The organism is Glycomyces tritici (genome assembly GCF_030403505.1).
Genome location: NZ_JAUEMJ010000003.1, coordinates 455,400 through 511,723, shown reverse-complemented (window position 1 = coordinate 511,723; position 56,324 = coordinate 455,400). Strand labels below are relative to the sequence as shown.

Annotated in this window: 49 protein-coding genes (2 of these 49 cut by a window edge); 27 read left to right on the top strand and 22 right to left on the bottom strand. The window is 70.8% G+C overall.

All coding sequences use genetic code 11. The annotated features are described in order from the left end of the window. A protein-coding gene (locus tag QWI33_RS12760) for a glycosyltransferase family 2 protein (protein WP_289957524.1) crosses the window boundary here: on the bottom strand, positions 1-840 show its 5' portion. The gene continues 861 nt to the left of window position 1, outside the view; only the first 840 of its 1,701 coding nucleotides appear in the window; the start codon lies at positions 838-840; its stop codon lies off the left edge, out of view. Further along, positions 837-3,113 carry a glycosyltransferase gene (locus QWI33_RS12755; protein ID WP_289957523.1) on the bottom strand — a complete coding sequence of 759 codons (2,277 nt, stop codon included), beginning with the start codon at positions 3,111-3,113 and terminating at the stop codon, positions 837-839. Before QWI33_RS12755 ends, QWI33_RS12760 begins: the two co-directional genes overlap by 4 nt. Before the next feature lie 163 nt (positions 3,114-3,276). Here QWI33_RS12755 and QWI33_RS12750 point away from each other — a divergent pair, with 163 nt between their 5' ends. Further along, the gene (locus QWI33_RS12750; RefSeq protein ID WP_289957522.1) at positions 3,277-4,296 is read left to right on the top strand and encodes a glycosyltransferase; all 1,020 of its coding nucleotides are present in this window, start codon (positions 3,277-3,279) and stop codon (positions 4,294-4,296) included. 20 nt (positions 4,297-4,316) lie between these two features. Here QWI33_RS12750 and QWI33_RS12745 read toward each other — a convergent pair whose 3' ends face one another. Then, positions 4,317-5,861 (bottom strand): glycosyltransferase family 2 protein, encoded by a 1,545-nt coding sequence (locus QWI33_RS12745; RefSeq protein ID WP_289957521.1) that lies wholly within the window; start codon positions 5,859-5,861, stop codon positions 4,317-4,319. Between the two features lie 299 nt (positions 5,862-6,160). Here QWI33_RS12745 and QWI33_RS12740 point away from each other — a divergent pair, with 299 nt between their 5' ends. Next, positions 6,161-9,331 carry a glycosyltransferase gene (locus QWI33_RS12740; protein WP_289957520.1) on the top strand — a complete coding sequence of 1,057 codons (3,171 nt, stop codon included), beginning with the start codon at positions 6,161-6,163 and terminating at the stop codon, positions 9,329-9,331. Positions 9,332-9,336: 5 nt separating this feature from the next. After that, positions 9,337-10,635, top strand: a complete 1,299-nt coding sequence (locus QWI33_RS12735; RefSeq protein ID WP_289957765.1) for a glycosyltransferase — start codon at positions 9,337-9,339, stop codon at positions 10,633-10,635. An 86-nt stretch (positions 10,636-10,721) separates the two neighbouring features. On the opposite strand, the gene glnII is transcribed toward QWI33_RS12735, so the two are convergent. Continuing rightward, positions 10,722-11,741 carry a glutamine synthetase GlnII gene (gene glnII / locus QWI33_RS12730; RefSeq protein WP_353895462.1) on the bottom strand — a complete coding sequence of 340 codons (1,020 nt, stop codon included), beginning with the start codon at positions 11,739-11,741 and terminating at the stop codon, positions 10,722-10,724. Positions 11,742-12,093: 352 nt separating this feature from the next. Here glnII and QWI33_RS12725 point away from each other — a divergent pair, with 352 nt between their 5' ends. The 5 genes from QWI33_RS12725 (at position 12,094) to QWI33_RS12705 (ending at position 15,175) form a co-directional block, all read left to right on the top strand. Then, positions 12,094-13,104, top strand: a complete 1,011-nt coding sequence (locus QWI33_RS12725; protein ID WP_289957518.1) for a hypothetical protein — start codon at positions 12,094-12,096, stop codon at positions 13,102-13,104. A gap of 205 nt (positions 13,105-13,309) precedes the next feature. Continuing rightward, positions 13,310-13,687, top strand: coding sequence for a hypothetical protein (locus tag QWI33_RS12720; RefSeq protein WP_289957517.1), 378 nt, complete (start codon positions 13,310-13,312; stop codon positions 13,685-13,687). A gap of 97 nt (positions 13,688-13,784) precedes the next feature. Further along, a complete protein-coding gene (locus tag QWI33_RS12715; protein WP_289957516.1) occupies positions 13,785-14,162 on the top strand; it encodes a hypothetical protein in 378 nt (125 codons plus the stop codon). A gap of 59 nt (positions 14,163-14,221) precedes the next feature. Next, the gene (locus QWI33_RS12710) at positions 14,222-14,632 is read left to right on the top strand and encodes a hypothetical protein (RefSeq protein WP_289957515.1); all 411 of its coding nucleotides are present in this window, start codon (positions 14,222-14,224) and stop codon (positions 14,630-14,632) included. 42 nt (positions 14,633-14,674) lie between these two features. Next, a complete protein-coding gene (locus tag QWI33_RS12705) occupies positions 14,675-15,175 on the top strand; it encodes a hypothetical protein (RefSeq protein WP_289957514.1) in 501 nt (166 codons plus the stop codon). 65 nt (positions 15,176-15,240) lie between these two features. Here the strand turns inward: QWI33_RS12705 and QWI33_RS12700 are convergent, their stop codons facing one another. Then, the gene (locus tag QWI33_RS12700; protein ID WP_289957513.1) at positions 15,241-17,538 is read right to left on the bottom strand and encodes a glycosyl hydrolase family 95 catalytic domain-containing protein; all 2,298 of its coding nucleotides are present in this window, start codon (positions 17,536-17,538) and stop codon (positions 15,241-15,243) included. 167 nt (positions 17,539-17,705) lie between these two features. Between QWI33_RS12700 and QWI33_RS12695 the strand changes: the two genes are divergently transcribed. From QWI33_RS12695 to QWI33_RS12680, 4 genes are all read left to right on the top strand, one after another. After that, the gene (locus tag QWI33_RS12695) at positions 17,706-18,416 is read left to right on the top strand and encodes a hypothetical protein (protein ID WP_289957512.1); all 711 of its coding nucleotides are present in this window, start codon (positions 17,706-17,708) and stop codon (positions 18,414-18,416) included. A 190-nt stretch (positions 18,417-18,606) separates the two neighbouring features. Continuing rightward, complete coding sequence (locus tag QWI33_RS12690; RefSeq protein WP_289957511.1) at positions 18,607-19,350, top strand: hypothetical protein; 744 nt, start codon at positions 18,607-18,609, stop codon at positions 19,348-19,350. 395 nt (positions 19,351-19,745) lie between these two features. Continuing rightward, positions 19,746-20,777 (top strand): LPXTG cell wall anchor domain-containing protein, encoded by a 1,032-nt coding sequence (locus tag QWI33_RS12685; RefSeq protein WP_289957510.1) that lies wholly within the window; start codon positions 19,746-19,748, stop codon positions 20,775-20,777. Between the two features lie 432 nt (positions 20,778-21,209). Next, positions 21,210-22,592 (top strand): NCS2 family permease, encoded by a 1,383-nt coding sequence (locus tag QWI33_RS12680; RefSeq protein WP_289957509.1) that lies wholly within the window; start codon positions 21,210-21,212, stop codon positions 22,590-22,592. A gap of 53 nt (positions 22,593-22,645) precedes the next feature. On the opposite strand, the gene QWI33_RS12675 is transcribed toward QWI33_RS12680, so the two are convergent. From QWI33_RS12675 to QWI33_RS12665, 3 genes are all read right to left on the bottom strand, one after another. Further along, positions 22,646-23,833: an ABC transporter permease gene (locus QWI33_RS12675; protein WP_289957508.1), complete on the bottom strand. Its 1,188-nt coding sequence runs from the start codon at positions 23,831-23,833 to the stop codon at positions 22,646-22,648. Further along, a complete protein-coding gene (locus QWI33_RS12670) occupies positions 23,830-24,702 on the bottom strand; it encodes an ABC transporter ATP-binding protein (protein WP_289957507.1) in 873 nt (290 codons plus the stop codon). Before QWI33_RS12670 ends, QWI33_RS12675 begins: the two co-directional genes overlap by 4 nt. A gap of 103 nt (positions 24,703-24,805) precedes the next feature. Next, positions 24,806-26,014, bottom strand: a complete 1,209-nt coding sequence (locus QWI33_RS12665; RefSeq protein WP_289957506.1) for a nitrate/nitrite transporter — start codon at positions 26,012-26,014, stop codon at positions 24,806-24,808. 128 nt (positions 26,015-26,142) lie between these two features. Between QWI33_RS12665 and QWI33_RS12660 the strand changes: the two genes are divergently transcribed. The 4 genes from QWI33_RS12660 to narI are packed head-to-tail and all read left to right on the top strand — an operon-like array spanning position 26,143 to position 32,931. Continuing rightward, a complete protein-coding gene (locus tag QWI33_RS12660) occupies positions 26,143-29,877 on the top strand; it encodes a nitrate reductase subunit alpha (RefSeq protein WP_289957505.1) in 3,735 nt (1,244 codons plus the stop codon). Then, entirely contained in the window at positions 29,877-31,565 is a 1,689-nt protein-coding gene (narH, locus tag QWI33_RS12655; protein WP_289957504.1) for a nitrate reductase subunit beta, read from the top strand. The genes QWI33_RS12660 and narH overlap by 1 nt, the downstream gene beginning before the upstream one ends. After that, positions 31,562-32,191 (top strand): nitrate reductase molybdenum cofactor assembly chaperone, encoded by a 630-nt coding sequence (narJ, locus tag QWI33_RS12650; protein WP_289957503.1) that lies wholly within the window; start codon positions 31,562-31,564, stop codon positions 32,189-32,191. Before narH ends, narJ begins: the two co-directional genes overlap by 4 nt. Continuing rightward, on the top strand, positions 32,188-32,931 hold the full coding sequence (gene narI, locus QWI33_RS12645; protein ID WP_289957502.1) for a respiratory nitrate reductase subunit gamma: 744 nt from the start codon (positions 32,188-32,190) through the stop codon (positions 32,929-32,931). The genes narJ and narI overlap by 4 nt, the downstream gene beginning before the upstream one ends. Positions 32,932-33,005: 74 nt before the next feature. Here the strand turns inward: narI and QWI33_RS12640 are convergent, their stop codons facing one another. After that, a complete protein-coding gene (locus QWI33_RS12640; RefSeq protein ID WP_289957501.1) occupies positions 33,006-34,019 on the bottom strand; it encodes a hypothetical protein in 1,014 nt (337 codons plus the stop codon). Positions 34,020-34,233: 214 nt separating this feature from the next. Between QWI33_RS12640 and QWI33_RS12635 the strand changes: the two genes are divergently transcribed. Both QWI33_RS12635 and QWI33_RS12630 read left to right on the top strand, forming a co-directional pair. Next, the gene (locus tag QWI33_RS12635) at positions 34,234-34,887 is read left to right on the top strand and encodes an AAA family ATPase (protein WP_289957500.1); all 654 of its coding nucleotides are present in this window, start codon (positions 34,234-34,236) and stop codon (positions 34,885-34,887) included. A gap of 30 nt (positions 34,888-34,917) precedes the next feature. Continuing rightward, the gene (locus QWI33_RS12630) at positions 34,918-35,340 is read left to right on the top strand and encodes a phosphatase domain-containing protein (protein WP_289957499.1); all 423 of its coding nucleotides are present in this window, start codon (positions 34,918-34,920) and stop codon (positions 35,338-35,340) included. 37 nt (positions 35,341-35,377) lie between these two features. Here the strand turns inward: QWI33_RS12630 and QWI33_RS12625 are convergent, their stop codons facing one another. Next, positions 35,378-36,187: a nucleotidyltransferase domain-containing protein gene (locus QWI33_RS12625; protein ID WP_289957498.1), complete on the bottom strand. Its 810-nt coding sequence runs from the start codon at positions 36,185-36,187 to the stop codon at positions 35,378-35,380. 157 nt (positions 36,188-36,344) lie between these two features. On the opposite strand from QWI33_RS12625, the gene QWI33_RS12620 reads away from it, so the two are divergent. Then, the gene (locus QWI33_RS12620) at positions 36,345-37,565 is read left to right on the top strand and encodes an NAD(P)/FAD-dependent oxidoreductase (protein ID WP_289957497.1); all 1,221 of its coding nucleotides are present in this window, start codon (positions 36,345-36,347) and stop codon (positions 37,563-37,565) included. Here QWI33_RS12620 and QWI33_RS12615 read toward each other — a convergent pair. Continuing rightward, a complete protein-coding gene (locus tag QWI33_RS12615; protein ID WP_289957496.1) occupies positions 37,554-39,110 on the bottom strand; it encodes a PH domain-containing protein in 1,557 nt (518 codons plus the stop codon). The genes QWI33_RS12620 and QWI33_RS12615 overlap by 12 nt on opposite strands. Next, the gene (locus QWI33_RS12610; RefSeq protein WP_289957495.1) at positions 39,107-39,604 is read right to left on the bottom strand and encodes a PH domain-containing protein; all 498 of its coding nucleotides are present in this window, start codon (positions 39,602-39,604) and stop codon (positions 39,107-39,109) included. The genes QWI33_RS12615 and QWI33_RS12610 overlap by 4 nt, the downstream gene beginning before the upstream one ends. A 301-nt stretch (positions 39,605-39,905) precedes the next feature. Between QWI33_RS12610 and QWI33_RS12605 the strand changes: the two genes are divergently transcribed. Further along, positions 39,906-40,352: an Hsp20/alpha crystallin family protein gene (locus tag QWI33_RS12605; RefSeq protein WP_289957494.1), complete on the top strand. Its 447-nt coding sequence runs from the start codon at positions 39,906-39,908 to the stop codon at positions 40,350-40,352. 53 nt (positions 40,353-40,405) lie between these two features. Here the strand turns inward: QWI33_RS12605 and mgrA are convergent, their stop codons facing one another. From mgrA to QWI33_RS12575, 6 genes are all read right to left on the bottom strand, one after another. Beyond that, on the bottom strand, positions 40,406-41,401 hold the full coding sequence (gene mgrA, locus QWI33_RS12600; RefSeq protein WP_289957493.1) for an L-glyceraldehyde 3-phosphate reductase: 996 nt from the start codon (positions 41,399-41,401) through the stop codon (positions 40,406-40,408). 119 nt (positions 41,402-41,520) lie between these two features. Next, positions 41,521-42,207, bottom strand: coding sequence for a response regulator (locus tag QWI33_RS12595; protein WP_289957492.1), 687 nt, complete (start codon positions 42,205-42,207; stop codon positions 41,521-41,523). A 12-nt stretch (positions 42,208-42,219) separates the two neighbouring features. Beyond that, the gene (locus tag QWI33_RS12590) at positions 42,220-43,467 is read right to left on the bottom strand and encodes a sensor histidine kinase (RefSeq protein WP_289957491.1); all 1,248 of its coding nucleotides are present in this window, start codon (positions 43,465-43,467) and stop codon (positions 42,220-42,222) included. An 89-nt stretch (positions 43,468-43,556) separates the two neighbouring features. Beyond that, entirely contained in the window at positions 43,557-44,309 is a 753-nt protein-coding gene (locus QWI33_RS12585; protein ID WP_289957490.1) for a phosphoglyceromutase, read from the bottom strand. A gap of 74 nt (positions 44,310-44,383) precedes the next feature. Beyond that, the gene (locus QWI33_RS12580) at positions 44,384-44,650 is read right to left on the bottom strand and encodes a hypothetical protein (RefSeq protein ID WP_289957489.1); all 267 of its coding nucleotides are present in this window, start codon (positions 44,648-44,650) and stop codon (positions 44,384-44,386) included. 35 nt (positions 44,651-44,685) lie between these two features. Further along, positions 44,686-45,672: a DMT family transporter gene (locus QWI33_RS12575; RefSeq protein WP_289957488.1), complete on the bottom strand. Its 987-nt coding sequence runs from the start codon at positions 45,670-45,672 to the stop codon at positions 44,686-44,688. Positions 45,673-45,791: 119 nt separating this feature from the next. Between QWI33_RS12575 and QWI33_RS12570 the strand changes: the two genes are divergently transcribed. Beyond that, on the top strand, positions 45,792-46,142 hold the full coding sequence (locus QWI33_RS12570) for an ArsR/SmtB family transcription factor (RefSeq protein ID WP_289957487.1): 351 nt from the start codon (positions 45,792-45,794) through the stop codon (positions 46,140-46,142). Positions 46,143-46,220: 78 nt separating this feature from the next. Here QWI33_RS12570 and QWI33_RS12565 read toward each other — a convergent pair whose 3' ends face one another. Beyond that, complete coding sequence (locus QWI33_RS12565) at positions 46,221-46,958, bottom strand: SDR family oxidoreductase (protein ID WP_289957486.1); 738 nt, start codon at positions 46,956-46,958, stop codon at positions 46,221-46,223. Positions 46,959-47,550: 592 nt separating this feature from the next. Here QWI33_RS12565 and QWI33_RS12560 point away from each other — a divergent pair. Beyond that, the gene (locus tag QWI33_RS12560; RefSeq protein ID WP_289957485.1) at positions 47,551-47,970 is read left to right on the top strand and encodes a hypothetical protein; all 420 of its coding nucleotides are present in this window, start codon (positions 47,551-47,553) and stop codon (positions 47,968-47,970) included. Further along, a complete protein-coding gene (locus QWI33_RS12555; protein WP_289957484.1) occupies positions 47,963-48,958 on the top strand; it encodes a hypothetical protein in 996 nt (331 codons plus the stop codon). Before QWI33_RS12560 ends, QWI33_RS12555 begins: the two co-directional genes overlap by 8 nt. A 38-nt stretch (positions 48,959-48,996) precedes the next feature. Here QWI33_RS12555 and QWI33_RS12550 read toward each other — a convergent pair whose 3' ends face one another. After that, positions 48,997-49,473: a type III secretion system chaperone family protein gene (locus QWI33_RS12550; protein WP_289957483.1), complete on the bottom strand. Its 477-nt coding sequence runs from the start codon at positions 49,471-49,473 to the stop codon at positions 48,997-48,999. Beyond that, on the bottom strand, positions 49,470-50,771 hold the full coding sequence (gene mshA / locus QWI33_RS12545; RefSeq protein ID WP_289957482.1) for a D-inositol-3-phosphate glycosyltransferase: 1,302 nt from the start codon (positions 50,769-50,771) through the stop codon (positions 49,470-49,472). The genes QWI33_RS12550 and mshA overlap by 4 nt, the downstream gene beginning before the upstream one ends. Before the next feature lie 345 nt (positions 50,772-51,116). Between mshA and QWI33_RS12540 the strand changes: the two genes are divergently transcribed. From QWI33_RS12540 to QWI33_RS12530, 3 genes are all read left to right on the top strand, one after another. Next, the gene (locus QWI33_RS12540) at positions 51,117-51,788 is read left to right on the top strand and encodes a TetR/AcrR family transcriptional regulator (protein WP_289957481.1); all 672 of its coding nucleotides are present in this window, start codon (positions 51,117-51,119) and stop codon (positions 51,786-51,788) included. Positions 51,789-51,893: 105 nt separating this feature from the next. After that, positions 51,894-54,146, top strand: a complete 2,253-nt coding sequence (gene tmk / locus QWI33_RS12535; RefSeq protein ID WP_289957480.1) for a dTMP kinase — start codon at positions 51,894-51,896, stop codon at positions 54,144-54,146. Further along, a complete protein-coding gene (locus QWI33_RS12530) occupies positions 54,143-55,306 on the top strand; it encodes a DNA polymerase III subunit delta' (RefSeq protein WP_289957479.1) in 1,164 nt (387 codons plus the stop codon). Before tmk ends, QWI33_RS12530 begins: the two co-directional genes overlap by 4 nt. Before the next feature lie 200 nt (positions 55,307-55,506). Here the strand turns inward: QWI33_RS12530 and QWI33_RS12525 are convergent, their stop codons facing one another. Next, positions 55,507-56,079, bottom strand: a complete 573-nt coding sequence (locus tag QWI33_RS12525; protein ID WP_289957478.1) for a hypothetical protein — start codon at positions 56,077-56,079, stop codon at positions 55,507-55,509. A gap of 160 nt (positions 56,080-56,239) precedes the next feature. Here QWI33_RS12525 and QWI33_RS12520 point away from each other — a divergent pair, with 160 nt between their 5' ends. Beyond that, positions 56,240-56,324: the 5' end (the start) of a hypothetical protein gene (locus QWI33_RS12520; protein WP_289957477.1), read on the top strand. 581 nt of this gene lie beyond the right edge of the window; 85 of the gene's 666 nt are visible here — the first part of the coding sequence; its start codon is at positions 56,240-56,242; the stop codon falls past the right edge of the window.

Here is a 56,324-nt window from a genome sequence, read left to right as displayed (position 1 = left end):
GAACGGCTGGCGGTACCGTTTGCCGGCTTCGTTGCGAGACTGCAGTTGCGACTCGCCCAGATGCCAGGCGCGGGCCTGGGCTTCCGGAACGAACACGGCCCCCGCCTGCGCCTGCCGATACCCCAGCTCGGTGTCGCTGCCGAGCTTGAGGTCCTTGTCGATGCCGCCACAGCGGCTGTAGAAGGCCTTGGTGAACGAGATGGTGGCGCCGTTGGTCACCGAGTAGGCGCGAAGTTCATCTTCCAGAAGCCGCTCAGTGCGCTCCAGCAGCGAGATCTCCCAGCTCTGCCCGATTTCGAGGGTGCCGAAGAGCGTTTCGGCGGCGTCGGACGCCACCGCCGCGTGGACCTTCTCCAGATCCAGTTCCTCGGCCTCGATCTCCACGAACCCGAGGTTGCCGATGACCACGCAGTAGTCGATCTTCTGGTGCCAGCGCGCATGGGCCTCGACGTGCGTGCGGTCGGGGAGCACGTCGGAGTCGAGCCGGACGATGACGTCGCCTTCGGCCGTGTCGATGCCGAAGTCGACGGCGGCTGCTACGCCCCATTGCCCTTCGGGGGCGCGGACGATGCGGGTGCGCTCGGGCTTCAGTTCGGGCAGCCGCAAAGGCGGTTCGGAGCCGTCGTCGACGACCACGACGTCCAGGAGCGCGGCCGGGTAGCTCTGCGCGGCCAGGGCGGCCAGGGTGACGTCGAGCTCCTCCTGCGCGCCGTATGCGGGGATGACGACGGACACGACTGCGTCGGGTTCCCATGCTCCGAGCCGCGGTGCATCGATCGCGTCGTAGCGGTTCCGCTTGACGCGTAGCGGGGATGCGGTGTCGGGGACCGGTTGGTTCATCGCGGTGCGACCGTGCCTTTCTGGGCTTTCAGGTGGTCTTCAAGTGTGTCTGCGGCGATGGCGGGGCCGAGGTCGACTCCGTGCCACTGACGGACGTTGTTGCGGAGGAAGGCGGCGGCCGGGGCGTTCCAGGTGTGGCCCGTCGATCGGCGCGAGATCAGGAAATTGAGACCGTGCGTGCAGTACACCTTGCCGCCGCGGCGCTGCGCGTCCTGCAGCAGCGCACGGTCCTCACTGGTTCGCAGCGGTCGGTAGCCCCCGAGTTCGCGCAGGTCCTCCCGGCGGATGAGCATGGTCGCCCCGGAGACGTGGACGCTGAAGCGCTCGCTCGGACCGGGGCGCTTGTGGATCGTCAGGTCGGGAGATTCCAGGTGGACGAATTCGGGCTGGGTGCCGATGAGGTCGCCGCCGGAGTAGCGGGCCGCGAGCAGGAGGTCGGAGAGGTGGTGAGGACCGTACCAGTCGTCGTCGTCGAACTTCGTGATGAACTTGCCGGAGGCGGATGCGACGCCGGCGTTGAGCGCGTCCCCGAACGCCTCCGAGGCCGCCACCTCCACGATCCGCAACGGCAGATGAACCGCCGCGACCGCCTCACGCACCTGCGGGTGCTCGCTTGAGATGCCGTGCAGCACGAGGACAAGTTCCACCCGGTCGTGGCGCTGCGCCGCGATCTGCGCGAATGCCGAGTTCAGGAACGTCGGCCTCCGGGTGCACAGGATGACCGATACGGAATCGTCGACGCCGAGGGCGCTCGGAACGCCGTGGGCCGGGCCGCGCGAGGCCGAACCGTGCAAGGCGAGGGCCGATCGCCGCAGCCGCACGCTGTGCAGTTCACGCAGGAGCGGGTCGTCCATGTCGCTCGGCTCGTATCGGCCGACGAGGCCGTTCAGTTCCTCGCCGAGCGCGAGGGCCCAGCGCGGCATCGGCCCGTGCGCCACCAGGGGTACACCGGCGGCAGCGAGGGCTACGACGGCGGCCGCGCCGGCGGCGTCGCCCGGATGCGAATCCCAGTCGACGGCGACCGAGCGAAACGGGCGGCACCGTTCGATCTCGGTGTCGGTCACCATCCCGGAGGCGGGCAGCGCGAAAGCGGGGGAGGTCAGCGGGTGCAGACTCCATCCGCGGCCGTCGAACGACATGATCGGGCGCTCAGCGGTCGTCTCCCACCGGAACCCGATGGGGTTGACCAGGTACTCGTTGACTGGTGGCAGGTCCTGCGGTCGCGGTCGCTCATGCAGTGGCTGCCGGTGGTCGGGGAAGATCGAATTGGGCCGTGACGTCCCGGCGTTCCGCCGTTCGATCAGGCGCGGATGGCCGCCCCATGCAGGGACCTCCGCGACGGGCACTGAATGGAGCACCAGGTCGGCGGCCGGGTAGGTGGCACTTCCCGGTGCGGCGGATTCGACTCCGAGCGGAGCGAGCGCGTACCCGGATGTTCCCGCCGCCCACTGCGTGGCGGCGCCGACGACGCCGACGCGAGGGACCAGCGGCCTCGCTCGGGGGGCGCGGTGCCCGGTGCAGGCGCGGACGAGGGAGGCGAGGTCGGCCGGCTGGTCCAGGATCGTCTCGATGGACCAGTGACCGGTGCGACCGCGGCGGATTCGCTGCTCGATCATGGTGCGCCACGGTTTCGTCGGCGGCAGGTCGATCGAGGTCGGGCGGCTCGGCTCGGCCATCTGGGCCACTTCGACATAGAGGTGCCGGGCGCTCGGCAGGAATTGGCTGTACAGCGAGGCCTGCGCCAGATCGGTGAGCGTCCGCGCGACCAGTACGACCGTTCCCTGGTGCGGGGGCTCGGCCTTGAACGGAGCCTCGGGCAGCAGGTGCAGGTCGTGGACCGGCGCTTCTTCGGATGTCAGGGACGCGAGTACTGCCGGACCCTCGTCGAAGCCGATGACGCCGACGAATGCGCATGTTTCCCGAAGGAGTGCGCGCAAGCGGGTACTGAACGCAGGGTCGCTGATCACAAGGTCACTTTCGGATGGTCGATGGCCTCCGGAACGGTCAGGGAACCCCGCCCGGGTGCCGGGCCGTGTCGCAGGCGGTTGGACCTGCTGTATCGGCACAGCGCTGGTGGCAGTGGCGTCGTCTCGTCCGGGACGGAGCGGCACGGCCGTAACCTGAGTACATGTTATCGGTTCACGCAACCCCGCGAGTGCCGGTGACCGCCCCTTCACAGTGACAGTGATCGCCTTGCCAGTGCCTGAGGTGCAGTTGCTCCAGCTGAGAACGGGTACCGGGTGAAAGGAAAGCCGCCCTGTGCAGAGGGCCACGGCGTTCGCCGAGTTCGCTAGTGTGGCAGGTGCCGTGCGGGGCTCAGGGAAGGCCCCCGACGCACGTGCCGCCCTCAACCCCCCAGGGCGCGACACTCCGAACATCGTTGCGCCACAAGCGATCGACCCACTCACCCTTCAGTCCGACATGAGAAGAGCGAACATGGCTTTTCGCGACCGCGTCGCCCGCCGCCTGGGCATGCCCCGCGGCAAGCGCCACCTCCTGCACGTCGTGGGCACCAGGCTCGAGATCGGGGTGTTCAACGTGCAGTGGCTCGAGTACCGCTGGCAGCTGTTCGAGACGCTCGCCCTGTCCTCGATCGACGCCCAATCGGAGAAGGACTTCACATGGGTGCTCGGGATCGACCGCGACATGCCTCAGTCTTTCCGCGAGCGGCTCGACGAGCTCGCCGCCGCCCGCCCCTGGATCCGACTGCTCGAACTCGAGTTGCTCGACGACTTCGAGTCGGAGTTCAAGCAGTGGTGCCTCAAGGAAGCCGAGGCCAAGGGCCGCCCGCCCGTGCTGACCACCAGGATCGACAACGACGACGCCGTGCACCGCGAGCTGTTCGGGGAGATCCGCCGAGCCGCATGCGAGCTGCTCGCGAACGGGAGCGCACTGCCGGCGGCCATCACCGCCGTCTCCGGGTACCAGTGGGTTCCCGCGACCGGGCACGGCTACCGCGCCTACCACCACAGCCACTCCATCGGCACGTCCCTGCTGGAGTCGTTCGACGCGTTCACCTCGGTCTACGGCAAGAACCACCGGCGCATCCCCGACTGGGTGGTGGAGCGAGACGGCTCAGTGCGGCATCTCGGCGGCGACACCCGCTGGTGGCTGTACGCGACCACGGCCACTTCCCTCGTGCTGCTGCGCACCGGTAAAGGCCTCCGGGACGGCACCGTCGCCAATCCCGGCGCCCACGAGCTCGCCGCCAAGACCCTGCGCGCATTCGGTGTCGACGCGGCCGGGGGGCTGCGCGATATCGATGAGCCGGTGCTGGCGGAGCGGCACGTCGACCTCGTGGACCAGGGCAAGGCCGTCGACCGCGACATCAAGCGCGTGCGTGCGCAGATACGGCAGCTGCGAAAAGCAGGCGAGCGCGCCGATACCGAACTCCTGGCCAAGCGCCAGGAGCTGCACGACCGGCGCAAGGAGCTCGCCAGGGCCTGGGTCGCCTAGGGCCCAACTATTCGGCGGCTCTAGAACAGCCGGCGAAGCCGACCCAGCGCTCGGCGCGGCAGGGATCTCCGCACAGGCGCAGTGCTTTCGAGCAGCGCCAAGGCGGCCCTGAGCTCGGCGATCTGCCGGCGGTGCGCCTCGGCCTTCGACTCCTCGGAGAGGAACCAGGGACCGGGTTCGGCCCGGCCGATGCCCCAGACGGCTTGCAGGACCGCGTCGAGGTCCTCACCGGGTTCGCGAAGGCGTTCGGCGCGGGCCAGCGCGGCGGTGCGGTCCAGGCGCACTCGCAGCGGTCCCACACGGCTGGGCACAGCGGTCTCGACCCGGCCGAGGCGCTGTTCGTCGGCGTACGCGACCAGGCGCTCCAGGCCGTCGCGGCGCGGCACTGCGCCAGGAGCCAAGGTCAGTTGGAACGGCACCGGCGCGACCGCTTCGGGCGCCTTCTCCATGAACCGGACTCGGGCGTCCCCGCGGAAGGTCTCGCGGATGAGCCGCAGGTCCAGCAGCGGGTCCTCCAGGGGAGCGACCCGGTCCTCGGAGAGCGATGCCCAGGGGCCGAGGAGGACCGCCTCGATGTCGGCGAGGGTGCCGGCCAGCACCGCGTTCACCGTGGCCCGCACGGGTTCCAGCCGCGAACCGGTGGCGTCGACCACGACTCTGACGTAGGGCACCTCCCAGGCCCGGCCCGCCTCGGAGCGCAGGTGCCGCAGCGACGGGATGCGGTTGGCGGCGAACGGGCGCCGGTACCGCTTGCCGTCCTGGCGGCGCGACTTCAGCTGCGACAGCCCCAAGTGCCAGGCAGCGGCCTCGGCGTCGGCCGCGAACAGGGCGCCGCGCTGGGCCATGCGGTAGCCCAAGTCGGTGTCGCTGCCCAGGGGCATCGTCGCGTCGGTGCCGCCGCAGTCCTCATACATGGCGCGCGTGAAGGAGATGGTCGCCCCGTTGGCGATCCTGAACGCCTGCACCGGGTCCTCGACGACGCCCCCGGACTCCTTGACGAGCGCCACCTCCCACTCGTCACCGACCTGACGGTCCGCGAACAGCGCCGCGGCCTCGCCTGCGGCGACCGCGTCGCGCACCCGCCCGGGATCGAGCGAATCGGTCGCGAGGTCGATGTCGACGAACGCGAGCTTCCCGATCACCGCGAAGTAGTCGCCGGCCTCGTGCCAGCGTGCATGCGCCTCCACATGGCGCCCGTCCACGACGACGTCCGAGTCCAGCCGCACGATGACCTCGCCGGTCGCGGCGCCGATCCCCGCGTCCACGGCGGCGGCGATGCCCCACCGGCCGGGCCGGTTCGGCACGATCCGGGTGGCGGAGGGCCGCACTTCGGGCAGCCGCAGCGGCGGTTCGCTGCCGTCGTCGACGACGACCGCTTCGAGCAGATCCGCGGGGTACGTCTGGGCTGCGAGCGACGCGAGGACGAGGTCGAGCTTGTCCTGGCCTCCGAAGGCGGGTACGACGACCGACACCCGCTTCGTCGGGGTCCAGTCGCCGAGGCGGGCGGGGGCGAGCGAGCCGCTGTCGTTTCGGGGGACGCGCAGCGGGGGGATCGGGTTCTCCATGATGCGGCGAGTTTACTGCCCGCCGGTACTGCTCACCCGTGCCCGGACCTGTGCGCGGGGGTACGCGCGCGCGAACCCGCGACCGGCGTTTGCCGACCTCGGCTATGGTCTTCTGCGGAGGCGGCGCGGGGTACCTCGGTGCCACCGCGAGAGCCTACGGCGCGTGTATACGTTTGCGACAATGAAGTGGTCGCCGACGATTCGCCGACCGGGTCGAATACCCGCCTCCGCGTCCCTCAACGCCACTGCCGAACCGCCACACAACCCAACGGTGGGTCCGTACCCGCTGCATAGGAACGATGACCACGAACTCCCGCACCCGGCCCCCCGTCCAGCCGCCCGCGCACCTCTTCGGTCCGGCGCTGGCAGACGCGGCGCTGCCCGCGATCGCCGGCAGCGCCATCCGAGGCGGATCGCGCCTGGGCCGGGCGCTCCTCGCCTCCCGGGCGGGTGCGGCCGATCCGGCCGCGGCGCTCACCGGCACGCACCCGGACGCCCTCCGCGAACTCGCCCGCACCCTCGTGCAGCGGCCCGTCGCCGACGGCGACGCCGATCTGGCCCTCGCCCTCTACGACCGGGCACGTGATCTCGATCCCACCGGCGGCCCCGAAAACCACCGGGCCCTCCACTTCCGCCTCGCCGTCTGGCAGGGGGAGGCGGGCCGCATCGAACGGCTCCTCGCGTCGGCCCCCGCCGACCACGCCGCCGCCTACGCCGCCGAGGCCGCCCATCCCGTACACGGCGGCGACGAGCAGGCCTGGTTCGCGGCGTTCCGCGGCTTTGCGGGCTGGGACGACGTCGCGCTCACGGCTGACGAACCGACGCTCCCGCTGCTCGACCGGCTCCGCGCGGCCCCCGGCGTCCCAGGCACCGTGGAAGGTCCGCTCATCTCGGTCATCATGACCGCGCACCGGCCCGGCCCCGAACTCATCGCCGCAGTCCGCTCCCTGGTCGACCAGTCCTGGCGCAACTGGGAACTGCTCCTGGTGGACGACGCCTCCGGACCCGACCACGACGAGGTCCTGCGCGAGGCCGTCGCCCTGGACGAGCGCGTCACCCTCTTCACCCAGAGCGCCAACGGCGGCACCTACCGCGCCCGCAACAGCGCCCTCGCCAAGGCCAAGGGCGAGTTCACCGCCGGCCTCGACTCCGACGACTGGGCCCACCCGCGCTGGCTCGAAGCGCTCGCCGCGCCGCTGGTCGCGGACGCCGCCGCCGTCATGTCCGCGAGCCAGGGCATCCGCGCCACCGCCGACCTCCACCTCTTCACGGGCCCGGCCCAGAGCCTCGCCAAGCTCTTCTCCACCCCGATCCTCTTCCGCACCCGGCCCGTGCGCGAGAAGCTCGGCTACTACGACGTGACCCGCAAGGGCGCCGACACCGAGTTCCGCCTGCGCCTCCAGAAGACCTTCGGCTCGCGCCGCTGGATTCGCTTGGACGCCAAGCACACCGTGATCCGCCAGAGCCCGACCTCCCTGTCCGGCGGCGAGGTCGGCGAAGGCTGGATGCACCCGCTGCGCTTCGCCTACGAGGCCGGCTTCCACCACTGGCACCGCGACATCCAGGCCAAACGCGCCAAGCCCTTCCTGCCCGACGCCACGACGCAGCGGCCCTTCCCCGCACCGGCTCCGCTCCTGGGCGCCAAGCGCATCACCGCAGTCGACCGCGTCTACATCGGCGACTGGCGCGAGGCCGGGCCGCAGCAGCGGGCGATGCTCGACGAGCTCGAACGCGACGCCGCCGCCGGTACCCGGGTCGCCATCGCCCACTACGAGAGCTGGGCCGCCGTCGCGGACCGGTACATCCCGGTCGGCCGCGAAGCGGTCCGCCGGGCCCACCTCGCGGGAGCCGAATGGGTCGACTTGCGCGAGATCCGCGCCGAAGGGGCGCTGGCCGCGGACGAGCTGATCGCCGCGGCCGTCGCCTTCGACTTCCCGGACGCGCGGATCGGGCCGGTCGCGGTCATGCCGCCCGTCCCCGAGGAGCCGGAGCCCGCGGTCGTCCCGCCGACCGCGGTGAGCCGCGCGACGGGGCGCGCCCGGTCGCTGGCCGGGCGCTTGAAACGCCTGCCGCGCAAGCTCCTTCGCGGCAAGAAGGCCGTGCTGCGGCGGGGTCTGGGCCGGGCCGCCGGAAAGCTGCGCGTCCTGCGCGCCCGGCTTCACCCGACCGAGCAGGACCTGCTCGGCGTGCCCACCGCGGAGCAGCGGCGGTCGCTGGAGCTGTGGACCGACCGTCTCAACGTCGGCTGGTCGGTCGAGGCCCGCGCGCACCTGGGCGGCATCGCCCGCTCGGAGGCCGAGATCCCGACGCTGCGGATCGCGGCGATGGAGGCCCTGACCGCCTGGCATGAGGCCGAGGACCGCGCCGAGCGGCGCCACCTCGAACTCGACGTCGTGATCGTCTCCAACTTCCACCTGCCCGGCGGCTCCTCCTCGTCGAACGCGGAGGAGATCCAGGCGCTGCGCCGCGCCGGCCTGAAAGTGGGCCTGCTGCACTACCCGGTGTACGACTGGCCGCTGGTGCGCCCCGTGAACGACAAGATCCAGCGGCTCCTGGAGGACGACGGCGTCGAGTGGATCACCGCCCGCGACCGCGTCGACTGCGACCTGGCGATCGTGCGGTTCCCGCGGATCATGATGCGTCCCATGGACGACCTGCCGGACCTGCGGCCGCGCCGCACGGTCCTGGTGGTCAACCAGACCCCCTGGCACTACTACGGCCCCAAACTGGGCCGGCGTCTCACCTGGGACGTGCGCACCGTCCACCGCAACCTCACCGACTGGCTCGGTGAGCACACCTGGTACCCCCAGGGCCCCGTGGTCCGCGACGCCCTCGTGAACGCGCACGCCGACGAGATCGAGGGGATCGAGATCTCGCCCGACCACTGGTACGCGGTGCTCGACGCCGAGCAGTGGCGCCGCGAGGGCCGCCGCCCCGGCGCGGGCCCGATCCGCATCGGCCGCCACACCCGCGACCACGCCCACAAGTGGCCCGAGACCCCTGAGCAGATCCTGGCCTGCTACCCGGCCTCGGACGACTTCGAGATCCACGTTCTCGGCGGTGCGAAGGCCGCCAAGGTGCTCCTGCGCAAGCTCCCCGAGAACTGGACCGTGCTGCCGTTCGGCGCCGAACGCCCCCGCGAGTTCCTGCACCGCATGGACGTCCTGGTGTTCTTCATCGCCGACTCCAGCGAGGAGGCCTTCGGCCGTACCCCGCTGGAGGCCATGGCCGTGGGCCTGCCGTGCGTGCTGCCGCGCAGCTTCGAGCCGCTGTTCGGCGACGGCGCGGTCTACTGCGAACCCGCCGAAGTGGAGGCCCGCGTGCGGGAGCTCATGGACGACCCGGAGCTGTACGCCGCCCAGGCGGCGCGCGCCATCGACCGCGTCGAGCGGCACTACTCGTACGACGCGCTCCTGGAGCGGGTCGCCTCGCTCGGGGTGCGCCTCCCGGCCCCGGTGGACGCCCGGTGACTGACATGGAGCAACGCGTCCCGCTCGGCTCGATCCCCGGCAGCCGCCGCCGCGCCCTGATGAAGCTCACCGGCCGCCTTGAGCACGGCTTCTCGACCGAGGCGGTGCCGGAGCTGCGCCGCCTGCTCGGCTCTGCCGAGGAGACCGCCGCGACCCGCCTGGCGGCCGGCGCGGTCCTGCTCGACTGGCAGGAGCGCCGCCGTGCCGGCCGCGCCGCCGCGGTCCGCATCGACGTCGACATCGTCATCGTCTCCCACTTCGCGCTGCCCGGCGGCAACTCGACGGCGAACGCCGAGGAGATCAAGGCCTACCGGGACGCGGGGCTCACAGTGGGCCTGCTGCACCATCCGGTGTTCCACTGGGACGTCTCGCGGCCGCTGAACGACAAGATCAGTGCGCTCATCGACGGCGAGTCGGTGCGGCTGCTGAACGCCTGGGACCCGGTCGCGTGCGCGCTCCTGATCGTCCGCCTGCCCACAGTGGCGCTGCGCCTGCGCGACGACCTCCCCGAGATCGAGGCGGGCCGCACGGTCCTCATCGTGAACCAGACCCCGTTCAAGTTCTACGGCCCCGAAGGCGGCGTGGAGGAGGCCTGGGACGCCGAACGGGTCCTGTCGAACCTGGACGCCTGGGTCGGCCCGCACACCTGGTTCCCGGTGGGCCCCATGGTCCGCCGCGCCCTCATGGACCACCATGCCGAGGTCGTCGCCCGGACCGACCTCGCCGCCGAGGACTGGACCGAGTGCCTCGACCCGGACCTGTGGCGGCGCGAGTCCCCGCGCCCTGCAGACGGGCGCATCCGCATCGGCCGCCATTCCCGCGACCACCCGCTCAAATGGCCCGAATCCCCTGAGCGCCTGCGCGAATGCCATCCGGAGGACGCGGACTTCGAGGTCCACGTGCTCGGCGGCGCGGCCACGGTCGCCGAACGGCTCGGCCGCATCCCCGAGAACTGGACCGTGCATGAGTTCGGCTCGATGGACGCCCGCGCGTTCCTGCACGGCCTCGACGTCTTCGTCTACTTCATCGCCGAAGAGGGCCGCGAGGCCTTCGGTCTGGCCCCCTTGGAGGCCATGGCCGCGGGCGTCCCGGTGGTCATGGACCCCCGCTTCCAACCCCTGTTCGGCGCGGCGGCCGTGTACTGCGAGCCCGCCGAAGTCGCCGCCGTCGTGCGGTCCCTCGTGAACGACCCCGAAGCCTACGCGGCCCAAACGGAACGGGCGCGCCTCATCGTCGAGGAGCGGTTCTCGCACCAGGCCCTGCTGCGACGGGTGGAAGCACTCGGCGTCGTGACCACTGGCTGAGGCCGATACGTACGAGAAGGGGCGCCGCGCGGGAAGCGCGGCGCCCCTTCCGGTTCGCCATGGGACCTTGCTATGGCGCCTCGTGGTTAGACGAGGCCCTTCTTCTCCAGGGCGGAGCAGACGGTGTCGACGATCTTGCCGGTCACCAGGTAGGGGTCCATGTTCGCGTTGGGGCGACGGTCCTCCAGGTAGCCCTTCTTGTCCTTCTCGACCTGCCACGGGATGCGGATCGAGGCGCCGCGGTTGGAGACGCCGTAGGAGAACTGGGTGAAGTGGGCGGTCTCGTGGGCGCCGGTGAGGCGGTCCGCGATGCCGTCGCCGTAGACGGCGATGTGCTCGGCGGGCTTGTCGTCCTGGCCCAGCGCCTCGCACGCGGCGATGATGGGCTCGTAGTCCTCGCGCATGGCCTTGGTGGAGAAGTTGGTGTGGCAGCCGGCGCCGTTCCAGTCGCCCTTGGCGGGCTTCGGGTCGATGGTCGCGGAGACGTTCCACTCTTCGGCGGTGCGGTAGAGCAGCCAGCGGGCCAGCCACAGCGAGTCGGAGACCTCGAGCGCGGAGGCCGGGCCGACCTGGAACTCCCACTGGCCGGGCATGACCTCGGCGTTGATGCCGGAGATCGGCAGGCCTGCGGCGAGGCAGTTGTCGAGGTGCTTCTCGACGATCTCGCGGCCGAAGATCTCGTCGGCGCCGACGCCGCAGTAGTAGCCGCCCTGGGGGGCCGGGAAGCCGTTCTCGGGGAAGCCGAGCGGGCGCGAGCCCACCATGAAGGTGTACTCCTGCTCGATGCCGAACCAGGACTCCTGGCCCGCGTACTGCTCGGCGAGCTCGGCGGTCTTGGCGCGGGTGTTGGTCGGGTGGGGCGTGAAGTCGGTGTCGAGGACCTCGCACAGCACCAGGATCGAGTCGCCGCCGCGGATCGGGTCCGGGGTGACCTTGACGGGGCGCAGCACGCAGTCGGAGGAGTGGCCCTCGGCCTGGTTGGTGCTGGAGCCGTCGAAGCCCCAGATCGGGGGCTCCTGGCCCTCGTCGAGGATCTTGGTCTTGGAACGCAGCTTGGCCGTCGGCTCGGTGCCGTCGATCCAGATGTACTCGGCCTTGATAGCCATGAGGTAGGAGCCCTTCAAAACGGTGACGCGGTCCAGCTTCGCCCGAACCGCGCCGTGAAAGCAGAGCCCCGAGCCGTGAAGCTGTGCTGCCACGCTCCCAAGAAGCAATTTCTCGTTCGTTGAAGTCTTGTAAACAGTCTGTTAACCGCTGCTGTGCGTGAGCAGGGACGCGCTGTGCGTCCGTCTCGCCCCGCTTTCGGCCGTAAAGGAGAGCGGATGCTGTGAGTCCGACTCACCCTATTTCCGGCGATAAAATCTGGTTCACCCCGTATCCCCTATCAGTCCCGTTTCGTTCTAACAGTTGCGAGCGGCGAGAACGCTCGCGCTCAGGTACAGGACGACGGGGGAGACGATGGGACGCATCGCCGGAGGCAGCGAGGTCACTCGCCGCGTCAGCGTGCTCCGATTCCTCCTCGGCGCCGCGCTCACCGCATTCGGGTCCCTGCTCTTGGGGGCCTTCGCGTTGGCCGCATCCGCTTGGGCATCAGACGATTCCGCAGCATCGCATGGCCTTGCCGCGATGACCGACCCCCTCTCCGCAGAGGTGTCCGACATGTCGCGCCTGGCCGCGCGACTGATCCCGCAGAACCAGCTGGGACATCGGGCAACGGCGGGGCAGGGGGAGGTCTCGGGGCTGGTGTCGGGCTTTGGCGAGCCGGTGGTATCCCTGGTGGACGAGACGGACGGGGCCGTGCGCACTGCGTTGCAGAGCGATGCCGTGCCTGGCCTACTCGACTTGGATGACGAGTCCGTCGGAGACCGCACCGCCGAAGTAGTGGCACCGCTGGTGGGAAACCTGGTGAAGGGAACGGCCTCCATTGCGGACGGCCCGGCCTCCGCGGTGCCCGGTGTCTACGAGACTGTCGCGCCCTCGACCGAACCGGTCGATGCACTGGCGCGACTGGTGACCGATGGCCTGCGCCTCGACGACGGGACGACGCCCGGGAGCGTCCCCGTCGGTGCCGCAGGACAACCGAGCTTCACCATGCTTTCGGCGAATCAGGCCTCCAACGAGGTGGCGGCGTCGCTCCACGGAGCGAACAGCGGCCGGCCGGCCGCCGCCGCCGAGTGCTCCGCCGAACACGAGCGGGGGACGGAACGATCCACTGTCGAGGACGTGCGCGGCGTGCCGCGCATCTCGGCCAGGCCGTGGCCGTACGACGGCCCCGGACTGCCTGACCTGAAGGTCATCCCCGGTGGAGCCAAAGGCTCGACCGCAGGTGTCGGCGTCGACAGCGGCCACACCGCTGTCTGCGCCTCCCCGTCAGCCGCGGGGGAAGAGGTGTCACTCTCCCGCACGGTGATCGGGGAATTGGGGCGGCCGCTGGACCGCGCCGCCGAGCTGTCCGTCGCCCCAGACTAGGGCCTCCGCGCGTCGGTGCGCGGGGAACTTGAAGTCCGCCTTCAAAATCTCCCTCCGGTTGCAGTGCATGGGGTCTCGCATCCCACGCCCTCCGGCGCTCCGACGCGCGGAAGTCAGTTGCACCACCGTCCCGAACGGGGCGGAACGCCGAATCCAAAGTCGCCCGGGATTTCCGGGCGCACAACCCAGAAGGAAAACGCAACTCATGCGCAAGGTTCTCACTGTTGCCGCCGTCGCCGCCGGCGCCGCCGCTCTCTCCGCCGCTCCCGCCATGGCCGGTGGCAACAACTCCGGGGTCACCGCCGGGGACGTCTCCCTGGTGAACCTGGACGCCTCGAGCCTGGCCCACTGGCAGATCTGCGGCCAGAACGTCCTGACCCAGTCGTTCGGCCAGGTCTGCGACAACCGCGACCACATCGGCGATGGCCCGCAGTCCGGCGTCACCGCCGGCGACACCTCGCTCATCAACGGCGACGTCTCGAGCGCGCTGCACTGGCAGATCTGCGGCCAGAACATCGCCGTCTCGCCGTCGCTCGACCAGCAGTGCCTCAACTACGACCACGTGTCGGACCACGCCCAGTAGAGGCACGGTCGAGTCGGCTCTGTCGAGCCAAACCCGTCGGTGCGGGCCTGGTCCCGCACCGACGGATTCGAAATCCAACGAACTCGGGGGAACTCATATGCGCAAGTCCACTTACGTCCTCGCCGCCGCTGCGGGCGTCGCCGCCATCGGCGCCGTCGCCACCCCGGCGATGGCCGAGAACTCCGGTGTCACCGCCGGCGACACCAGCCTGCTGAACGTCGACGCGTCGAGCGCGCTGCACTGGCAGATCTGCGGCCAGAACGTCCTGGCCCAGTCGTTCGGCCAGGTCTGCGACAACCGCGACCACATCGGCGAGGGCCCGCAGTCCGGCGTCTGGGCCGGCGACACGTCCCTGGCCAACCTGGACATCTCGGATGCCGCCCACTGGCAGATCTGCGGCCAGAACATCGGCGTTTCGCCGTCGCTCGCCCAGCAGTGCCTCAACTACGACCACATGCCCAACACGGCGCAGTAGGTCGAACCCGGGGCGGGTCCGACAGGTCCGCCCTTCAGCACTCGAAAGGAACACACGCAATGCGCAAGCTCACCGCAACCGCCGCCTTCGCGGCGGCTGGTGTCGCCGTCCTCGGTGCCGCCGCCTCGCCCGCGATGGCCCAGAACTCGGGCGTCGCCGCCGGGGATGTCAGCCTCGTCAACCTCGATGCCTCGAGCCTGGCCCACTGGCAGATCTGCGGCCAGAACATCCTGGCCCAGTCCTACGGCCAGGTGTGCGACAACCGCGACCACATCGGCGAGGGCCCGCAGTCCGGCGTCTGGGCCGGCGACGTCTCCGGCGTCAACGCCGACCTGTCGAGCGCCCTGCACTGGCAGATCTGCGGCCAGAACGTGCTCACCCAGTCCTTCGGCCAGGTCTGCGACAACGCCGACCACATCTCCGAGGACGAGCACGACTACGACAAGGGCCACGACCAGGGCGACTACTAGGCCGCGCCGCACTCGGGCCAGATCGGGAAAAGGTAGAGAACAATGGGCAACACCACCATGGCCGCGGTCTCGGCCGCCGCTGCCGCCGCGGCGGCCCTCTCGGGAGACGTGGCTTCGGCCTCCACTCCCGACTGGCTGACGATCGCCACGGTGGAGACCGAACACGATTCGATGCTGCCCGTGCTGTGCGAGACCGGCGAGACCGGTCCGCTCGTGGACACGGCCTGCGCGACGATGCTCGGCGCCGGTACCACGCACGACGCGGAAGACTACGGGTACGCGCTGCCGGAGGCCCCCGGGGACTTCGGAGGCATGCCGACCGTGGTCAACGCGGATCTGCGGAACTTCGCCAAGTGGCAGGTCTGCGGCAACGCGGTGGCGGCCTCGGCCGAGGCCGTCGAGTGCGACAACTCGATCCAGGGCCCGAGTGAACCGGTGGGTCCCAGCGGGATCGCACTGGTCAACGCGGACGCCACAGGTGCGTTCCACTGGTCGGTGTGCGGCCTCGCCGTCGGACAGACCATGGAGACGTTCGACTGCTGATCGGCAGTCCGCTTTCATACCCAAGCGGCCGGAGCCTCATGGCTCCGGCCGCTCCCTTGCGTCCCTTAGTACTTCACGGTCCAGGTCTGGCCGCGGTTCAGGCGGACCGCCTCGCCGCGGACCTTCACGAGGGTGTCGCAAGTGGACTTCAGTGCCACCTCGGTGACCTCGCCGCCGCTCCAGGCGAGCCGCTCCACGGTGACGCCGCCGCGGGCCCGCAGGCCGCGGACCTCGCCTTCGGGCCAGGCGCTCGGGAGCGCGGGCAGCAGCTCGATCACCGGGGCGCCGTCCTCGGTGCGGTGCGACTGGACGAGCATCTCGGCGATCGCGGCGGTCGTGCCGAAGTTCCCGTCGATCTGGAACGGCGGGTGCGCGCACAGCAGCGAGGCGTAGACCCCGCCGTCGGCGTACTCGACGCCGTCGCCGCGGAAGCCCACGGGCGTCAGGAACTCGCCGAGCAGGCGGTGGGCGCGGTCGCCGTCGCGCAGGCGGGCCCACAGGGCGGTCTTCCACGCGAGGGACCAGCCGGTGCCCGCGTCGCCGCGCGCTTCGAGGCTCTTCCTGGCGGCGTCGAGCAGTTCGGGCGAGTCCGCGAAGGAGTCGCCGGGGAAGACCCCGTAGAGGTGCGAGACGTGCCGGTGGTTCGGCTCGGACTCCTCGCGCTCCTCGGCCCACTCGAGGAGGCGCCCGTCGGCGCCGATCTTGGGTCCGGCCAGGCGCGGCACGGCGGCCTTGATGCCTTCCACGAGCTGGAGGTCGTCGCCGTGAAGGGTCTCGGCGACCACGTCGGCCGCTTCGAGGATGAACGCGAAGAGCTCGCGCACCAGCGTCGCGTCCATCCCGGTGGACTCGTCGACCGCCGAGTTCCCGTCCGGGGTCACGAACTCGTTCTCGGGGCTGGTGGCCGGGTTCGTGACGAGCGTGCCCTCCTTGCCCTCGGAGAGGCGGTCGAGCGCGAACCGGGCCGCGCCCAGGGCGATCGGCAGGTGCTCGGCCAGGAACTCCTCGTCGCGGCCGAAGCGCCAGCGCTCGGCGAGGTGCATCGAGAGCCACAGGCCCGCCATGGGCCAGTTCTGCCAGCACGCGCGTCCCTGCACCGGGACGGTGGTGCGCCAGTAGTCGGTGTTGTGGTGGCAGCACCAGCCGTCCGCGTCGTAGAGGCGGCGCGCGGTCTCGACGCCGGTGCGGGCGAGGTCGCCGACGAGGCCGAACAGGGGCTCGTGGAACTCGGGCAGGCCGCAGGTCTCGGCGGGCCAGTAGTTCATCTCCACGTTGATGTTCGTGGTGTAGTCGCAGTTCCACGGCGGGGTGACCTCGTGGTTCCAGATGCCCTGCAGGGTCGCGGCCTGGGTGCCGGGGCGCGAGGAGCCGATCAGGAGGTAGCGGCCGAACTGGAATGCGAGCACGGCGAGGTCCTCGTCGCCGCCGCCCGCGGCGCGGCGCTGCAGGCGCTCGTCGGTCGTCGCGTCGTTCGCTGGGGCGTTGTCCACAGGCGCCTGTGGAGAGAGGTCGAGGCTGACGCGGTCCATGAGCTCGCGGTGGGCGGCGACGTGGGTGTCCAGGACGGCGGACCAGCCGTCGGCGGCGGCGCGGAGGGCCTCGTCGCGGGCGGTGGCGAGTGCGGCCCGCTCGTCGAAGTCGGAGCGCAGCGCGACGTAGACCTCGATGCTGCGGGCACCGCTGATGCGGTGGCCGCCTTCGATTTCGGCGACCTCGCCGTCGCTCTGCACCTGGGCGCTGAGGCCGAGGCGGCGCACGCCTTCGGTCGTGGAGTAGTCGGGCTTGCCGCCGAAGACGCTGACGGGGGCGCAGCCGGTGAACTCGAACGCGGTCGCGCTGGAGGAGGCGGTCCCGCCCGCATGGGGCCACTCGAAGCGCAGTTCGAGGTCGAAGGCCGCATCGGCGGTCCACCGCAGGGCGATGACCTGGTAGGCGGCGGAGGCGAAGGCCTGGTGGGCGACGCGCCCGCGGGTCACGGTGGCGACGCCGTCGCGCAGGTCGAGTTCGCGCCGCTCTGCCGATCGACGGCCCGCAGGAGCCGCCGGGTCCGGCTCGGTGTCGCCGGAGTGGGTCGCGACGAAGGCGCCGGCGGGCTGGTAGGCGTCGGGCTCCTTGCCGGTCATGCCGGACGCGAGCCGGTCGGCGGCGGCGTAGTCGCCGCGGCGCACCGCTTCGGCGGCTTGGGCCGCCAGGCCTTCGGCGCCCTCGGGGACGCTCCAGGAACCGTCGCCCGCCCAGAAGGCGTCTTCGTTGAGTTCGATGCGGGGACCCCACAGCATCGCGCCGATGCGGCCCTCCCCGATGGGGAGGCCTTCGTGCCAGGCGTCGGGGGCGCTGTCGTAGGTGAGCTTCAGTGCTGCCATGCCGAGATCCTATAGGATTCGCGATCGAGGGTCCATGGACGTGCCGGGGGCCGCCCGCGACTCCAATTGCGACGATGCCTCGTCATTGAGCCGAGCGGCGGAATTATCCACAGTGAATCCATTTCATCCGGCTCCGAATCGCCGACGCAGCAATTATGGTCACCGATATGACGTGGATCAAAGGTAGAAAGTCAGCAACAGGACTCGCGCTCGCCGCCACTGCGGCGCTTATCGGATCGATGATGATCGGCTCACCCGCACTGGCCGCGGAAGTCACGATCCCGATCAACGACGGCAACGTGCCGACGACCGCGGGGAATGCCGGCACCATCTCCTGCGACAACATCCCGCCCGGCGACATCGGCGACGACCAGGACGGCTGGGTGTTCGTGCTGCCCGAGTCCGCCGGCGCCGAAGGCAACTTCATCTCCGTGACCGCGACCTTCGAGGACGAGAACGGCGACGAGCAGGTCTACACCACCGGCGCGAACGGCGGCATCGTCTCCGGATCGGGCGACAACAAGGCCTACATCATCACCCCGGCTGGCTGGACCCTCGTCAACGCCGAGGCCCAGGTCACGGACCCCGACGAGGGCGCCTTCTTCAACCTCACGCACGCCTGCCCCGGCAAGCCGGGAGACTCGCCCACCACGCCGGGCGGCGGGACCACCCCGCCCGGGAACGGGACCACCCAGCCCGGGAACGGGACCACCGCACCGGGAGGCTCCACGATGCCGGGCGATCAGTCCGCCTCCGCGAACGGCCTGCCGACCACCGGCGGCTCGACCGGCCTGATGCTCGGACTCGGACTGTTCCTCGCCGCGGGCGGCGTCGTACTGGTCATGTTCCTGCGGCGCCGGGCCCAGGCCGACTCCTAGTACGCGACACCCGCAGCATCGCCCCCGCGGTCCGACCGCGGGGGCGACGCCGTGCCCTCGGCCGGAGCGGAAAACGCTCCGTTACGGGAATGCGCTGCAACCCCGCCCCGCCCACGCGCGTGAAGGCAGTGCCCATCACGAATCCGGCACATTCGTTTCCTTTGGCAGACGGAAAACGGAGCCTTTCCCAGTGGAACTCAAGCAACCCATCAAGACCTTCGGCGTCGCCGTCGGCGCGAGCCTCGTCGGAGCCCTGGCGCTGGCGTCGCCCGCGCAGGCGACGGAGCCCATCGACATCAATCCCGACCACGTCGGCAAGCCCGCCACGTACTTCGAGGAAGGCTGCGGCACCGACAGCCAGCTCCCCGAAGACCTCGGCGCGGACGAGGACGGCTGGGTGTTCGTGCTGCCCGGCGGCAACGACGACTTCGTCTCGGTCACGGTGACCTACGAGGACGAGGACGGCGACGAGCACGTCCTCGACGCCACGATCGTGTCGAACGGCAACAGCGGCAGCGCCAAGCACGCCTACATCATCACGCCCGCAGGCTGGACCATCGTCGAGGCCTCGGCCGTCATCGAAGGCGACAGCAAGTTCTTCAACGTGACGCACACCTGCCCGGGCGAGCCGTCCGGGAACGAGCCCAGCAGCCCCGCCGAGGAGCCGTCCTCGCCCGGCGAGCAGTCCAGCAGCCCCGCCGGCGAGGAGTCGAGCCCAGTCTGCGAGGAGCCCAGCAGCCCTGAGGCGTCCCCGAGCGCCCCGGCCGGGTCCGAGACCCCGTGCGAGGAGGCCACTTCCCCCGCCGGGAACGGGAACCTGCCGACCACCGGCACCCCGCTGACGATCGCACTGGTCTCGGCCGCCGCGCTCGCCGCCGGCGGTGCCGCGGTGTTCATGATCATGCGCCGCCGCCGCGAAGCCCAGGACTGGTAGTCCGACCGGCGGTCAGACCGGCCGCGCGCCGACCGTTCGAGGACCGACGGCCGGTGCACGACCGGTAAGCCCGCCAACGGGTCACGACGGGCCGGGTCCCCACAACCCGGCCCGGGACAGCCCAAGACGGCGCCCCCGCGACCATGGTCGCGGGGGCGCCGTCATGCCCGCTCGTCCGAGTTCGCCATGTTTGCGCAGGTCAACCGTTCGGACGATGTCACGATCATCCGAATGCGACGCAACGCCGACCCTCTCGCGAACGTGAATAGTCTGCCCATCGCCAGGTCCAGCGGCTCCCAGAGTCGGCCCGTCCGGACCGGCGAACGACGAACAACAGGCGTTATCGAAACCGGCACGTTCGATTCCTCCGGCCACCCATCACGGAGAGCAATCCCATGACACTCACACGCCGTCAAAAGCGCCTCGGCATCCTCGGCGCCGCAGGCCTCGCTGGAGCGACTGCGCTCGCGCTCGGCATCCCCGCCTTCGCCGGCGACCATGGCGGCGGCGGCAAAGACGCCGACACCGACAGCACCGTCACCCTCGACCTCAAAGACGCCCACAAGGGTTCGGAGGCCGACGACTTCGAGACCGGGTGCGGCGAGGACGACCAGATCCCCGGCGACAAGCCCGCTGACTACGACGGCTGGGTCTTCGTGCTTCCCAGCAACGCCGGCGACAAGTTCCTCTCGGTCACGGCCGTGTTCGAGGACGAGGACGGCGACGAGCACACCGAGCAGGCCACCGTCGTCACCTCCGGGAACAGCGGCAGCGCCAAGCGCGCCTACGTCGGCGTGCCGACCGGATGGATCCTCGTCGACGCCTGGGCTGAGGTGGTGAACGGGGACGAGGAGAAGCACTTCAACGTCACGCACACGTGCCCGGGCGAGCCGGGGGAGGAGCCCACGACGGACGCGCCGACCTCGGACGCGCCCACCAGCGATGCTCCCACTTCGGACGCGCCGACCAGCGATGCGCCGACCTCCGACGCGCCCACCTCCGACGCGCCCACCTCGGACGCGCCGACCAGCGATGCCCCGACGTCCGATGCGCCGACCTCTGACACCCCGACTTCGGACGCGCCGACTTCTGACGTCCCGACCAGCGACGCGCCGACCTCGGACACGCCCACATCCGACGCACCCACCTCGGAGCCCGAGGCCAGCACCTCCCCGGCCGAGTCCAGCCCCGCCGAGTCGAGCCCGGCCGCTTCCAGCCCCGCCGAGTCCAGCTCCGCGGCGCCGTCCTCCGAGGCCCCGTCCTCGGGCTCCACGCCCGGCCAGGCCTCGACCACCCCGGCCGGGAGCTCGCTGCCCAGCACCGGCGCGTCCCTGACCTACGCCCTCGGCGCGGGGGTGCTCCTCGCGGCGGGTATCGCCCTGCTCGTGGCGCAGCGCCGCCGCTCTGAGAACGCCGAAGGCGCCTGACCTGGTATCGGTGCGGGTCCCGCGGGTTCCCGCACCGAAATCCGGCCCGTTACCGAAACGTTATGCAACCGGCCGTGTCGCCATCGCGTTTAGCAGTTGTCTCAAGTCAGGACGCCCGATTCGTCGGGAAGGAGACACGCGACTACCGCCCGCTGCTTGACGGTGCGGTCCTTGTCGGGCCCCTGGAATCCTGCCACCGGGGGCCCGACCCTAAGTCGACGCCCCGGAGCCGTCCCCCCCTTGGCTCCGGGGCGTCGCTTGTTTTCCAGCTCATATCGCGCGCGTAAAACTCACATTCGCGGGACCCGATCCCTGTCGCCGCCGTGGCGGACCCGGTACATTACCCGCAGGTTCAGACCTGCCCCGTTACCCTGTTTCCCGAGGTGCCAGCTGCCCGGCATCGCACCACGCCCGCACAGGAGTGCCCGCCACATGGCCACCGAAGCCACTGCAGAGAAGAAGGACGCGCCGCAGCCCGGCCGCGTCGACGAGTTCTTCGGCATGACCGAGAACAAGACGAACTGGAAGCGCGAGGTCCTCGCCGGGACCACCACCTTCCTCGCGATGGCGTACATCCTCGCCGTCAACCCCGGCATCCTCAGCTTCGCGCTCACCGAAGCCGGGGTCGACGCCCCCAACCCGGGCGCGGTCTTCACCGCGACCGCGCTGGCCTCCGCGCTCGGCTGCCTCGTCATGGGCCTGTGGGCCCGCTACCCGATCGCCACCGCTCCCGGCATGGGCCTGAACGCGTTCTTCGCGTTCACCGTGGTCCTCACCCTCGGCATCCCGTGGCAGACGGCGCTCACCGGCACGCTCGTGTCCGGCGTGCTCTTCTTCATCCTCGCCGTCACCGGCGCGCGCGAGGCGATCGTGAACGCGATCCCGACGCAGCTGAAGCTCGCCGTCGGCGCGGGCATCGGCCTGTTCATCGCGTTCATCGGCCTCAAGGGCGGCGGCATCGTCGTCGCCGACCCCGCGACCCTGGTGTCGCTGGGCTCCTTCCAGGGCGAGGGCTCCGGCACCGTCCTGCTCACCGTCTTCGGCCTCCTCGTCACCGCCGTGTTCATGGTGCTGGGCTGGAAGGGCGGCGTCTTCTACGGCATGCTCGCGACGCTGGTCGCCGGCGTCCTGACCGGCGTCATCGACCTGGAGCTCGCCGAGGGCTTCACGCCGAACCTCGACTCGTTCGGCGCGGCCTTCACCGGTTTCGAGGACGCGTTCACCGTCCACATGATCGCGGTCATCCTGACCATGCTGTTCGTGGACTTCTTCGACACCGCCGGCACCCTCTTCGCCGTGGCCGGCCAGGCCGGCCTCATCAAGGAGGACGGCAAGCTGCCGCGCGCGGGCCGCGCCCTCGCCACCGACTCGATCGCGACCTCGGCGGGCGCGGTGCTCGGCACCTCGACCACCACCGCGTACATCGAGTCCACCGCGGGCGTCTCGGTCGGGGGCCGCACCGGCCTCACGGCCGTGACGACCGGCTTCTGGTTCCTCGTGTCGCTCGTGGCGTTCCCGGTGTTCGGCCTGTTCGCGAACAACCCGGCGGTCACCGCGCCGGCGCTCATCGTCGTGGGCGTGCTCATGGCGAAGGCGCTCGGTCAGATCGAATGGGCCAAGCTGGAGTACGCGATCCCGGCGTTCCTCATCGTCGCCGTGATGCCGCTGACCTACTCGATCTCGAACGGCATCGCGCTGGGCCTGGTGTTCTTCCCGATCATGATGGCCGCCCGGGGCCGCTGGCGCGAGGTGCACCCGATCGCATGGGTGCTCATGCTCGCCTCGATCGGCTACTTCTTCTTCCTCACCGAGTAAGCGGGACGAGCGGAAAGGGGCCCGGGAGCGAATCCCGGGCCCCTTCTGCCGTCTTACGCCGCGCGGCGCAGCGCCTCGGTCAGCTTGAGGCGCGAGCCGGTGTACAGGACGCTGCGCTTGTACAGCTGTGCGCCGAGGGCGAGCGCTCCGGCCGCCGCGAGCACGAGGAGACCGATCGAGAGGGCGATCTCCCAGGCCGGGACCGTGGTGATCGCCATGCGGGTGGGCATGGTGATCGCGGAGAACGGCGGCACGATCGAGAGGACCTGCGCGAAGGTGCTCGTGGGCGCGTTCAGCGTGAAGATCGCGCCGACGTAGCTCAGGGTGAGCGACATGATGAGCGGGGTCAGGACCGACCCGGACTCCTCCTGGCGGGAGACGAGCGAGCCGACGCCGCCCGCGAGCGTCCCGAAGAGGACGAGCGCGATGAGCCACCAGCCGATGGTGGAGACCGCCGCGGAGGCGGTGCCCGGCGGCAGGTCGGCGAGCACGCCGGTCGCGGCGGAGACGCCGAGGCCGGCCGCGATCATGGCGACGAGGTTGACCAGGGAGATCACGCCGAGGCCGATGACCTTGCCGCCCAAGAGCTGCCAGGGCTTGAGGCTGGTGAGGAGGATTTCGACGATCCGGCTGGACTTCTCCTCGACGACGCCCATGGCGATGTACTGCACGGGGGTCATGAGCATCATGAACATGATGATGGAGATGACGAGGCCGGTGAAGTAGCTGGTCACCGGGTCGGTCTCGCCTTCGGCGAGGGTGACGGTCTCCAGCGGGCGCGGGGTGAGCGCGGTGGCGATCTCGGCGTCGCTGAGCCCGGCGTCGGCGAGGTTGGTCTGGACCGTGGCGGCCTGCCAGGCCGAGTCGAGCTGGGCCTGGAGTCCCTGGCCGGGGTTCTCCTCGCTGTAGAGCTTGCCGTCGGCGACGGCGGTCTCGACGGTGCCGTCCTCGACCGCCTGCTCGGCCTCAGCCGCCGAGTCGTACATGGTGATGTCGAAGCCGCCCATGGCGTTGAGCTGGCTCTCCATCGCGGCCGCGTTGGTCCCGGCGAGGCCGATCTTCTCGGCCTCGTCGTCCCCGCCGCCGAGGATCGTGGGCAGTGCGGCGAGCACGCCGACGATGACGACGGTGACGATGAGGCTGATCAGGTTGGCCTTGGAGAGGCCGCGGACGCGGATCTCGCGTCCGGCCACGAGCATCAGGCCGCGCATCCGCGAGGCCTCGGGAGTCGGGGAGCTCATCGGGTCACGGCCTCTCGGAAGATCTCGGCGATGGTGGGCTGGTCGTAGGCGAAGTGGGTGACGCGCCCGGCGGCGGCGGCGATGCGCAGCACCTCCTGGTCGTCGTCGGCGTCCTCCACGAGGTAGTCGTCGCCGTCGCGGGTGACGGTGCCGGGGAGCGAGGCGGTGAGGTCCTGGGCGGTCTGGACGCTCACGCGCAACTGCTTGACCTCCTTGGCCTTCAGCTCCTCGACGGAGCCGGCGGCGATGATCTTCCCGTTGCCGATGATGACCACGGAGTCGCAGAGCCGCTCGATGAGGTCGAGCTGGTGGCTGGAGAAGATCACGGGCGCGCCTGCGGCGGCGCGGTCCTTGAGGGCGGTGCCCATGACGTCGACGGCGAGGGGGTCGAGGCCGGAGAACGGCTCGTCGAGGATGAGCGCCTCGGGGTCGTGGACGAGCGAGACCGCGAGCTGGACGCGCTGCTGGTTGCCGAGGGAGAGGTCCTGCACGAAGTCGCCGGAGCGGTCGGTGAGGTTCAGCTGCTCCAGGAGCGCGGCGGCGGAGCGCTTGGCCTCGGCGCGGCTCATGCCGTGCAGCTCACCGAAGTAGGCGATCTGCTCGGCGGTCTTCATCTTGGGGTACAGCCCGCGTTCGGAGGGCATGTAGCCGAAGCGGCGGCGCGCCTCGACGTCGAGCGGGGCGCCGTTGTAGACGATCCGGCCGGAGTCGGCGGCGAGCACGCCCATGGCGATGCGCATGGTCGTGGTCTTGCCGGCGCCGTTCGCGCCGACGAATCCGACCACCTCGCCGGGGGCTGCGGTGAGCGACACGCCGTCGAGGGCAACGGTGTCGCCGAACCGCTTGTGGAGGTCCTTGATTTCGAGCATGGATTCACCCTAGGCCGCGCAGCGCGGCGGATCCTCCGCCTTGAGAGGGATACCGGCCCGGCCGCGTTCATTCGCGAGGAGTAATCGCGACCGGTGGCGGAGGTCAGCCCGGCTCGGGGACGTTCCGGAACGCCTTGAGCGCGAACAGCCCGACCAGGAGCGCCGTGACCGCGAGCAGCAGCAGGCCGATCGTGTAGTCGCCGTTCGCCTGGTAGTTCGCGCCCATGATGAGCGGCGGGAAGTACCCGCCGAGGCCGCCCGCGGCGCCCACGATCCCGGTGACGCCGCCGACGCGCGCCGGGTCGACGAGCTCGGCCACGAGTGCGAACACGCCGCCGGTGCCCAGGCCCAGGAACAGGGCCATGAGGACGAACTCGGTCCCGGCCGGGACCTCCAGGGGCGGTTCGAGGGAGAGGAGGACGGCCATGACGGCGGCCCCGAAGAACGAGGTGAGGCAGACCTTGAGGGGCCCCACCTTGTCCGAGAGGATGCCGCCCGCCGGGCGCGCGATGACGGCGGCGAGGCTGAACCCGGCCGTGCGCAGGCCCGCTTCGGTCTGCGCGAGGCCGTACTCGGCCACGAGCATCGTCGGCAGGTAGGTCGAGAACGCGACGAAGCCGCCGAACGCGATGGCGTACAGCAGCGACATCTGCCATGTGACCTTGAGCTTCATGACGGCCTTGAGCCGCGGCAGCGCCGGTTCGGTCGAGGCCCGCCACTGCGGGGCGTTGCGCGTGAACGCCCAGACCACCACGCCCATCACGGCGAGCGCGGCGCACATGAGGAGGTGGGTCGGCAGGAGCCCGAGCCACGCGACCAGGCGCGGGGTGAAGAACGCCGAGAGCGCGGTGCCGCCCATGCCAGCGCCGAAGACCCCGGTCGCGAAGCCGCGCTTCGCGGGCGGGTACCAGGAGTTGACGAACGGGATGCCGACCGCGAACGACGTGCCCGCGATGCCGAGAAGGAACCCCGAGACCAGCAGGGCCGCATAGGAACCGCCGGACAGGCCGACGAGGAGCACCGGTACGACGGCGACGAAGCACGAGGCGGTGAGCATGATCCGGCCGCCGAACCTGTCGGTGAGGATCCCGGCCGGGATGCGCCCGACCGCGCCCACGAGCACAGGGAACGCGACGAGGATCGAGACCTGCGTCGGGTCGAGGTCGAGCCGGTCGCCGTAGGTCTTCGAGAGCGGGCCGATGAGGTTCCACGCCCAGAACGTCAGCGCGAACGCGGCGGTCGCGAGCGCCAGGTTCGAGCCCGCCCCGCGCCGCACGGCGGCCTGCGGTGCGGCCGCGTCGGCAGTGGTCATCGCTGCTCCCTTCCCCGGAGGGCCGAGCGGCGGCCCCGGGGACAGTATGCCGATTCGTCCTCTTCGGAGGCGTGAAAGCGCCTAATCTGGGCCCGGACCGCACCCGGACCCGGATGGAGCGAGCAGTCATGGCACAGCACCGAGCGGCGGCTTCCGAGCGCAGCGCGGGGGACCTGCTGCTCGCCACGGGCCTCTTCCTCACCCGCTCGGAATCCACAGAGGATAAGCGAGTGGTCTTCAAGGAGGGCGGGCGCGAAGGGGACGTGTTCTACCGCGACCGCTGGAGCCACGACAAGGTCGTGCGCTCCACGCACGGCGTGAACTGCACCGGTTCGTGCTCGTGGAACGTGTACGTCAAGGACGGCATCATCACCTGGGAGACCCAGGCGACCGACTACCCCTCGGTCGGCCCCGACCGCCCCGAGTACGAGCCGCGCGGCTGCCCGAGGGGCGCGGCCTTCTCCTGGTACACGTACTCGCCCACGCGCGTGCGCTACCCGTACGGGCGCGGCGTGCTCGTCGAGATGTACCGCGAGGCCAAAGCGCGCCTGGGCGATCCGGTCGCCGCGTGGGCCGAGGTCACCACGGACCCGCAGAAGCGCCGCCGCTACCAGTCCGCGCGCGGCAAGGGCGGACTGGTGCGCATCGGCTGGGACGAGGCGGTCGAGATCGCCGCTGCCGCGCACGTCCACACGATCGGCGCGTACGGGCCCGACCGCATCGCCGGTTTCAGCCCGATCCCGGCGATGTCGCAGGTCTCCCACGGCGTGGGCGCGCGGTTCGTGAACCTCCTCGGCGGCTCGATGCTCTCGTTCTACGACTGGTACGCGGACCTGCCCGTCGCGTCCCCGCAGGTCTTCGGCGACCAGACCGACGTGCCCGAGTCGGGCGACTGGTGGGACGCCGCGTACCTCGTGCTGTGGGGCTCGAACGTGCCCGTCACGCGGACCCCGGACGCGCACTGGATGGCCGAGGCCCGCTACCGGGGCCAGAAGGTCGTCACCGTCGCCCCCGACTACAACGACGCCGCGAAGTTCGCCGACGAATGGCTCGCCCCGCACCCCGGCACGGACGGCGCGCTGGCCATGGCGATGGGGCACGTGATCCTCAAGGAGCACTTCGTGGACGAGCGCACGGAGGCCTTCGACGCCTACGTGCGCAAGTACACCGACCTGCCGTTCCTCGTCGAGCTGGTCGAGCGGGACGGGGACCTGGTGCCGGGCAAGTTCCTGCGCCGCGACGCCCTCCCGGGCGAGGAGCCGCACGCCGAGTGGAAGCCGGTCTTCATCGACGCGCGCACCGGCGAGGCCCGCGCCCCGCACGGGACCCTCGGCCACCGCTGGGACGAGGAGCGGCCGGGCAACTGGAACCTCGACCTGGAAGGCGCGGAGCCGCTGCTCACCTGCTACGAGGCAGGCGGCGAGACCCGCGCGATCGCGCTGCCGCGCTTCGACGGTGACCACGAGGGCAGCGCTTACGGCGGCGCCGCCGACGACAGTGCCGCCGACGTCCCTGAAGTCGGCCGCTCGCTGCGCGGCGTCCCGGTCCGCACGGTCGGAGGCCGCCTGGTGACCACGGTCTTCGACCTGCTGCTGGCGCAGTACGGCGTGGCCAGGCCCGGGCTGCCGGGCCGGTGGCCGAGCGGATACGACGACGCCTCCGAGCCGTGCACGCCCGCCTGGTCCGAGTCGATCACCTCGGTCAAGGCGGACCGGACGATCCGCATCGCCCGCGAATTCGCCGCCACCGCAAGGGATTCGGGCGGCCGGGCGATGATCGTCCTCGGCGCGGGCACGAACCAGTGGTTCCACGGCGACACCATGTACCGGGCGTTCCTCACCCTCCTGCTGCTCACCGGCTGCCAGGGCAGGAACGGCGGCGGCTGGGCCCACTACGTCGGCCAGGAGAAGTGCCGCACCCAGACCGGCTGGGCCGCTTACGCATCGGCGATGGACTGGACGCGGCCCGCGCGGTTCATGGCCGCGACCCCGTACTGGTACCTGCACACCGACCAGTGGCGGTACGACACCTACAAAGCAGATGCCCTGACCTCGGCCACCGGCCCCGGACGTCTGGCAGGCGCCCACACGGCCGACCTGGTCGCGGCCTCGGCCCGGATGGGCTGGATGCCGTCGTACCCCACCTTCAACCGCAACCCGCTGCTCATCGCGCAGGAGGCCCGCGAAGCCGGGCTCCCGCCGGCCGACTACGTCGCCCGCGAACTCGCCTCCGGCGACCTGCGCTTCGCCTGCGAGGACCCGGACGCGCCCGAGAACTGGCCGCGCGTGCTCACCGTCTGGCGCGCGAACCTGTTCGGCTCCAGCGCGAAAGGCGACGAGTACTTCCTCAAGCACCTGCTCGGCACCCAGAACTCGGTGCAGGGCGAGGAAGCGGGTCCAGGGGACCGCCCGACCGGGGTCGTCTGGCATGGCCAAGCGCCGCAAGGAAAGCTCGACCTGCTCCTCTCGCTCGACTTCCGGATGACCAGCACCACCCTGCTCTCGGACATCGTGCTCCCGGCCGCCACCTGGTACGAGAAGCACGACCTGTCCACAACGGACATGCACCCGTTCGTGCACGCGTTCTCCCCCGCGATCGACCCGCCCTGGCAGGCCCGCACCGACTTCGAGGCCTTCCAGGCCCTCGCCCGCCGCTTCTCCGAACTCGCCGAAGACCACCTCGGCACCGCCACCGACCTCGTCGCCGCGCCCCACCAGCACGACACGCCGGGGGAACTCGCCCAGCCCGGCGGCACCGCCCCCGACTGGAAGGCCGCAGGCGTCCCGCCCGTCCCGGGCAGGACCGCGCCCGCGATCCTCAGTGTCGAACGCGACTACCCGGCCGTCGCCGCCAAGATGAACGCCCTCGGCCCGCTCGCCGAGACCAAGGGCCTGCCCGTCAAAGGCGTCTCGTTCACACCCGACGCCGAGATCGGCTGGCTCGCCCAGCGCAACGGCACCTCCACCGAAGCCCCGGCCCGCGGCCGCCCGCTCATCGACACCGACGTCAAAGCCTGCGAGATGATCCTCGCCCTCTCCGGCACCAGCAACGGACGCCTGGCCTCACAAGGCTTCGAACGCCTCGCCGTCCGCGTCGGCACCGACTTCGACGAACTCATCCACGGCTCGGCCGAACGCCGCGTCGTCTTCGCCGACACCCAGCACGGCCCCACCCCCGTCGGCGCCAGCCCCGAATGGTCGGGCAAGGAGGCCCACGACCGCCGGTACTCGCCGTTCACCATCAACCTCGAACACGACAAGCCCTGGCACACCCTCACCGGCCGGATGCACTTCTACATGGACCACGACTGGATGCACGAGTTCGGCGAGGCCCTCCCCGTCTACCGGCCCCCGCTCAACATGCACCGCTTGTTCGGCGAACCCGAGATCGGACCGACGGGCGAGAAGGCCGTCGCCGTCCGCTACCTCACCCCGCACTCCAAGTGGTCCATCCACTCCGAGTACCAGGACAACCTGCTCATGCTCACGCTCTCGCGCGGCGGACCGAACATCTGGATGAGCCCGCACGACGCCGAAGCCATCGGCGCCGAGGACAACGACTGGGTCGAAGCGGTCAACCGCAACGGCGTCGTCGCCGCCCGACTCGTCGTCTCCCACCGCATGCCGCGCGGCACCGTGTACATGTACCACGCCCAGGAGCGCATGGTCGACGTCCCGAAGACCGAGACCACCGGCAAGCGCGGCGGCATCCACAACTCCCTCACCCGCCTCCTCGTCAAACCCACCCACCTCATCGGCGGGTACGCCCAGTTCTCCTACGCGTTCAACTACATCGGCCCCACCGGCAACCAGCGCGACGAGGTCACCGTCGTCCGCAAGCGCACCACGGAGGTCCAGTACTGATGGGCGAGCGCATCGGCAAGGTCATGGCGCAGGTCGCCATGGTCATGAACCTCGACAAGTGCATCGGCTGCCACACCTGCTCGGTCACCTGCAAGCAGGCGTGGACCAACCGGCCCGGCGTCGAGTACGTGTGGTTCAACAACGTCGAGACCCGCCCCGGCCAGGGCTACCCGCGCCGCCACGAGGACCAGGAGCGCTGGCAGGGCGGCTGGAAGCGCACGGCCGCAGGCAGGTTGAAGCCCCGCGCGGGCGGACGCCTCAAGAAGCTCGCCACGATCTTCGCCAACCCCAAGATGCCGTCCATCCAGGACTACTACGAGCCCTGGACGTACGACTACGAGCACCTGGTCTCGGCCCCGCTCGGCGACGACATCCCCGGCGCGCGCCCCCGCTCCCTCATCTCCGGCGACCCCATGCAGATCACGTGGAGCGCCAACTGGGACGACGACCTCGCCGGCGGCGAGGAGCTCGGCTCGCAGGACCCGATCGTGCAGAAGATCGGCGACAAGGTGAAGTTCCAGTACGAGCAGAGCTTCATGTTCTACCTGCCGCGCATCTGCGAGCACTGCCTCAACCCCAGCTGCGTCGCCTCGTGCCCCTCGGGCGCCATGTACAAGCGCGCCGAGGACGGCATCGTCCTCGTCGACCAGGACAAGTGCCGCGGCTGGCGCATGTGCGTCACCGGCTGCCCCTACAAGAAGGTGTACTTCAACCACAAGACCGGCAAGGCCGAGAAGTGCACGCTCTGCTACCCGCGCATCGAGGTGGGCATGCCCACGGTCTGCTCCGAGACCTGCGTCGGGCGGCTGCGCTACCTCGGGGTCGTCCTCTACGACGTCGAGCGCGTCGGGAAGGCCGCGGCGGTGAAGGAGGAGCAGGACCTCTACGAGGCGCAGCTGGACGTCTTCCTCGACCCCGACGACCCCGACGTCCAGGCCGCCGCCCGCCGCGACGGCATCCCCGAACGCTGGCTCGAATCCGCCCAGCGCTCACCGATCCTCATGCTCGCCAAGCGGTTCCGCCTCGCGCTGCCGCTGCACCCGGAGTACCGGACGATGCCGATGGTCTGGTACATCCCGCCGCTGTCGCCGGTGGTCGACGCCCTGAGCGAGACCGGCCACGACGGCGAGGACGCCGGCAACCTCTTCGCGGCGGTCGACACGCTGCGCATCCCGATCGAGTACCTCGCGGAGCTGTTCACCGCGGGCGACCCCGAGCCGGTGAAGGCCGTGCTCAACCGGCTCGCCGCGATGCGCGCGTACATGCGCCGCATCAACCTCGGCGAGCCCGCCGACGAGTCGATCGCAGAAGCGGTCGGCCTCGCGGGCACCGACATCGAGCAGATGTACCGCCTGCTCGCCCTCGCCAAGTACGACGACCGGTACGTCATCCCGACCGCCTACGGCGTCGACGAGGCCGACCGCGGCGTCATCGAGGAGATCGGCTGCTCCCTCGACTTCGAGGACGGCCCCGGCATGGGCGGCTCCGGCCCGTTCGGCGAGGCCTCCGGAACGCCCGCGCCCGCCAGCGTCGAGACGTTCCACGCCCTGCGCGACCGCCAGACCAGCGACGACCCGGCCGGCGCGACCCGCCGCTTCAACCTCCTGAACTGGGACGGCAACGGCCGCCCTCCGGGATTGTTCCCGGCACGGGACCAGCAGCACCGCGCGGAACGGGAGCCGAAATGAACGCCGTCGTCCGCCAAGCCGCGGCCGTCCTCCTCTGCTACCCGGACCGCGACTTCTACGAGCGCCTCCCGCTCGTGCGCGCCGCCGTCGCCGAGACCCCGCCGGGCGAGGCCCGCGAAGCCCTCACCGCGTTCTGCGCGTACGCCGCCGGCACCACCGGGCTCGAACTCGGCGCGGCCTACGTCCGGACCTTCGACCTGAAGCGCCGCAGGGCACTCCACCTCACCTACTACACCGACGGCGACACACGACGACGCGGCCACGCGCTGGCCCGGATCAAGGAGATCTATGCGGCCTGCGGATGGCGCCTCGAGCCCGGCGAACTGCCCGACCACCTGGCGGTGGTCCTTGAATTCGCGGCCAGAGGCGATGCCGTCCAAGGCCGGCGCCTCCTCGAGGCCTTCCAGCCGGCGATCGAGCTGCTGCGCGCCGCCCTCCACGAGTGCCGCAGTCCCCACGCCGCTGTCCTCGACGCCGTGGCCGCAACCCTCCCGCCCGCCGACGAAGCCCGCCGCGAAGCCACCCGAATGGCCGCCGCCGGCCCCCCGGCCGAGGACGTAGGGCTCGACCCGTTCGGCGGCAAGGTGCCGCTCGGCATGCCGGTGGCGATGGGAGGCAGGCCATGAGCCCGACGGCCCTCGACTACCTGCTGTGGGGCGCGCTCCCGTACGTCGTGCTCGCGATCCTCATCGGCGGCACCGTCTGGCGCTACCGGTACGACCGCTTCGGGTGGACCACCCGCTCATCGCAGCTCTACGAGTCGCGACTGCTGCGCATCGCCAGCCCGGTGTTCCACTTCGGACTGCTCGTCGTGATCATCGGCCACGTCGTCGGCCTCCTCATCCCCGAGACCTGGACCGCCGCGGTCGGCATCACCGACGAGATGTACCACGTGACCGCCCTGTCCCTGGGCGCCATCGCGGGCGTGACGACCCTCGGCGGCATCGCCCTCCTCATCTGGCGCCGCCGCACCAACGGACCGGTCTTCAGCGCCACCACCGTGAACGACAAGGTCATGTACCTCGTCCTCGTCGCCGCGATCCTCGCCGGCCTGGCCACGACCCTGCTCTCGGCCGTCGCCGGTCTGACGGGCGGCCACGAGGTCGACTACCGCGAGACCGTCTCGCCCTGGTTCCGCAGCATCTGGATCCTCCAGCCGGACGTCGCCGCCATGGCCGCCGCCTCCGGCGCGTTCAAGCTCCACGCGCTCATCGGCCTGGCCCTCTTCGCACTCTTCCCCTTCACCCGGCTCGTCCACGCCTTCAGCGCCCCGGTCTGGTACCTCTTCCGCCCCTACGTCGTCTACCGGACCCGAGACCGGGAGCCCACTCCGTCCTCCCGCCAGGCGCCTCGCGGCTGGAGCTGATCAACGCCGCCAGCGCCGCCCGGCCCTGAACTCGGCGTGGCCGCCGGAGCCGGTGACGGGATTCGCGGCGCATCTCAGTTCCGGTCGCGCTTGCGTTTGCGCTTTCGTCGGTCCTTGCGGCGCTTCGCTTCGCGCTCAGCACCGGTCGCACGGGGCGAGCCGTTCCCGTGCAAGGCCCGCGAACGCCGCTTCCACCGCTCGACATCCGGAGACTCCGTTCCCTTGTGCATTGCGGCCACATCGAAGAACGCGCCGAGCATTGCGGCGGCAGTGATGAGCAAGACGCCGACCCAGATCGACGGTGCCCCGTTGAGCAGCGTGTAGTGGGCCGTCGTGAAAGGCCCGTCGGAGGAGGTGATGTGGTGCAGCCACGCGAGCAGCACTGCGATCAGCGCCGCGCAGCCCGCGATGGTGCCCCACAACTTCCCCGGCAGGGCGCCGATCGGCGGTACCCGGCGCTCGGAGAACCTGCGCTCGCGCGTGCGGAAGTGCTGGATCGCGCCGATGACCGCCATCAGCACCAGACCGAAAGGCAGGAACGGAACGATCGGGCCGTCCAGCAGCGACTCGGCCTCGGACCGGTCGTCGACGACGACCAGCCCGGCTTCCCCGTCGCCCGGTGAGAACACGGCCCACGCGTCGATCTCGCTCGCCGAACGGTCCCGCGGGTCTTCGTCGAACTGGACGCGTTGGTCCTGAAAGTCCATCCTGGTCCCGCCGAGCTCGGCGAACCCGTCGAGGTGGGCCTGCCACGGCGACCTGCCGGGCTTCCGGATGCCGTCGATCGTGACGACTTGTGCCGCGACGATCTGCGGGTCCGAGTCGGTGAACCGGTGCCAGGGACGGTCGTTGCCCGCGACCCCCGAAGCCAGCGACAGGATCGCGCAGACGATCGCGTACGAAATCCCGAGGACCATCCGGCGATGCCGCACTTGCGCCTTGGGGCTCACCGGCACTGCGGCGTCCTCCCCGCCGATCGCCGCGGCGCGCACGCACCACCAGACGAGCAGCGCCGTGGACCCGCCGAGCAGCGCATATCCCGGGGCAGTCGGGAATCGGTAGTCGACAAGGGAGACGAGGTACAGCATCGTAAGGGTGTGGAACGCGGCGGCACAGAGCCAACCGTGCACGAGGAGTCGAGGGGTTCCCAAGGCAGGCACTTTCCAGTTTTTAATGCAGGGCCACTGAGCGTACCTGCGGCGACGCTGAACCGGGGTTCGCGAACAGCGCCCCGGCCCGCACGGCAGCGGGCCTTGGGAACATGGAACGGGGTTCAAGCAGACGGATCGGGATGGAGTCGAGATGGCGGACGACTCGGCGCTGCGGAAGCGGCTGCGTCACGTGTACTGGATCGGAGGCGGCAGCGGAGCGGGAAAGTCCACCGTCGCAGCCGCCCTGGCAGACCGGCATGGGCTGCGGCTCTTCGGCACTGACGAGGCGATGCCGGACCACGCGCGGCGGACCACCGCCCAAGACGCGCCCCGCCTCCACGAGTTCATCGCGATGAGCATGGACGAACGCTGGCTGGACCGATCGCCCGAGGTCATGTTCGAGACCTTCCACTGGTTCCGCGGCGAGGGGTTCCACCTGATCGTCGAGGACCTCCTGGCGATGCCCGCGGACCAGGGGATCGTGGTCGAGGGCTTCCGGCTGCTGCCCGCGCTCGTCGCGCCGCTCCTCGCCGACCGCCGCCGGGCCGTGTGGCTGCTGCCGAGCCCGGACTTCCGCGCGCACGCGGTCCTCAAGCGGGCGAAGGCGACGCGCAGCCCCGGATTCCTCGCCCAGACCAGCGACCCCGAACGGGCCGGGCGCAACCTGGCCGCGCGTGAGCGGTACTTCGTCGAGCGGCTCCGCGAAGAGACTCGCGACCTGGGGCTCGAGGCGCTTACAGTTGATGCGGCGGTGAGCGAGACCGAATCGGTCCGGCGAGTGGGCGAACACTTCGGCCTCTCCTGAAGCCCCCGGAACCCCCTTGGAAGGAACCCCATGACGCAGGTCGTGATCGTCGACATCGACGGGACCGTCGCGCTTCGACTCGGTGAGAAGCCCCGGTCGCCGTTTCATTTCCACCGGGTCGGCGAGGACGCCCCGAACCCGGCCGTGATCTCGGTGGTGCAGGCGCTGGCCCAGGCCGGGCACAAGATCGTGTTCATGTCCGGCCGGGACGAGGTGTGCCGCACCGAGACGCTGACCTGGCTCAAACGGCATGTCGGCCTGGCGGACGCCGAGCTGCACATGCGCAAGTCCGGCGACAGCCGCCGCGACTCCACAGTGAAGCGCGAACTGTACGAGCGGCACCTGGCGCACCGCGAGGTCCTCTGCGTGATCGACGACCGGGACCAGGTCGTGCGCATGTGGCGCGAGGAGCTCGGTCTGACCTGCCTGCAGGTCGCCTACGGCGACTTCTGACGGCTCGGTCCCGGGCCCCGAGAAGCGGGGCCCGGAACTAGAAGCCGTGGTTCGCGTGCCAGTGGCGGCGATGGGCGTCGATCGACCAGGCCGAGACGCGGTCGGTGTCGGGCGCGGCGGGCAGCGCCGTCGCGCCCGATTCCAGGAGCGCGACGATGCGGGCCCGGATCGCGGCGATCTCGGCGAGCACCGTGTCAAGTTCGGCGACGCCGCCGGACTTCACATGCAGGACCCGCTCGCGGTCGGCGTCGGGCATCGGCAGGGTGAGCCGGGCGTGCTCGGCGATCTCGAGGCCCTGCAGGCCGAGGCGGAGCGCGTGCGAGGCGTACTTGACGTCGTAGCCGTACCGCTCGACCAGCTCGGGACGGTTCGGCAGCGAACCCTGGCGGCCCCGCCCGAGCAGGAGGTCGGTCTGGCCGTCGAGGTAGCCGACGAACCGCTCGACCGCGTGCTGCGAGAGGAACGCGGGCGCGAGGTCGCGCAGTTCCGCGCCGAATTCGGTGGCCACGTAGACCGATGCCTCGGGGGCGAAGAGCGGCAGCAGGATCGTGGGGTTCCCCGCGATGGCGAGTTTGAGGAACTTCCGCAGCGAGTACATGACCAGGTCGGTGTCGCCGTGCGAGGAGCGGTGCCCTTCGGGCTGGGTCCGCCACACGTAGTGGTCCATCGGGCCGCGCAGGCCGACGGCGCATTCGGGCGGTTCGATGAAGACGCCCATCTCGTCGTGGTCGTCGGTCCCGGCGATCGCGATGCCGTGCAGGCCCGAGCCGACCTCGGTGCGCAGGATCTCGCCGCTGCGGGCGATCGCGGCGTCGCCGTGCTCGGTGTGGTCGGGGTTCTCGGTCATCGGGCCAGCTTGCCAAGAAGCGGCGCCTGAAGCGAGCGAGATTCGCTCCTGCGGGGGATTGCGGGCGGTGGCGGCGGGAATCCGCTGAACGGGCCCTGCTGCGCCTGAACGCGGGAGAATGGGGCCGAACCGCCGCCTATCGTGCCGGAGGAAGATCGTGAGCAACTCGCCGTACGTCATCGTCGGGGGTGGCCTGGCCGCCTCGAAGGCCGCGCAGACCTTGCGCGACGAGGGGTTCGAGGGCGATCTCGTGGTGGTCACGGGGGAGGCCCACCGCCCGTACGAGCGGCCGCCGCTTTCGAAGGACTACCTGCGCGGGGAGGCCGACCGCTCGTCGGTGTTCACCGTCGACGAGGACTGGTACGCCCAGAACGCCGAGCTGCGCACCGGCGAGCCCGCCACCGGCCTCGACCCGGCCGGGCGGCGGCTGACCCTGGCCGACGGGTCCGTGCTCGACTACAAGAAGCTGCTCATCGCCACCGGCTCGAGCCCCCGCCCGCTGCCGATCCCCGGCGCGGACCTCCAGGGCGTGCACCTGCTGCGCACCGTCGAGCAGTCGGATCTGCTGCACGCGGCGATCAAGGACGCCGAGCGCGTCGCGATCGTCGGCGACGGCTGGATCGGCATGGAGGTCGCCGCTTCGGCGCGGCAGCTCGGCCGCGAGGTCACCGTGTTCGGGCTCGGGGCGCAGCCGCTCGAACGCGTGCTCGGCCCGGAGATGGGGCTCGTGTTCGCGCGCCTGCACACCGACCACGGTGTGGAGTTGCTGCGGCGCACGCAGGTCGCGAAGATCCTCGGCCAGGACGGGCGCGCGGTCGGCGTCGAGACCGACGACGGGCGCAGGGTCGCGGCCGACGCGGTGCTCCTGGCGGTCGGGGCCACGCCCAACATCGGCCTGGCCGTCGAGGCCGGGATCAACCTGCGCGCCAAGGATCTCGGCGGGGGGATCGCCGTGGACGGGACGCTGCGCACCAGCGGCCCGGACGTGTGGGCCGCCGGCGATGTGGCGAGCATCCCGTCCGTCCACTACGGACGGCCGGTCCGGGTGGAGCACTGGCAGACCGCGCTCGACTCCGGCCCGCACGCCGCGAAGGCGATGCTCGGGGACGAGTCGCCGTACGACAAGCTGCCGTACTTCTTCACCGACCAGTACGACCTCGGCATGGAGTACCTCGGGTTCGTGTCCGGCCCGGACGACTACGACGAGGTCGTCGTCTCCGGATCGATCGAGTCCCTCGAGTTCGTGGCGTTCTGGACCAGGGCCGGGCGCGTGCTCGCGGGCATGGCCGTGAACACCTGGGACCGCATGGCCGAGGTCGAGGCGCTCATCCGCGCCCCCGAACCGCCGTCCCAGGCCGACCTGCAGTCATTCCGCTGAGTCCCTGACCGAGTCCCTGATGAGGAAGGGCCGCAGCAGGTCCGGCACGGTGCCGTCGGCGAAGTCGAGGATCTCGTGCTCGTCGGCGTCGATGACCGCGTAGTGGCCCTTGCCCGCGGCGGTGGTCGCGTCCAGGGTCATGAGGCCCATGCGCCGCTGGAACACCGACTGCTGGAGGCGCCAGCCGATGATCCCGGAGCGGTCGAGGTGGACGGTGGCGCGGCGGGTGCTGCCGCGCCGTGAGACCAGGTAGCGCGGCCCGGCCGCGTGGCCGAGGGACGCGTACGAGTCGAAGGCCGTCCACACGGCGAACGCCGAGGTCGAGACGGCGGCCAGGACGACGGCGGCACTGAGCAGCGCGGGCATCGCCCACAGCAGATGGGCCGCGGTCGCCAGTACCGCCACGACCACGACGGTCGCCGCCGCCCAGCGCAGCCGGCGGTGCAGCGCGGTCCTCGGGTGCGGGGTGAGGCCGGTCGCGAGCGGGCCGACCACCGCTTCGGCGGCGGCGAGCGTCTTGGCAAGGGGCGCAGCGGGAACCAGGGTGCTGAGGTCGCTGCCCTCCTGGTCGGTCTTGAGGCCGATCGCGACCACGTCGAGGCGTCCGGCGCCCGCGGTGCGCACGCCGAGCGGTTCGACGATCTCGATGCCGCGGATGCGCTCCTCTTCGAGGCTGAGCGAGCGCGCGATCATGAGGCCGCGGCGCACTCGCAGCGTGCCGCCGGGTTCGCGGTCGAGGCGGTGGTTCCACCACGCCTCGCCTTGCAGTACGAGGCTTGCGATCGCGCCGAGGACCAGGAGCGCGGCGAGGCCGCCGCCGAGCACGGTCCACGCGCCGTACGCCTCGACCAGGTCGGCGGTGACCTCGACGGGCAGGCCGCCCCGGCCGAACCAGTCGGAGACCTGGAAGACGGCGCCGACGGTGACGCCCGCGAGCATCGGGGTGAGGAACGACAGGGGCGCGTACTTGAGCCAGCCGGGTTCCCAGGTGGCAAGGCGCCCTTCGGTGTCGAGCTCGGAGGCGGCGGCGCCGCGGCGCAGCAGCTCCTGCCGGAGCCGGTCGGCCTCGGTGCGGTGGACGGAGTCGAGCGTGAGCGTCTGCTCGGTGGTGGAGCCCGATCCGCTGCCGGTCTCGCCGGTGCCGACCTTGACCTTGGTGAGTCCGAAGACCCGCTCGAGCGGGTTGGCGGCGAGGTCGACGGAGCGGATGCGTTCGCGCGCAAGGGAGCGGCGGCGTTTGAAGAGGAGCCCGGTGTGCATCTCGACGCGGGTGGCGGTGACGCGGTACCGGGTGGTGCGCAGGCGCACGGCCTCGAACGCGACGACCGCGCCGATGATGAGCGCGGCGCCGGGCACGACCCAGGCGAGGGCGATCGGCCAGGAGGTGCCCGAGGCGATGGCGATCGCGGCGGGCGTGCCGGCGCCGACCATGACGCCGGCCATGGAGAGGGCGGTGGATTTGAGGCCGTCGCGGTGGAGGCGCAGCCAGGGGGTGTCGGTTTCGGCGGCGGTGCGGTCGTCGGTGCCGGCGGGGAGGTCGCTCATGTCGCGTCCCCGGGGGTGGCGTCGGTGAGCTCGGTGAGGCGTTCGGCGAGTGCGGCGGCCTGGTCCTGTTCGAGCCCTTCGAGTTTGATCTCCCCGGCGGAGGACGCGGTGGTCACGACCAGGGTGGAGAGCCCGAACGAGCGCTGGAGCGGTCCCTGCGTGGTGTCGACGGTCTGGATGCGGGACATCGGGGCGATGCGCCAGGTGCGCCAGAAATAGCCGGTGAGGGTGTAGACGGCGGTGTCGGTGACCTCCCAGCGGTGGACGCGGTGCCACCAGACCGGCAGGGTCGCAAGGGAGGCGAGGCCGATCACGGCGATGGCGGCGGCCGGGCCGAGGAGCCAGATGCGGGCGGGGGCGATGAGGATGCCGAGCACGGCGAGCGGGAGGGCGAGCACGGCGGTGGCGATGGCGATCTGGGTGCGCCACCAGGGTTTCACGCGGGGGTCGAACTGGTGCTGGGGCGGACGCAACGTTGTCCTTGACGTGGTCATGCCCCGAATCGTAGTTTCCCGTGACGGATCGGACTTCCGACTCGGGGCGGATATTCCGTGACGCGGTGTCATACCCAGGTACTGTCGGCGGCGCTCCGCGGGCTCCTCCAGTCGCCGGTGGCGAACGGGGCGGGCGGGCACGCGCCCCTTCGGCAAAGGCCCAGGTCAACCGCCCGCCTCCTGCCGTTCCCCGCGCGATCGTCGCCGCCTCCGGCGGGGGGTTTCCGGGCGCCGGCAGAGGGAATCCCGGAACGGGCGTCTGTCGTCCGAGGCATGCGCCACGAGAGGACAGGAGACCGTCATGACTCAGCTGCCGGCGCGGAGGAACGCGATGGGGGCCGACGCGATCAACCTCATCGATGATTTCACCGCTTACATGAACCGAATGATGGGCCCGTACTACTCGCCGCTCGAGGCGGGCGGGGAGGCCTGGACGCCTATGGCCGACGTGACCGAGAACGACCAGGAGTACCACGTCGACATCGACCTTCCCGGGGTCGAGAAAGAGGACGTCATGGTCGACATCGAGGGCCAGGAGCTCACGGTGAGCGGCGAGTGCAAGAAGTTGGAGCACGTTGAAGGGGTCGCGCGCCGGGTGTCGAGGCACTCCGGAGCGTTCGAGCTCATCCTGCGCCTGCCGCACGCGATCGACGCGGGCGGGTGCACCGCCGAACTCACCAACGGCGTCTTGTGCCTGACCGTCCCGAAGACCGCGGCCGCGGGCCACAAGAAGATCGAGGTCACATAGTGAGAGACCCGCGGGATTCGATCCCGCGGGCCTGACGCTGCCTGGAGGCGGTGCTAGCCGATCGCGTGCTCGTCGATCGCGGCGAGCTCCTCGTCGCTGAAGTCGAGGTTCCCGAGGGCGCCGATGTTGTCCTCGAGCTGCTTGACGCTGCTCGCGCCGATGATGACGCTGGTCATGCGCTCGTCGCGCAGCGCCCAGGCGAGGGCGGTCTGCGCGAGGGTCTGGCCGCGTCCGGCGGCGATGTCGTTGAGGGCGCGCACACGCGCCATCGTGGTGTCCTCGAGCGCGTCCTCGTTGAGGAAGACGCTGGTGCGCACGCGCGAGTCCTCGGGGATGCCCTTGAGGTACCGGTCGGTGAGGAGGCCCTGGGCCAAGGGGCTGAAGACGATGCAGCCGGCGCCGACCTCTTCGAGGGCGTCGAGGAGGCCGTCCCGCTCGGTCCAGCGGTTGAACATGGAGTACGACGGCTGGTCGATGAGCAGCGGGGTGCCGAGGTCCTTGAGGATCGCGGCGGCCTTGCGCACCTGCTCGGCGTTGTAGTTGGAGACGCCGACGTAGAGGGCCTTGCCGGAGCGCACAATCGCGTCGAGCGCGCCCATGGTCTCCTCGAGCGGGGTCTCGGGGTCGGGCCGGTGGTGGTAGAAGATGTCCACATAGTCCAGTCCCATGCGGGTGAGGGACTGGTCGAGCGAGGAGATCAGGTACTTGCGCGAACCGTGGTCGCCGTAGGGGCCGTTCCACATGTGGTAGCCAGCCTTGGAGGAGACGACGAGCTCGTCGCGGTAGGGGTGCAGGTCCTCGGCGAGGACGCGGCCGAAGTTCTCCTCGGCGCTGCCGGCGGGCGGGCCGTAGTTGTTGGCGAGGTCGAAGTGGGTGACCCCGAGGTCGAACGCGCGGCGGATGATCGCCCGCTGCGTCTCCAGGGGCCGGGTGTGGCCGAAGTTCTGCCACAGGCCGAGGGAGATCGCGGGGAGTTTCAGGCCGCTGCGCCCGGAGCGGCGGTACTGCATGGTCTTCTCGTAGCGGTCGTCCGCGGGAAGGTAAGTCACGAGTGCAGCCTATCCACCGGAGCCGCTGAACCGACTCGGCAATCGTATTCCTTGGGGTCTGCGCCATACATCCTATAGGATCCGGAAGGGTGAACGGCGGGTGAATCCGCCTCGGCGCCCTACGCGTGCGGGTCGAACTTGTAACCGAGGCCGCGGACCGTAACTAGGTGGCGGGGCTTGCCCGGCTCGGGCTCGATCTTGGAGCGCAGGCGCTTGACGTGCACGTCGAGGGTCTTGGTGTCGCCCACGTAGTTCGCGCCCCAGACGCGGTCGATGAGCTGGCCGCGGGTGAGCACGCGCCCGGCGTTGCGCAGCAGCATCTCCAGGAGCTCGAACTCCTTGAGCGGCAGCTGCACGTCACTGCTGTTCACGGTGACGGTGTGGCGGTCGACGTCCATGCGCACGGGTCCGGCCTCGAGCACGGTGACGATCGGGTCGTCCGGCTCGGCCGAGCGGCGCAGCACCGCGCGGATGCGGGCCACGAGCTCGCGGGAGGAGTAGGGCTTGGTGATGTAGTCGTCCGCGCCCAGCTCCAGGCCCACCACCTTGTCGACCTCGGAGTCGCGGGCGGTGACCATGATGATCGGCACGTTCGAGTGGGCCCGCAGCTCGCGGCACACCTCGGTGCCCGACTTCTCGGGCAGCATCAGGTCGAGCAGGACCACGTCCGCCCCGGCGCGCTCGTACTCCTTGATGGCGGCGTCGCCATCGGCGGCGACGGCCACCTCGAAGCCCTCCTTGCGGAGCATGTAGGAGAGGGCATCGGAGAACGATTCCTCGTCTTCAACTACGAGAACGCGGGTCATAAGTGAATCTTTCTACAGGCCGGCTTGCTGGGATGTTCCGATTGCATCCGATTCCGGTGCCGTGGCGTCGGACGGAAGGGAACGAGCAGGCAACATCAAGGTAAACACTGATCCGGCTTCGGGCATACTGGACACTTCGACCCTACCCCCGTGATTGACCGCCACATGCTTGACGATCGCCAGGCCGAGGCCGGTGCCGCCCGTGGAACGCGAGCGGGCCGCATCGACGCGGTAGAAGCGTTCGAAGATGCGGTCCAGCTCCTCGGCGGGAATGCCGATCCCCTGGTCGCGTACGGCGATGCACACCATCTTGACCCCCGCCAGATGCCCCGTGGGGGAGGCGATGGAGGAGGCGACCTCGACGGTCGTGTTCTCAGGTGAATAGGAGATGGCGTTGCCCACGAGGTTCTTCACCGCGGTCACCAACTGGGACTCCGAACCGAGCACTTCCGCGCCGCGCACGCCCGAGTAGGAGAGCTCGATGCCCTTCTCCTCCGCCGCGATGCGGGTCTGGTCGAAGGCCTCGGCGATGATCCGGTCGACCTCCACGGGCTCGGGGTCGGGCAGCTTCTCCGCGCCCTGCAGCCGCGACAGCTCCAGGAGGTCGGAGACCAGGTGGTTCATGCGCTTGGACTCGGACTGGATGCGGGCGGCGAACCGCGCCGACGCGTCAGGGTCCTCCGCGGCGTCCTTCAAGGCCTCGGCGAGGATCTGCATGGCCCCGACCGGGGTCTTCAGCTCGTGGCTGATGTTGGCGACGAAGTCGCGTCGCACCCGCTCGACGCGGTGCAGCTCGGAGATGTCCTGGAACTCGGCCACGGACACGCCGTCGGGCAGCGGCGTGATGCGCACGCTCACCGCGCTCGGCTCGCCCATGACCTGCTTGGGGACCTCGATCTCGGCGTCCCGGTAGCGGCCGGAGCGGCGGGCCTGGGCCAGTAGCGCGCGCAAGGTCAGCGAGACGATCTCATGGTCGTCCACCAGGCCCAGGTCGCGGGCGGCCCGGTTGGTGTAGAGGACGCGGTTGTGGTCGTCGACCAGGCACACGCCGGTGCGCAGCAGGTCGGTCGCGGCCTCCCAGGGGCGGGAGTCGGCGACGGGGGCGGTGCGGACTTCAGGGCGGGGGGCGCCGCGCTGCCGGGTGCGCATCAGTGCGGAGGCGGCGGCGCCGAAAGCGGCTCCCGCGGCCAGACCGGTGAGGACGCGACCTGCGCTTCTGCGCAGGGACGCGAGCGGCTGCGACGAATCATTGTGGGCCACGACCCCAGCCTAGGACCGAAACGGCCCGGCGTCGAACGCCGGGCCGTAACCGATGTCACCCTGCGTTAACGCAGAGTGCACATTCAGGCTTATTTCTTCCCCTGCGCGGCCACCTTGGCCGCGGCTTCGGCGGCCGCCTCCGGGTCGAGGTACTCGCCGCCGGCAACGAGCGGCGCCAGCGTGGTCTCGTCCAGCTCGTACCGCAGCGGCATCCCGGTGGGGATGTTCAGCTTGACGACGGCCTCGTCGGTCATGCCGTCGAGGTGCTTCACGAGCGCCCGCAGCGAGTTGCCGTGGGCCGCGACCAGCACGGTCTTCCCGGCCCGCAGGTCCGGGACGATCCCGTCGTACCAGTAGGGGAGCATCCGCTCGAGGACGTCCTTGAGGCACTCGGTGGCCGGGAGGATCTCGGGGGCGAGGTCGGCGTAGCGGGCGTCGCCGTCCTGGGAGAACTCGGAGCCGGCCGCGATCGCGGGCGGCGGCACGTCGTACGAGCGGCGCCAGGTCATGAACTGCTCCTCGCCGTACTCGGCGAGCGTCGCGGCCTTGTCCTTGCCCTGCAGCGCACCGTAGTGGCGCTCGTTGAGGCGCCAGGAGCGCTTCACGGGGATCCAGGAGCGGCCGGCCTCGGCCAGCGCCAGCTCGGAGGTGTTGATGGCGCGGCGCAGGAGGGAGGTGTGCACGACGTCGGGGAGCAGGTCGGCCTCGGCGAGCAGCCGCCCGCCGCGGCGGGCCTCGTCCTCGCCCGATGCCGACAGCCGCACGTCGACCCAGCCGGTGAAGAGGTTCTTGGCGTTCCATTCGCTTTCGCCGTGGCGAAGCAGCACGAGAGTAGCGGTCATGCCCCTATCCTGCCGTGCCTCGCCCCGCCCTGCCGCCCGGTCGGCGGACGGGTGTGGCGGGCGTCGCCTCTGCGTCACCGGTCGCTCCGCTCGCCGGAGCGGCAGCCGTACGGCAGCACCCGGTCCAGGTCGATGGAGCGGCTGGCGGCGGCGAGGACGATGAGCTGCGCGTTGGTCTCGACCCGGAACCGGTCCCGCGTCTGCTTGAGGCGGCGGCGCAGGTGGGTGGGGGAGCAGCCGAGCCACGCGGCGGCGTTCTCGTGGTTGGGCGCGGCGATGACGCAGGAGAGCAGTTCGATCTCGTCGGCGCTGAACCGGGAGGTGGTGGTCAGGGGGTGCACACCGGTGTCCTTTCTCGGGGGTCCTCGGCGGGGGCTCAACGCCGTGCGGCGCCGCCGTCGCCGACGGGGGCGGGGGACTGCGGGGCCGCCGCCTCGTCTGCGGCGGGGGCGGGGAGGAACCTGGCGAAGAGCCGGCGGTGGGAGCCGGTGGCGATGAGGACGCCGGACATCACGACCAGTCCCGCGCCGACCTGGAACCAGGTGACCTCCTGCCCGAGGAGGAAGGAGCCCAGGACGGTGAACACGGGGACGAGGTGGAAGAAGATCGCGGTGTCGGCGACGCCGATGACGCGGATGCCGCGGTTCCAGAAGACGAACGCGAGGACCGATCCGAGGGCGCCCATGAACAGCAGTGCGGCGTACACCTGCCAGGGCAGGCCCGCCAGGACGTCGGGCGTGGGGCGGGGCGCGACCGAGGCCGCGACGATCCACAGCGGGACGAAGCCGATGACGGTGGTGACGCCGGTGGTGATGATCGGGGTGCTGTCCTTGACGTAGCGCTTCTGCAGCACCGCGTAGAACGCGAAGCAGATGTTGGCGATGAGGAAGCAGATGTCGCCGAGGTTGGGGGCCGCGAGGCCCTGCGCGGAGCCGAGCAGGACCAGTGCGGCGACGCCGATGAAGCTGATGCCGGTGCCCAGCTTGTGGTTGCCGCTGATCTTCTCTTTGAAGAGGACGGCGGCGACGAGGGCGGTCACCAGCGGGTTGGTCGCCTGGATGAGCGCGCCGTTGGTGGGGGAGGTGAACTGCACGCCGAGGAAGAAGAAGGTGTTGAACCCGAACACGCCGAACATGCTGATGAGCGCGAAGATGCCGAGGTTGCGCTTGGCGACCGCGAGGACCTTCCGCAGCTGCGGGGCGAGGATGAGGCTGATCAGCGCCGCCGCCAGGGTGAAGCGCAGTGCGGCGCTGGCGGGCGGGGTCAGGTGGCCGACGGTGTAGTCGGCGAAGTTGAACGTCAGGCCCCAGAAGCAGGCGGAGAGGGTGAGGAGCGGGTAGACGCTGCGGCTGTCGCGAGTCACGGCGGACTCCTTCGCGATGGTTCCGGTGAGATCGAGCTAGTTCGAATAAAGTCGAACATATCGTAATGTACGATTGAACTCGTACTTCCATTTAGTGATCTGAGTCACAAGGATGAAATATGCAGGAATCACCCGTCGCCGACGCGGAGACGGGCCGTCTCCCCGAGCCGGCCAGGGCGGAACTCCGCCTCGAGAAGGTGCTCGCCGCGCTCAGTGACCCGCTGCGGCTGGACATCGTCCGCGCCTACCTGCGCGACGCCGGCGGCGTCGAGCGCCCGTGCGGCTGGTTCAAGATCGACCGTCCGAAGTCCACCGGCACCCACCACTGGAAGGTGCTGCGGGAGTCGGGGATCATGCGGCAGCGCATGGTCGGGGTCGAGAAGCGCAACACCGTGCGCGAGGACGATCTGGAAGCGCGCTTCCCCGGCCTGCTGGACCTGGTGCGCGCCTGGGAGCCCGCCGACGGGTAAGCGCTGCCGGGCAGCGCCCGCCGGGCAGTGCGGCAGCCGGGCGGCGGGCCCCGCGGCCCGCCGCCCGCCGCGCCCGGCTCAGGCCCAGAGCCAGGCGTCGAGTTCGATCGTGGACGGATGGGCCCGGTTCGAGCTGCTCAGCACCGCCATGGCGGCGTCGGCCACGTCCTCGGCGCTGAGCATCCGCGCCCGCTGCTCCGGCCCGTACTCGACATGGGGGCGCATGTTGTCCCGAAACCCTGTGTCCACTTTGTCGAGGACGATGCTGGAGACCTTCACGCCCCACGCGCGCGCCTCCTCGATCAGGCCCTTGGTCAGCCCTTCGACGCCGAACTTCGAGACGGAGTAGGCGAGCATCGCGCCGGGCGGCGCGCCGCGCTTCCCCCAGGTGGAGGACATGTTGACGATGGTCCCGGTGCCCGCGTCCTTCATGTGCGGCAGCACCGCCCGGGACATCAGGAAGTAGCCGGTCAGGTTGGTGCGCAGGGTCTGCTCCCAGACCTCCAGGTCGGTGTCCAGCACCCCGCCGCGGTAGGCGACGCCGGCCACGTTGAGCAGGTTGTCGACTCTGCCGAAGCGGTCGACGGCCGCCGCGACCGCGGCCTCCACGGCGTCGGCGTCGGCCACGTCGTGCGCGGCGGTCAGCACCCGCCGCTCGGACCACCCCGCCTCGGCGACGGACCGCTCGAGCCCGGGGCCGTCGTTCGAGTGGAGGACGAGTGCGTGGCCCGCGCCGGCCAGGCGGCGCGCGAGGGCGAGCCCGATGCCGCGGTCGGCGCCGGTGATCAGTGAGACCGGCTGGTGGTCGGTGTCCATGTGCTGCTCCTTCGTTCCCGGTTCCGGCCGGACGGCATGGCCGTGAGCGCTGCGGCCTGCGTCGGCGAGCGCTGTGCTCCGGTCGGTGCCCGGTGTCGTGTGGTGGAGGTCCGGCATGCCGCAGGGGTCGCGGACTGCCGTGCGCGTCGAAGCGCCTCGGTCGAGGGAGGGTCTTCCGCGCGGCGGCCAGGGTGGCCGCTGTGGCGGCGGTGGCGCAGCGGCGGGATCCGAGGGTCCGCGCGGACTCAGGGGTACGGCGTCGGTCTGATTGGCGCACAGCCGAACCGGTGGGGAACGCCGACAGTGCGCTCGTGCTCACTCCACGCTACGGGGACGTCCCGGTGGTTGACAAGCGCCATGTTCGGGTCCGAACCACCACTTTTGCGGCCGAGTCGCCCCGGGTAGGCGGGAGGCCGCTGTCGCCCCATGCCGGTTCGTGTCGAATGGTCCACGTTGTGGGACGGTGTGCCATATCGACTTCCGGGCCTTGTGGACTGTTGCGGGTGCCGATAGCGTCTGGTCAGCGCGCGGTCACAGGCGCCAACCGAGATGACCGCGCGCCGTGAATCACCCTGCACTGGAAGGAGTCCGAATGAACAGGGGACCTCGGTCCACTCTAACGCCCGTGCTGCGCCGGATCGGAGCGGCGGCCGCCATGGCCGTGCTCGTGGCCGCCGGCGCGCTCGCGCTGCCCTCGCCCGCGACCGCGGGCGGCGTCAACTACACGATGAGCTGCGACGACTGGTGGTCGGGCGTGTCCACCACCAACGGCGACGACTACGGCGAGACGATGCGGTGGCGCTCCCGCTTCACGTCCTGCGGCGAGCACTACGCCTGGGTCAACGTCTACTACTCCAACTCCACCGGCGCCGGGAGCACCGGGAAGAAGCGGTCCGGCAGCGCGGCGACCGTGGGCAACCCGGTGACGGTGCGGTTCTACCGCAACGGCGTCGACAAGTCCTGGCACTCGGGCTGCAGCTCAGGCTGCCACACCGAGTGGACCTATGCCTGACCTGCTGAAAGGCCGGGTCGCTCGCGGCGCCCCGGCCTTCCTCGCCGCGGCGCTCCTGGCCGGCTGCGCCGAACCCCCCGAACCGATCGACCGCGCGACCGCCGAAGCCGTGCTCGCCGACAACATGGCCTCGGCCGACGGCGTCGAGCAGGCCCTCGAGCGGGTCGCGAAGCTGTGCGTCGAGACCCTCGGCTTCACCGTCCATCCCCCCGCGGCCGAGTACGAGGAGGCCGCCGACATCCGCGACCTCCTCGGCGAGTGGGTCTACTCCGAGCCCGACCCCTCCCTGCCGCCCGCGGAGATCTACGGCATCCGGGTCGACGACCCCGCCATCACCCTCATGTACGAAGGGGCGAACGGCGAGGGCGTCCACACCGAACCCGACCCGTTCACCGAACTGCCGCAAGCGGACCAGGACGCCTACTTCGACGCGTACTACGGTTCGCCCGGCATGGAGGCCGAGACGGTGCTGCTGCCCGACGTCGGCGAGTCCGAGCGCGCCGGGGGCGGGTGCATGCGCGAAGCGGAGGACGCGCTGGCCGACGGCGCCTACCCGGACTACCTCAACCACGCCGGCCTCGCGGGCGCGCGCGGCGGCACCGACTGGGCGACGGACGAGCGGGTCGCCGAGGCGCTGCACGCCTGGGCCGACTGCATGGACGCCCGCGGCCACGACTACGGGGAGCCGATCCACCTGCGCAGCGCCCTGTTCAGCCGGGCCGGGGACCTCAAGGCGGCGTGGCAGATCGAGGGGACGATGACCCTCGCGGAGGCCGAGGCGGCGCTGGCCGAGGAGGTCGTGGCGACCGCCGAGGACGACGCGGCGTGCCATGCCGAGTCCAGGCTGGAGGAGGTGCAGGTCGAGGTGTTCTGGGAGTACCTGGTCGCCTTTGTGAGCGCGCACGAGGAGGCGTTCTACTCGTTCCACAAGCGCGCCCAGGACATGCAGGTGCGGGCGCAGGAGATCCTGGCCGCCGGGCGCCTGTAAGGCCTGGCCTGCGAACCGCCGGGTTCGCAGGCCGGGCCCTAGTCGCGCGGTTTGAGGTGCTCGAAGGCCGCGAGGTTCTTCGTGGACTCGCCGCGGGCGAGCCGCCAGCGCCACTCCTCCTCTATGGAGGTGCGGAAGCCGAGTTCGAGGATGACGTTGAACGCGGTGTCGGCGGCTTCGAGGACCTGGCCGAGGACGCGGTCGAGCTCGGCGGCGGTGATCGCGGTGAACGGGAGGCGGCCGACGAGGTGGATGTCCTCGGACTCGTCGGTCGCGAACGCCACGGCGTACAGCTTCCCGTTGCGGCGCAGGAGTTCCGCCCAGACCTGCTCGTGGTGCTCCTCGGGCCTGCGGGCGACGAAGGCCTCGACGCGCAGGGCGTGGTCTTCGAGCACGAGCCCGCAGGTGATGGTGAGCTTGCGCTGCCCGGGGAGGCTGACGACGACCGAGCGGGGCGTGTCGGCGCGGTAGTCGGCGCCGATCTCCTCGAGGGCGGCCTGGAGCTGTTCGATCACCGGTTCAGGGTAATCGCCTGGGAGCGGGCGAGGAGCGCGCGCCGGTAGGCGCCGCTGAGGCCTTCGGCGGTGGTCTGCCAGGAGAAGAGCGCGGCGTGGGTGCGGGCGCCGGCGGCGAGGCGTTCGCGCAGGGCCCGGTCGCCCATGAGGCGGCCGAGGGCGGCGGCCCAGTCGTCGGCGGAGTGGGAGTCGACCAGGAGCCCGGAGGCGCCGTCGCTGACGGCGGTGGTGAGGCCGCCCACTTTCGCTGCGATGACGGGCGTGCCGGCGGCCTGGGCCTCGAGGGCGACGAGGCCGAACGACTCGTTGTAGCTGGGGACGGCGACGGCGTCGGCGGCCCGGTAGACCTGGGCGAGCGCTTCGCCCGAGCGCGGGGTGCGCCATTGGACGCGGTCGCCGAGGCCGAGTTCTCCGGCGAGTTTGGGGAGCCAGTACAGGTCGGTGTTGGAGGGCCCGCCGACGAAGACGGGGACGATGCGCTCGGCCAGCTGCGGGTCGGTCTCGCGCAGGCGGGCGAGGCCGCGCAGGAGCACGTCCGGTGCCTTGGCGGGCTGGATGCGGCCGACGAACGCGACGACGAGCGCGTTCTGAGGCAGGCCGAGGGCCTGGCGGGCGGCGTACTGGTCGCCGGGGCGGAAGACGCCGAGGTCGACGCCGGGGTGGATGACTTCGACGCGGCGCTCGTCGGCGCCGTAGTAGCGGTGCAGCTCCTCGGCTTCGGCGGCGGTGTTGGCGATGAGGAGGTCGGCCTCGGTGGTGATCTGCTCCTCGCCGACGACGCGGCCGATGGGCTCGGGGGAGTCGCCTTCGGCGAGCTGGGCGTTCTTCACCTTGGCGAGGGTGTGGAAGGTCTGGACGAGCGGCACGCCCCACCGGTCGGCGGCGACCCACGCGGCCTGGCCGGAGAGCCAGTAGTGGGCGTGGATGAGGTCGTAGTGGCCGGGCCGGTTGCGGGCCTCGGCGCGCAGGAGCCCGCCGGTGAACGCGCACAGCTGCGTCGGGAGGTCGTTCTTCGACAGGCCCTCGAAGGGCCCGGCGGGCAGGTGGTGGACGAGGACGCCGGGCGCCGCCTCCACCGTGGGGGGCTCCTCGGAGCTGGTGGCCCGGGTGAAGACCTCGACTTCGACGCCGGAGCGGGCGAGTTCGCGGGCGGTGTTGAGGACGTACACGTTCATGCCGCCGGCGTCGCCCGTGCCGGGCTGCGCCAGCGGGGAGGTGTGCACCGAGACCATCGCTACGCGACGGACGTTCTGCTTTCGGCATCGTGCCCTGAAGGTCGGCGTGCGCCTCTGCTGCATGTGTCGTCCTCTCCCGCGGGGCCCTCTCGGCGACGCTTGCGAGCCGTGAATCGGCTCTCGCGAAGCCCGCGAGCCCTCAGTTGCCGCTGCGTGTCCCCTGAAGCAACGCGCAAAACCCTCGCAATCCTTCCGTGTCCGGGTGTTCACGCACAACCGCCGCAACCGTGAGAGTGATGAACTCCGCATCGCGTCAAGTCGTTTCGCGACATGACGGTCGAGACCGCCTGATCGCGCCTCCCGGGGTGAAGTTGGAATTTCCCTCGCGACACGACCCGGAATGAGCCTCAAATCCGGGCAAGTCGTCCATGATGGGGATACTTGTCATCACAGGGGGGAGACAACACCATGAGCACTGCTACCGTGCCGGCCGCAAGGCAGCCCACGATGTCACCGGTGTCGAAGTTCGGTGCCACGCATTCGCTGCGGCGCCTGCCCGTCCAGGAGCGTTCGGCCGCGCGCGTGCGCCGGATGCTCGACGCCGCCGCGGACCTGATCGAAGAGGTCGGCTACGACCGGCTCTCGACCACCGCCATCGCCCAGCGCGCCGACGTCGCCATCGGCTCGGTCTACCAGTTCTTCGGGGACAAGCGCTCGCTCGCCGAAGCCCTGAGCCAGCGCTACATCGACCTGTACTTCGAGCGCCTCGCCGCACGCTTCGACGCCGAACCGCCCGCCGACTGGCGCGGCGGGGTCGAGGCCGCCATCGACGAGTACGTCCAGATGTACCGGACCGCGCCCGGCTTCCGCGTGCTCCACCTGGCCGACGCCATCGACCCGGGCCGGGCCGACGCCGTCACCACCGGCGGCGACGTGATCGCCGACCAGATCCTCGCCGGGCTCGGCCAGCGCTTCGGCATCGGCGGCGACGACGAGCTCAACAAGACCGTCACCGTGGCCGTCGAGACCGGGCAGGCCCTGGTCCGCCTGGCCTTCCGCCGCGACCCCGAAGGCTGCTCCGCGTCGATCGCCGAGGCCGCCGACGTCGTCTGCGACTACCTCGGCCGCCGCCTTCCTTAAGAGGGGTCCCAGGCCACTCAAACCACCGCGCCGGGGCATGTGACCGCACTGGGCCGACTAGTCTCGTAGTCGACCCGGTGCGGTCTCTGACTTTCGAGGAGCAGCATGGCGAACACCCTTGGCGACATCCAGACGGTGCTGCGGATCCGCCCGTTCAGACGCCTTTGGACCGTCCTCGGACTGGCCTCCTTCGGCGACTGGCTGGCCATCTTCGCCACCGCCGGATTCGCCCAGTCCCTGTTCGACGACCCTGCGGCCAAGGGCGCGGCGTTCTCGGCCACCATCGTCCTGCGGCTCCTGCCCTCCCTGGTGCTCGGCCCCGTCGCCGGCGTCTTCGCCGACCGGTTCGACCGCCGCAAGACCATGGCCGCCTGCGACACCGCCCGCTTCCTCCTCATCGCCTCCGTCCCGACGGTCTACCTCATCACCGACAACACCGCCGTCACCGTCGCCTGGCTCGCCATCGCCCAGCTGTGCATCGAGGGCGCGGTCCTCATCTGGTCGCCCGCGAAGGAAGCGGCCGTCCCGAACCTCCTCCCGCCGGAGAAGTACGAGGCCGCCAACCAGCTCAGCCTCGCCACCACGTACGGCATCGCCCCGCCGCTGGCCTTCGCCGTCCTCGCGATCCTCGAACGCGGCTCCGCGGTCTGGTCGAACCTCGGCACCTGGGCCGAGCCGATGGTCATCGCGCTCTACCTCACGGCCGCGATGTTCGGGATCCTCGCCGTCACCGTCTACTTCTTCATCCCGCAGATCTCCGGCCGCATCGGCAAGACCGGCGACAAGACCTCCAGCGTCTGGCACGACTTCGTCGAAGGCTGGTCCTACCTGCGCACCTCCGAGCGCGTCCGGGGCCTCATCACCGGCATGCTCGGCGCGTTCAGCGGCGCGGGCATCCTCATCGGCGTCGGCACCGTCTACGCCACCACGCTCGGCGCCGGCGAGGCCGCGTTCTACACCCTCGCGGTATTCCTCTTCCTCGGCCTGGGCTGCGGCATCGCCTTCGGGCCCAAGCTCATCGGCGAGCTCTCGCGGCTGCGCTGGTTCGGCATGAGCATCGTCCTCGCCGGCAGCGGCCTCGCGATCGACGCCGTCGCCCCGCACATGGTGTTCTCCGTCATCGGCTCGCTCGTCATCGGCCTCGGCGCGGGCATGGCCTTCCTCGCCGGGATCACGCTCCTGCAGCGCGAGACCGAGGACGAGATCCGCGGCCGCATGTTCGCGTTCATCGCCGTCTCCGCCCGCGTCATCCTCATGCTCTCCATGACGATCGCCGCGCCGCTCGCCGGCTGGCAGGCCGCCCGCCGGCTCGACCTCGGCTTCGCCGAAGTGCCCCTCTCGATGAGCCGCATCCTCCTGTTCATCGCCGCCGCCCTCGTCGTCTGGCTCGGCGTCACCGCGTTCAAGTCCATGGACGACAAGCCCGGCGTGCCCGTCCTCGCCGACCTCTGGTCCTCCCTGCGCGGCCGCCCGCTCACGGCCGCCGAACCGGTCGCCGGCACCGGCTTCTTCGTCGTCTTCGAAGGCGGCGAAGGCGCTGGCAAGTCCACGCAGTCCGTCAAGCTCGCCGCCTGGCTCAAACTCCGCGGCTACGAGGCCGTCCTCACCCGCGAGCCCGGCGCCACCGACATCGGCATGCGCATCCGCTCCCTCGTCCTGGACTCCGGCGGCGACTCCGCGCCCGCACCCCGCGCCGAAGCCCTCCTGTTCGCCGCCGACCGCGCCCAGCACGTCGACAAGGTCATCCGCCCCGCCCTCGAACGCGGCGCCGTCGTCGTCTCCGACCGCTACATCGACTCCTCCATCGCCTACCAGGGCTCCGGCCGCTCCCTCGGCAAGGACGAGATCGCCTGGGTCTCCACCTGGGCCACCGGCGGCCTCAAGCCCGACCTCACCGTCCTCCTCGACGTCGACCCCGCCAGCGGCCTCCACCGCGCCAAGGCCGGCGGCGAGGGCGACCGGCTCGAGCAGGAGCAGCTCGAGTACCACGAGAAGGTCCGCGAGACGTTCCTCCAGCTCGCCGCCGCCGACGCCGGCCGGTACCTCGTCATCGAGGCCGGCGGCACGCCCGACGAGATCGCCGCCCGCGTGCGCGAAGCCGTCGCCGAACGCCTCGACATCCGCACCCGGACCACCCGCACCGAGACCGGCTGGCCCGGCCTCGACGCCACACGCAAGGGCACCGCCCGAAACGAGTCGGCACCGAACGACACCGGACGCAACGAATCCGGGCGCAACGACACCGCGCACCAGGTCACCGCAGCGAACGGCACCGGCAAACCCGCGGCCCCGCCCACCATCGAGTCCACCAAGGACTACGGCTGGGACACCGTCACCGAAGAGGCCGGACGCCCGTGAGCGCCAGCGTCGCCGGAGTGTTCCGAGAACTCGTAGGGCAGGACGACGCCCAGCGGATCCTCGCCGAAGCCGCCCGCGGCACCGGCATGACCCACGCCTGGCTCTTCACCGGCCCGCCCGGCTCCGGCCGCTCCACCGCGGCCGTCGCGTTCGCCGCCGCACTCCAATGCCCCCAAGGCGGCTGCGGCGACTGCCACACCTGCCACACGGTGCTCGGCGGCACGCACGCCGACGTCACCCGGGTCATCCCGGAAGGCCTGACCCTCGGCGTCGACCAGGTGCGCCGCCTCATCCTCGAAGCCAGCCGCGCCCCCACCCAGGGCCGCTGGCAGGTCCTCATCGTCGAAGACGCCGACCGCCTGACCGAGGCGGCCGCGAACGCGCTGCTGAAAGCGGTCGAGGAGCCGCCGGAGCGGACCGTGTTCCTGCTGTGCGCGCCTTCGACGAACCCGGCCGAGATCTCGGTGACCATCCGCTCCCGCTGCCGCGTCCTGGGGCTGCGGCAGCCGCCCGCCGGGGCGATCGCCGACCTGCTGGTGCAGCGCGACGGCCTCGACCGGCGCGAGGCGGAGCTGTACGCCGCTGCGGCGCAAGGGCATGTGGGCCGCGCGCGGCGGCTCGCCACTGACGCGGAGGCGCGGGCGAAACGCCACGACGTGCTCCAGATCCCGCGCCGCCTGACCGGGCTCGGGGCGTGCTTCACGGCCGCGGTCGAGCTGATCGAGGCCGCCGAGGCCGAGGCCTCGGGCGTGTACACCGACCAGTCGGCGGCCGAGAAGGAAGCGCTGGAGACTGCGCTCGGCAAGGGCGGCACCGGGAAGGGCGCGTCGAAGGCCGCGCGCGGTTCGGCGGCGGCCCTGAAGGAGCTGGAGAAGCGCCAGAAGACCCGCGACACGCGGGCGCAGCGCGACTCGCTCGACCGGGCCCTGGTCGACCTCGCGGCGTTCTACCGGGACGCGCTCGCGGCCGGCTTCGGCGCCCGCGTCGACCCGATCCACATCGACATGGCGGACACGACCAGGGCGGCGGCCGCCAAGCTCAGCGCCGAGTCCCTGCTCCGCCGCATCGACGCGATCCTGGAGTGCCGCAAGGCGATCGAAGCGAACGTCCGCCCCCGCATCGCGGTCGAGGCGATGATGACGAGGCTCTGGCAGAGCTAGCGCCGGCTGCGCACCCCGGGTCAGGATCCGCACGGTCCATGTACGGTGCGCAGGCTTCGCCGAGGCGGGCCCAACGTTGTCCGTTTTGAAGGCTAGCGCCGGCCTTGCGCACGTTCACGTTCCAGCGCTGTCGCCCCCGTATGCGACCCTTGATGCCGGGGGCCCGGCGGTGCCCGTTGTGAAGGCCGGGGCCCGAAACGTCACTGCGTCCACAGGTGCTGGATGAACGCGTCCTGCGCCTTCGGGATCGTCCCCGTGCGCTGCCAGCGGTACCAGGCGCGCTCCTCGACGACCCGCACGCAGAAGTCCCCGTCGAGTTCGAATGCCTCTGAGACGCAGCGGAAGTCGTCCCTGAACCCTTCGTCCGTCCAGTACCAGACGCGCTGCCCGATGAGGCCGGGCACGTCCGAGGCGGGGTAGGGGCGGCGGATCGGCGGCGAGTCGGGGTCGGTGAGGCGCTCGATCAGGTAGCCCGGTCGCGGCGCGCCGGTGCCGGGTTCGGGCTTCTGCACGTACACGTCGGCTGCGGGCACGAGGCTCGCGTAGGCGTCGCCGTCGCCGTCGACCGCGCGGTAGTAGTCGGCCTCGGAGATCAAGGGCACCAGCAGCATGCCGTCCCGTGTCACCGGGTCGTCGGCCCGGAGGTCGAACTGCCAGCCGCAGCCCGCCGCGCCCGCGATCACCCGGGAGGAATGGAGGTCGAACGCCCGCGTCGCGGGCACCGGGACCAGGGCCGGAGGCGGCTCGGGAACGTCGAAGGCATTGCCGGACAAGCCCAATGGGAGCTCCAGACATGGTGTGACGGGCGGGTGCCAGGGTGACCGGAAGAAAGCATAGGGGGTTGGCACACTCTGGGGATTCACGGCCCTCGAGAGGATCGTAGAGTTCTCTTCACAAGCACGGAACACCTCAAGATCTAAGGATGGAAGAGCGATGAGCGAGTACGACGAAGCCGCGGTCGAAGAAGACGTCACCGCCGAGGACTACACGGCCGAGGAAGAGACCTACACCGACGAGG

What these genes read in the sequence shown, in the direction of transcription:
- QWI33_RS12585 (WP_289957490.1), bottom strand. Translation starts at nt 44,309, where the DNA reads ATGACCGCTACTCTCGTGCTGCTTCGCCACGGCGAAAGCGAATGGAAC.
- QWI33_RS12700 (WP_289957513.1), bottom strand. Translation starts at nt 17,538, where the DNA reads ATGGCAGCACTGAAGCTCACCTACGACAGCGCCCCCGACGCCTGGCAC.
- QWI33_RS12565 (WP_289957486.1), bottom strand. Translation starts at nt 46,958, where the DNA reads ATGGACACCGACCACCAGCCGGTCTCACTGATCACCGGCGCCGACCGC.
- QWI33_RS12740 (WP_289957520.1), top strand. Translation starts at nt 6,161, where the DNA reads ATGACCACGAACTCCCGCACCCGGCCCCCCGTCCAGCCGCCCGCGCAC.
- QWI33_RS12595 (WP_289957492.1), bottom strand. Translation starts at nt 42,207, where the DNA reads ATGACCCGCGTTCTCGTAGTTGAAGACGAGGAATCGTTCTCCGATGCC.
- QWI33_RS12555 (WP_289957484.1), top strand. Translation starts at nt 47,963, where the DNA reads ATGCCTGACCTGCTGAAAGGCCGGGTCGCTCGCGGCGCCCCGGCCTTC.
- QWI33_RS12640 (WP_289957501.1), bottom strand. Translation starts at nt 34,019, where the DNA reads ATGCTGTACCTCGTCTCCCTTGTCGACTACCGATTCCCGACTGCCCCG.
- glnII (WP_353895462.1), bottom strand. Translation starts at nt 11,741, where the DNA reads ATGGCTATCAAGGCCGAGTACATCTGGATCGACGGCACCGAGCCGACG.
- QWI33_RS12710 (WP_289957515.1), top strand. Translation starts at nt 14,222, where the DNA reads ATGCGCAAGCTCACCGCAACCGCCGCCTTCGCGGCGGCTGGTGTCGCC.
- narI (WP_289957502.1), top strand. Translation starts at nt 32,188, where the DNA reads ATGAGCCCGACGGCCCTCGACTACCTGCTGTGGGGCGCGCTCCCGTAC.
- QWI33_RS12630 (WP_289957499.1), top strand. Translation starts at nt 34,918, where the DNA reads ATGACGCAGGTCGTGATCGTCGACATCGACGGGACCGTCGCGCTTCGA.
- QWI33_RS12615 (WP_289957496.1), bottom strand. Translation starts at nt 39,110, where the DNA reads ATGAGCGACCTCCCCGCCGGCACCGACGACCGCACCGCCGCCGAAACC.
- QWI33_RS12720 (WP_289957517.1), top strand. Translation starts at nt 13,310, where the DNA reads ATGCGCAAGGTTCTCACTGTTGCCGCCGTCGCCGCCGGCGCCGCCGCT.
- QWI33_RS12665 (WP_289957506.1), bottom strand. Translation starts at nt 26,014, where the DNA reads ATGACCACTGCCGACGCGGCCGCACCGCAGGCCGCCGTGCGGCGCGGG.
- QWI33_RS12685 (WP_289957510.1), top strand. Translation starts at nt 19,746, where the DNA reads ATGACACTCACACGCCGTCAAAAGCGCCTCGGCATCCTCGGCGCCGCA.
- QWI33_RS12750 (WP_289957522.1), top strand. Translation starts at nt 3,277, where the DNA reads ATGGCTTTTCGCGACCGCGTCGCCCGCCGCCTGGGCATGCCCCGCGGC.
- QWI33_RS12610 (WP_289957495.1), bottom strand. Translation starts at nt 39,604, where the DNA reads ATGACCACGTCAAGGACAACGTTGCGTCCGCCCCAGCACCAGTTCGAC.
- QWI33_RS12735 (WP_289957765.1), top strand. Translation starts at nt 9,337, where the DNA reads ATGGAGCAACGCGTCCCGCTCGGCTCGATCCCCGGCAGCCGCCGCCGC.
- QWI33_RS12695 (WP_289957512.1), top strand. Translation starts at nt 17,706, where the DNA reads ATGACGTGGATCAAAGGTAGAAAGTCAGCAACAGGACTCGCGCTCGCC.
- QWI33_RS12625 (WP_289957498.1), bottom strand. Translation starts at nt 36,187, where the DNA reads ATGACCGAGAACCCCGACCACACCGAGCACGGCGACGCCGCGATCGCC.
- QWI33_RS12660 (WP_289957505.1), top strand. Translation starts at nt 26,143, where the DNA reads ATGGCACAGCACCGAGCGGCGGCTTCCGAGCGCAGCGCGGGGGACCTG.
- QWI33_RS12670 (WP_289957507.1), bottom strand. Translation starts at nt 24,702, where the DNA reads ATGCTCGAAATCAAGGACCTCCACAAGCGGTTCGGCGACACCGTTGCC.
- QWI33_RS12725 (WP_289957518.1), top strand. Translation starts at nt 12,094, where the DNA reads ATGGGACGCATCGCCGGAGGCAGCGAGGTCACTCGCCGCGTCAGCGTG.
- QWI33_RS12705 (WP_289957514.1), top strand. Translation starts at nt 14,675, where the DNA reads ATGGGCAACACCACCATGGCCGCGGTCTCGGCCGCCGCTGCCGCCGCG.
- mshA (WP_289957482.1), bottom strand. Translation starts at nt 50,771, where the DNA reads ATGCAGCAGAGGCGCACGCCGACCTTCAGGGCACGATGCCGAAAGCAG.
- narH (WP_289957504.1), top strand. Translation starts at nt 29,877, where the DNA reads ATGGGCGAGCGCATCGGCAAGGTCATGGCGCAGGTCGCCATGGTCATG.
- QWI33_RS12745 (WP_289957521.1), bottom strand. Translation starts at nt 5,861, where the DNA reads ATGGAGAACCCGATCCCCCCGCTGCGCGTCCCCCGAAACGACAGCGGC.
- QWI33_RS12560 (WP_289957485.1), top strand. Translation starts at nt 47,551, where the DNA reads ATGAACAGGGGACCTCGGTCCACTCTAACGCCCGTGCTGCGCCGGATC.
- tmk (WP_289957480.1), top strand. Translation starts at nt 51,894, where the DNA reads ATGGCGAACACCCTTGGCGACATCCAGACGGTGCTGCGGATCCGCCCG.
- QWI33_RS12675 (WP_289957508.1), bottom strand. Translation starts at nt 23,833, where the DNA reads ATGAGCTCCCCGACTCCCGAGGCCTCGCGGATGCGCGGCCTGATGCTC.
- QWI33_RS12570 (WP_289957487.1), top strand. Translation starts at nt 45,792, where the DNA reads ATGCAGGAATCACCCGTCGCCGACGCGGAGACGGGCCGTCTCCCCGAG.
- QWI33_RS12635 (WP_289957500.1), top strand. Translation starts at nt 34,234, where the DNA reads ATGGCGGACGACTCGGCGCTGCGGAAGCGGCTGCGTCACGTGTACTGG.
- QWI33_RS12605 (WP_289957494.1), top strand. Translation starts at nt 39,906, where the DNA reads ATGACTCAGCTGCCGGCGCGGAGGAACGCGATGGGGGCCGACGCGATC.
- QWI33_RS12715 (WP_289957516.1), top strand. Translation starts at nt 13,785, where the DNA reads ATGCGCAAGTCCACTTACGTCCTCGCCGCCGCTGCGGGCGTCGCCGCC.
- narJ (WP_289957503.1), top strand. Translation starts at nt 31,562, where the DNA reads ATGAACGCCGTCGTCCGCCAAGCCGCGGCCGTCCTCCTCTGCTACCCG.
- QWI33_RS12540 (WP_289957481.1), top strand. Translation starts at nt 51,117, where the DNA reads ATGAGCACTGCTACCGTGCCGGCCGCAAGGCAGCCCACGATGTCACCG.
- QWI33_RS12680 (WP_289957509.1), top strand. Translation starts at nt 21,210, where the DNA reads ATGGCCACCGAAGCCACTGCAGAGAAGAAGGACGCGCCGCAGCCCGGC.